Consider the following 57671-nt stretch of genomic DNA (forward strand, 5'->3'; position numbering starts at 1 on the left):
GGGGGGGGCCGCCCCCCCCCCCCCCCCCCCCCCCCCGCCCCCGCCCCGCGCGGCCCCCCCCCCCCCCCCCCCCCCCCCCCCCACGACCCGGTCGTCATGACCGCTCGCTGTCCAGGAACGCCATCTGCGCCTCGTCGTACCGGCTGCCGGCCACCGCGTCGGCGGGGACCGCGGCCTCGATGGCGGCCAGGTCCGTCTCGGTAAGCGTGACCGCGGCGGCGCCGAGGGCCTCGGTGAGCCGGTCCCGGCGGCGGGCGCCGATCAGGGGTACGACGGTCTCGCCCCGGGCGAGCACCCAGGCGATGGCGATCTGCGCCACGGTGACGCCCCGCGCCTCGGCGATGGCGCGCAGCGCGTCCACGAGGGCGAGGTTGCGGTCCAGGTTCGCGCCGGCGAAGCGCGGCAGGTGGCTGCGGAAGTCGGTGCCGGCGGTCTCCCGCCCCGCCGTCCAGTGGCCGCTGATCAGCCCTCGGGAAAGCACCCCGTACGCGGTGATCCCGACGCCCAGCTCACGCGCCGTCGGCAGGATCTCGGCCTCGGGGGCGCGGGAGATCAGCGAGTACTCGATCTGGAGGTCGCTGATGGGGTGCACGGCGTGCGCACGGCGCAGCGTCTCGGCGCTCACCTCGGACAGGCCGATGTGCCGGACGTGACCCGCCTTGACCAGCTCGGCCAGGGTGCCCACGACCTCCTCCACCGGCACGTCCGGGGCGAGCCGGGCGGGGCGGTAGATGTCGACGTGGTCGGTGCCGAGCCGGCGCAGCGTGTACGCCAGGAAGTTCTTGATCGCGACGGGCCGGACGTCGTTGCCGTTCCAACCGCCGTCGACGTCGCGCAGCGCGCCGAACTTCACGCTGATCACCGCGTTGTCCCGGTTGCGGCCGCGCAGCGCGTCCCGCAGCAGCATCTCGTTGTGGCCCATGCCGTAGAAGTCGCCCGTGTCGAGCAGGGTGATGCCGGCGTCCAGCGCGGCGTGGATGGTGGCGATGCTCTCGGCCTCGTCGGCGGGGCCGTAGAGGTCCGACATGCCCATCAGGCCGAGCCCGAGCGCCGAGACGGTGGGGCCGGAGGTGCCGAGGGTGCGGGTGTCCATGGGGTCTTCCTCTCCTGGGTGACATGCCGACCATACATACTTCGGCTGACAGATTCCGGATTCTGTCACTCGACGGTAGGAGAGGTCACTCACACGGCTCGGAGACGATGGGCTAGTCGCCGTCGACGCGGCGATCGCGCTTGCGCTGCGACTGGCGCTTCTTCTCGGCCAGTCGGCGTTCCTTGGCGCCCCGGGACGGTCTGGTCGCCCGGCGCGGCGGCGGGGGCGGCGCGGCCGCCTCGCGCAACAGCGCGAGCATCCGCTCGCGGGCCGCCTCCCGGTTGGCGAGCTGCGCCCGGTGCTCGCTGGCCGCGATCGTCAGTACGCCGTCCACCAGTCGGTTGGCGAGCCGGGCCAGCGCGCGCGCCCGCAGCGACTCGGGCACGGCCGGAGAGTTGGCCAGGTCGTAGCTCAGCTCGACCCGGGAGTCGGCGGTGTTCACGCCCTGCCCGCCGGGGCCGGACGAGCGGGAGAAACGCTCCCGCAGCTCCCCGGCGGGGACGACCCACCGATCGGTCACCCGCAGTCCGTCGTCCACGCCCCGAGGCTAGCCCGCTGCGGGCCGCCGCGGGTCACCGGCGCGGAGGCTCACTCTGCGTCGTGGACGGGCTCGGCGCCGGGCCGGCGGTCTCGTCGTCCGAGCCGACCGCGGCGTACGCCACGGCGCCGAACAGCAGCAACCCGATCACCGCGGCCTTCAGCACGACCCCGCGGATCAGCACCCACGCGCCGCGGCGAGCGCCGGGCACCGATTTCTTCGCGGTCTGGTAATCGGTCCACCCGCGTCGCGCCCGGGCGTACGCCGACCCCACCGCACATCCGATGACCAGGCCCACCAGCAGGAGGACCGTGAGAAGAGGACGCTCCACCTCCGCCAGTATCCATACCGAGCGTCATATTTCCATGGCCCGATGACGTGTGGCCGGATATCCGACACTGGAGGCAACCCGGCGGGCCGTCCGGGCAGCTCAGCCGCCCTTGCCGATGATCGTGTCGGCGGTCTGCTGCACCTGGTCGATCGGGATGGCGAAGCCGATGCCGATCGACCCGTTGCCGTCGATGGTGGCGATCGCGGTGTTCACCCCGACCACCTCGCCTCGGGCGTTGACCAGCGGCCCACCCGAGTTGCCGGGGTTGATCGACGCGTCGGTCTGCACCGCCCGGTGCCGGTTGTTGCCCAACCGCACCTGACGGTCCAGCGCGCTGACGATGCCCGCGGTGACCGTCCCGGACAGCCCCAGCGGTGAGCCCACCGCCAGCACCGGCTCACCGACCCGGGTGGCGCCCGGCTTGGCCAGCGGCAACGGGGCGAGGCCGGCCGACGGTGGCACCTTCAGCACCGCCAGGTCGCTGCGCGGCTCCCGGCCGATGACCTCGGCCTCGTACCGGCGGCCGTCGGGCAGCTCCACCGTGACCGGCCCGCCACCGGCCTTGGCCAGGATGTGGTCGTTGGTGACCAGGTGCTGCTGGTCGTCGATGGCGAACCCGGAGCCGGTCGCGGACGCGCCGTTCGCGCCGCCGGCGAGCACCGACACCACACCGGGCACGGTCCGCTCGGCGGCGGTGACCAACTCCGCCGGCACCGGTGCGGCGGACGCCGCGGACGGCCCCGCGCCGTCCCGGCTGGCCACCACGCCGCCGGCCAGGGCGCCCGAGACGGCCGACACCGCCACGATCGCCAACGTGGCGAGCAGCCGGCCGGGGCGCCGCCCGCCGGGGTCCCGCCCCGAGCCGGGCGCGTCCCACCACCCGCGCCCGTCCGGGTCGAGCTCCGGCGAGATGAACCAGGGACCGCGCGGTTCGCCCAGTCCGGTCTGCACTGCCATGCGTACTCCTCACGGTCGACATCGGCGCGGTGGATCAGGGCAGTCGGGAGAACCAGCGCATCGAGCCAGCGGCGGCACCCATCGCGAACACCAGTCCGAGGCCGATGAACCGGGCCGAGACGTCCTGGCGTTCGGTGCGGTACCCGACCGAGCTGCCGATGTCGTCGTAGACGGCGCGCAACTCGTCGACGGTGCTGGCCTCGTGGAACATTCCGCCGGTCTCGTCGGCGACGGCCTTGAGGGTCTGCCCGTCGACCGGCACCTGGATCGGCCGTCCGCCCCGGTCCACGAATCCCGACGGCGTGCCGAAGGAGATCGCGTGCACCGGCACCTTCGCCGCGACCGCCTCCGCCGCCGCCTCCATCGGGTCCATCCCCGACGTGTTGGCCCCGTCGGAGAGCAGGATGATCCGGGCCGGCGGTGGCTCCTTGGCGGCCTCGCTGTCCAGGCTCTTGACCGCGCCGAGCGAGGTGTTGATGGCCTCACCGATCGCGGTGCCCTGCACTCCGGTCACGCCCTCGGCGAGGCGACCGATGCCCTCGTCCAGGGCGTCCCGGTCGGTGCCGGGCGGCACCAGAACGGCGGCGCTGCCGGCGAACGCGACAAGCCCCACGTTGAACTCGTCGGGCAGGCCCTCGACGAAACGTCGGGCCGCCTGTTTGGCCGCCGCCAGCCGGTCCGGCTCCACGTCCGTGGCGAGCATGGAGGTGGACACGTCGACGGCCACCATCACGGTGGCGCGTTCCCGGGGGACCCGGACCTCGGCGGTGGGCCGGGCGAAGCCGACCACGAGCAGCGCCAGCATGGCCAGGAACAGCCCGGCCGGGACGTGCCGGCGCCAGGCCGGACGAACGGGTGCCACCCGGTCCAGCAGCCGCAGGTTGGTGAAGCGGACGGCGTACTGGCTGCGTCTGCGCTGCATCACCAGGTACGCGCCGACCAGCGCGAGCACGCCGATCAGCAGCCAGAGCCGCAACGGGGACTCCCAGGTCACGCGGCACCTCCCCGGACGGCTCCGGCCGGCGCGGCGGCCATCCGCCGCTGGGCGTGCACGTGTCGGACGATGTCGGCGCTGAAGTCCCGGTCGGTGCGCAGCGCCAGGTGTGTCGCCGCGCTCCGGCGCAACGCCTGGCGGACCTGGTCACGCTGGGCGGCGGCGGCCGCGGCGTAGCGCTCCCGCAGCCGGCGGTCCGATGTGCACACCTCGCGGCGACGGCCGGTCTCCGGGTCGACAAGCGTGATCAGGCCGACGTCGGGCAGTTCCAGTTCGCGCGGGTCGGTCACCTCGATCGCCAGCACCTGGTGGCGGGCGGACAGCCGACGCAGGGTCCGCTCCCAGGGCGGCGGCTCGTCGGGGTCGTCGGGCAGGCCGTCGAGGAAGTCGGAGACCACCACGACCAGCCCGCGCTGGTTGGCGACCCGGTGCACCGCGTCGAGGCCGTCCGCCAGCTCCGCCGCCGCGACCGGCTGCGGGGTCGCCGGCTGCGACCGGGGCCGGTCGTCGGGCTCGGTCGCGCGCGGCGCGGTCAGCAGCGCGCGGAGCAGACCGAGCAGATGGGTACGCCCGCTGCGGGCGGGAAAGCGTCGTACCCCGTCGGCGCGCAGCACCTGGGCGCCCAAGCGGTTGCCGATGCCGGCGGTCAGGAAACCCACCGCCGCCACGGCGGCCACCGCCAGCTCCCGCTTGTCCAGCTCGGCGGTGCCGAACTCCATGCTGGCGCTGGCGTCGACGAGCAGCCAGGTGGTGAGTTCCCGGTCGGCGTCGACCTGTCGGACGTGCGGCACGGCGGTCCGGGCGGTCACCGCCCAGTCCATCCGGCGCACCTCGTCCTCCCCCGGCCGGTACTCGCGGCTGCCGGCGGGTTCGCTGCCCGGCCCGGGGAGCAGGCCACGGTACTGGCCGTGCAGCAGACCGTTGAGTCGCCGGGTGACGGTCAGTTCCAGTCGGCGCAGCCGCTGGTCGGGGGTCAGCTCGGCCAGGCCCGGGTCGGGCGGCGTGGCCACCGACGTGCGGCCGGCGCGTCTCACGCCGCCGCCAGGTCGGGGGTCTGCTGGGGGTGCCCGGTGGCCACCCGGGGCGGCGGCACCGCCTCCACGAGCCGCCGGACCAGGCTCTCGGCCGAGACCCCGTCGGCCACGGCGTCGAAGGAGAGCACCAGCCGGTGGGAGAGGACGTCCACCGCCAATTCGCGGACGTCCTCGGGCAGCACGTACTCCCGTCCCCGCAGCAGCGCCTGCGCGCGGGCGGCGGCGACCAGGCCGAGCGTCGCCCGTGGGCTGGCGCCGTACGCCAGCAGCGGCGCGAGCTCGGCCAGCCCAAAGCGGCCCGGGTCGCGGGTGGCGAGGATCAGCCGGACCACGTACTCGGCCAGGGCATGGTGGACGAAGACCCGCTCGGCGTGCGTCTGCAGGAGTCGCAGGCGTTGCGGGTCGAGCACCTGACGCGCGCTGGGCCGGTCGGTGCTCATCCGGTAGAGGATGGCCAGTTCGTCGGCGTCGCTGGGATAGTCGACGACCACCTTCATGAGGAACCGGTCGCGCTGCGCCTCGGGGAGCTGGTAGACCCCCTCGGACTCGATCGGGTTCTGGGTGGCCAGCACCAGGAACGGCGTCGGCACCGGCCAGCTGCGCCCGCCGATGGAGACCTGCCGTTCGGCCATCGCCTCCAGCAGGGCCGACTGGACCTTGGCCGGCGCCCGGTTGATCTCGTCGGCGAGCACCAGGTTGGCCATGATCGGGCCCAGCTCGATGTCGAAGGTCTCCTTGGAGGCCCGGTAGATCCGGGTGCCGACGATGTCGGAGGGGACCAGATCCGGGGTGAACTGGATCCGGGAGAAGGTGCCGCCGACCACGGTGGCGAGAGTCTGCGCCGCGAGGGTCTTGGCCACGCCGGGCACGCCCTCCAGAAGGCAGTGCCCGTTGGCGATGAGTGCGGTGAGCAGACGTTCGACGAGCCGATCCTGCCCGACGATCACGCGTTTGACCTCGAAGAGGGTCTGTTCCAGCTCGGCGCCGGTCGGCTCGGGATCGACCGAGGTGGGCAGGCTGGCCAGGGTGTCCGAGATGTCCGTCACGGTGCTTGCTTCCCGGGCCGGGGCCTCGGCAAACGTCGGATTGTGAGCGCCGTACGGGTCCGTTGTGTCCCGAATGAGCAGGAGCCGCCCGGACGGGGAACAACCGGGAGGACCCGGTCGCACGGGCATGACCACCCCGATCCGGCAGGAGCCGGCCGCGGCGGCGGGGGGGTCCGGAGAGGGCCCGGCCGGACACGACGCGGCCCCCGCAGTCACCTGCGGGGGCCGGACGTCAGAATCGGTCAGGCAAGGTGGACGACCAGGTGGAAGCCCAGGTCGGCCGGGGCGCCCGCCGAGTTTCGGGTCTGCACGAAGACCGCGTTCGGCGTGCTGAGCCGGGGCGCGACCGAGATCTCGCCGGACGGCGGGATGCAGCAGGAGTCGGCCCGACCGATGGTGGCCACGTAGATACCTGCCGTGACGACCTGGGCGAACTGGACCTCGTACTGCCCGGTGCCGTACTTGATGACCGTGCCGGTGCCGCGCGCCTTGGTGCCGTTGGCGTTGACGACGACGATGGTGGTGGAAGCGACGAGCGTGGTCGCCTTCGCGTTCAGCGCGGCCTTGGCCTTGCGGGCCGACTCGGCCGTGACCGGCGGCTGGCTGTTCGTGCTGCGCGCCGCCGGCTGGACGGACTCCTGCGGCGTCTTCGCCGACGGCTGGGCGATGGCGATCCCTCCACCAGCCAGGGTGAGCGCCAGGACAGCGAACGTTACCGCTGCCGTCTTACGTCGGAAGGATGTACTCATGACAGGTCCCCCTTGTGTGACCGTGCGAATTCGGCCGACCCGCGGGACGGGACGGATGACTGCCAATAATGGGATCGACGACGACACGAGAACCGGTTGAAGCTCGCTCACCCGCAGTCGGGAAAGTTGATTTCTCGTTGATCTGCATCCGGCCTGAACTGCTCTTACTACTCAGCGTTGCGTCGTTTGAACCAGATGGAAGGTAGCACCGTAAAAAGCTGGAGGTCAATAGGTGATCTCGCTTTGTCGGCCTGTCATCCAACCGTCAGATAATTGTGAAAGATGAACGCGTCACCCATTCACAGAAATTGAGTGGGCCCGCCACGGCTAGGCTGAGCGCCATGATCGTCGACACTCCGCCCGCGCCGGCTCGCCGCCGGGCGCCGATCGGCACGGTGCTCTGCTGGGTGGCCGTCGGGCCTACGGCCGCCTGGGCCGCCGTGCGGCTGGCCGGGCTGGACCGAGGGCCGCTGGTGCAGGCGCTCGCCTTCACCCCGTACGTCGCCGGCTTCAGCGTGCTGGCCCTCGGCCTCACGGTCGCCCTGCGGCGCTGGTGGCCGGCGGCGGTCGCGGCCCTGGCCACGGTGGCGCTGCTCGGCGTGGTGGCGCCCCGGGCGCTGGCCGCGCCACAGCCGGCGGCGACCGGCCCGACGATCCGGCTGCTCACGGCCAACCTGCTCGCCGGGGCCGCCGACACGGGGGCGCTTGTCGAGCTGGTCCGGCAGCACCGGGTCGACGTGCTCACCGTGCAGGAGTTCACTCCGGACGCGCAGGGGAGCCTGGACCGGCTCGGTCTCGACCGGCTGCTGCCCTACCGGCAGCTCAACGCGCACGTCGGCACGCCCGGGTCCGCGCTCTACTCGCGGTGGCCGATCAGCGACGCCGGCATCCGCAACAACCGCGGTGGCTGGGGGTTCACCCAGGCGTACGGCACGCTCGCCGTCCCCGGCGGCCCGCCGGTCCGGGTCGAGTCGGCCCATCCCGCAGCGCCGTCCGCGCTGGACCAGGTCGGCGCCTGGCGTGCCGACCTGGTCGCCCAGCCACCGGCCACCCCCGGCGGTGGCCTGCGGATCCTCGCCGGGGACTTCAACTCCACCCTGGACCACGGGCCGCTGCGCGCACTGCTGCGCACCGGCTACGTCGACGCCGCTGACGCCACCGGCGAGGGCCTGACGGGCACGTGGGGGCCGTACGACGGTGACCTCATCCCCCCGGTCACGATCGACCACGTGCTGGTCGACCGCCGCATCGCCGCCGACAAGGTGACCGTGTTCGACCTGGCCGGCAGCGACCACCGCCCCGTCCTGGCCACCCTCCGCCTGCCCGCGGCCTGACCCCTACCGACCCGTCCCGACGTCCGGGGCACAAGCCGCAGACCGTCGACACACCGTGCAAGATCGCTAAGGTCAGGGAGTTGGCGTCGTGGCGGAGGCGGGGGCCAGGCCGTAGGTGAGGGCGTCGACCAGGGCGTGCCAACTGGCCTCGACGACGTTGGGGTGCACGCCCACCGTCGTCCAGTCGCGGCCGGTGTCGTCGGCGGTCTCCAGGAGCACCCGGGTGACGGCGCCGGTGCCGTGGCTGCCCTCCAGGATGCGCACCTTGTAGTCGGCCAGCTCGAACTCGCGCAGCCGCGGATAGTGCCGCGCCAGCCCCACCCGCAGCGCCTCGTCCAGGGCGTTGACCGGGCCGTTGCCCTCCGCGGTGGCGATCACGCGCTCGCCGCGTACCCGGATCTTCACGGTCGCCTCGGAGACGACCGCGCCGTCCTCCCGGTGCTCGACCAGCACCCGGTACGACTCCAGGGTGAACGGCCGGGCCGGACCGCCCTCGGGCAGCTCGGAGCGGACCAGCAGCTCGAAGGAGGCGTCCGCCGCCTCGAAGGACCAGCCGTCGGCCTCCAGCTCCTTGACTCGCTTGGTGACCCGGGTCAGCGCCTCCGGACGGTCGGTCAGGTCCAGGCCGAGCTCACGGCTCTTGAGCTCGACGCTGGCCCGACCGGCCATCTCGGTCACCAGGATCCGCATGTCGTTGCCCACCACCGACGGGTCCACGTGGTTGTAGAGCAACGGGTCGACCTTGATCGCGCTCGCGTGCAGCCCGGCCTTGTGGGCGAAGGCGGCGGCCCCGGCGTACGCCTGGTGGGTGTCGGGGGCGATGTTGGCGATCTCGGCGATGGCGTGCGAGACCCGCACCATCTGCGCCAGGCAGCCCTCCGGTAGGACGGGCATGCCGAGCTTGAGCTGGAGGTTGGCGACGACCGCGAAGATGTCGGCGTTGCCGGGGCGCTCGCCGTACCCGTTGGCGGTGCCCTGCACGTGGCGGACACCGGCCTCGACGGCGGCGATCGTGTTGGCCACGGCACACGCGGTGTCGTTCTGCGCGTGTATGCCGAACAGCGCGGGGTCGACGCCGAGTCGGCTGGTCAGGTCGACGATCGCGGCGGTCACCTGGGACGGCAGCATGCCGCCGTTGGTGTCACAGAGGACCATCCGCTCGGCGCCCGCGGCGAGCGCGGTCTGCACCACGGCCGCGCCGTACGCCGGGTCGTGGCGGTAGCCGTCGAAGAAGTGCTCGCCGTCGACGAACACCCGGCGCCCCTCGGAGACAAGGTGGCTGACGGTGTCGTGGATCATCGCCAGGTTCTCCGCGCCGGTGGTGCGCAGCGCACGCTCGACGTGGCGGATGTCGGCCTTGGCGACCAGCGCGACGGCCGGGGTCTGCGCGTCCAGCAGAGCACGCACCTGGGGGTCGTCGGCGACCGCGAGGCCGGCCTTGCGGGTGGCGCCGAACGCGACGAGCACCGCGTGTCGCAGGGTCAGTTCGGCGCGCGCCCGGCGGAAGAACTCGGTGTCCTTGGGCACCGCGCCCGGCCAGCCGCCCTCGATGAAGCCGACACCGAACTCGTCGAGCAGCCGCGCCACCGCCAGCTTGTCGACCACCGAGTAGGTGAGCCCCTCGCGCTGGGCGCCATCGCGCAATGTCGTGTCGAAGACCTGGAACGTCATCAGGATCCTTTCTCGGAGCAACAAAAAGACCTCCCGCGGATGCGGGAGGTCTGCGCGCTCGGCGGAGGGAGAGCCGGCGCGCTAGGTCGCAATAATCAGGGCGGTGCTGGTCACGCTCGCCACTCTGCCACTCGGCCCCGTTCTTGGGAGAAACTATCCACATCGCGGGACGGCACGGTCGGTGTGGCGACGCCTGACCCGCCGGACGATGACACCTCGCCCACCAGGAGGCCCCGTGCTCACCGTGTCGCTCGACGCCGACACCCCGCCCGCCGAGGCCGAGGGCTGAGCCGTGGGACTGGACACCATCCGGGCGGCCCTGCCCGCGTACGCCACGGACATCGCCCGCAACCTCGACGCCACCATCGGCGCCTCGACGCTGACCCCGGCGCAGACCTGGGGCACGGCCCTGGCCTGTGCGGTGGCCGCCCGCAATCCGCTGGTACTGCGCGAGATCGCTGCCGAGGCGCTCGACCACCTCGGGCCGGACGGCGTCGAGGCGGCCAAGGGCGCGGCGGCAGTCATGGCGATGACCAACATCTACTACCGGGCCACCCACCTCGTCGGCGACTCCGAGTACGCCTCGATGCCGGCCCGGCTCCGCATGCAGATCATCGCCCGTCCGGGCGTGGACAAGAGCGACTTCAAGCTGTGGTGCCTCGGCGTTTCGGCGATCCACGGCTGCGAGATCTGCCTCCAGACGCAGGAGAAGGCGCTGCGTCGCCGTGGCGTCACCCGCGAACAGGTGCACGAGGCGCTGCGGATCTCCGCCGTCGTGCACGCGGCGGCGGTCACGCTGGACGCCGAGGCAGCTCTGGCCTGACGCCCGCCCCCGGGCCCGCCACCACGGCGATGGCGCGATCGACGCACCCCGACGGGCCGCGCCACCGACGCTCGGTCCGCCCGTACGGGCCCGCCGAAACCCCGGCACGCCAGCCGGGCGCCGTTTCCGGACCCCGACCGCCGGGTAGCTCCTGCGAAGACGCACCCAGCGACGCCGAGACGATCGGCGACAGTCAGGAGTGAACGGCATGGACAGGATCGACCCGCACGCCGCCCACGCCGGGCCCGACCCGCTGCACGGCGGTGATCAGGGCGCCGTTGCCGGCGGCGCACCGACCGGCACCTTCGACCCCTGGCGCTACCGGGACGCGGCCGGAGTCGCCGACGCCGACCTGGTCGGCTACAAGGTCGAGGCCACCGACGGCGGAGTCGGCAAGATCGACAGCGCCAGTCACGAGGTCGGCGGCAGCTACCTGGTCGTGGACACCGGGCCGTGGATCTTCGGCAAGAAGGTGATGCTGCCCGCCGGCACCGTCAACCAGGTCGACCACGACCAGCGCACCGTCTCCGTCGACCGCACCCGGGACCAGATCAAGGCCGCCCCGGAGTACGACGAGACCAGCCACAGCGACCCGACGTACCGGGACCAGCTGGGCGGTTACTACGACGAGACGTACGGCGCGCTCCCGCCGGGCACCGCGCGCTGACCGATCGGACCCGACGGCCGGTGGGGCGAAAAGCCCACCGGCCGTTACCGTGTGACCGTGGACGCCACCGAGGACACACGACACATCCCGCTGCCCGCCACCTTCAACTTCCGCGACGTCGGTGGCTACCCCGGCCACGACGGCCGCACCGTGCGCCGGGGTCGTCTCTACCGCTCCGACTCCCTGCACCGCCTCGACGAGCAGGACCGGGACGCGTTCGCCGCGATCGGCATCCGCACGGTCATCGACCTGCGCCGCCCCACCGAGGTGGAGCGCGACGGTCGGGTGCCGGCGTACCAGGGGCTGACCTACCGGCACATCCACCCGGAGCACGAGGACTGGTCGGGTACGCCGCACGAGAAGGGCACCGACCTGGCCCGCTACCTCGCCGACCGGTACGCCGACCTGGCCCAGACCGGCACCGCAGGGCTGGCCGAGGCGATCGGACTGATCGCGGATTCCGCGAATGCCCCGGTCGTGGTGCACTGCGTGGCCGGCAAGGACCGCACCGGCATCGTCTGCGCCCTCACCCTCGCCGTCCTGGGCGTCGACGACGCCGACATCACCGCCGACTACGCGCTGAGCAGCGAGGCGTCGGCACGGTTCAGCGCCTGGCTGGCCGCCACGATGCCGAACGCGGCGGAGGTGCCCGCGCCGTTCCTGGCGTCACCCGCCGAGGCCATGCAGATGTTCCTCGACGAGCTGCGCGAGGGGCACGGCTCGATCGAGGCGTACCTGCGCCACGCCGGGGTGACCGACGAGCAGCTCGCGGCCCTGCGCGACCATCTGCTCGACGAGGTCTAGCGGGCCGCGCTGACCGGCCCGTGGGAACGGGCCGGTCAGCGCCGGACGTCAGAAGACCTGGTGCACCCAGCCGTGCGGATCGGCGGCCTTGCCCCGTTGGATGTCGACCAGTTGCTGGCGCAGCGACATGGTGACCCGGCCGGGCTCGCCGCCCCCGATCAGGAACTCGCCGTCGGGGAAGCGCACCTGACCGATCGGGGTGATCACCGCGGCGGTGCCGCAGGCGAAGACCTCGCGGAGCCGGCCGCTGGCCGCGTCGGCCTGCCAGTCGGCGAACGTGACCGGCCGCTCCTGCACCCGGTGCCCGGCCTTGCCGGCCAGCGTCATGATCGCGTCCCGGGTGATGCCCGGCAGGATCGTGCCGGTCAGCGGCGGGGTGACCACCGAGTCGTCGTCGTAGACGAAGAAGACGTTCATGCCGCCCAGCTCGTCGACGAAGCGGCGCTCCACCGCGTCGAGGAAGACCACCTGGTCGCAGCCGGCGTCGATGGCTTCGGCCTGGGCGGCGAGGGACGCGGCGTAGTTGCCGCCGCACTTGGCCGCGCCGGTGCCACCGGGCGCCGCCCGGGTGTAGTCCGGAGAGACCCAGACCGTGACCGGCTTGACCCCGCCGCTGAAGTACGCACCGACCGGCGAGGCGATCACCATGTAGAGGTATTCGTTGGCCGGGCGGACGCCGAGGAAGACCTCACTGGCGAACATGAACGGCCGCAGGTAGAGGCTGCCGTCCTCGCCGGTCGGGATCCACTCCCGGTCGATCTCGATGAGCTTGTGCAGCGAGTCGACGAACACCTCGGGCGGCAGCGCCGGCATCGCCATCCGCTGCGCCGACTCGACGAACCGGGCGGCGTTGGCGTCCGGCCGGAACATCGTCACGCCACCGTCCGCGGTCCGGTACGCCTTCAACCCCTCGAAGATCTCCTGCGCGTAGTGCAGCACCGCGCTGGCCGGGTCCATCGGGATCGGCCCACGCGCCTCCACGCGGGCGTCGTACCAGCCCTTGCCGTCGGCGTACCGCACGGTGACCATGTGGTCGGTGAAGACGCGGCCGAAACCCGGGTTGGCCAGCAGGGCGGCCCGGTCGGCGGCGGATACCGGCGCGGGATTCGGACGGATCTCGAAGTCGAGCTTGTCACCACCGCTCATCGCGCTGACCTCCCTGGGGGAACAACGGCATGCGGGATCGCACACCGACATGCTTGTGCCAGAAACCTACCCCGAACGGTCGTTCAGCGGGTAGGGCCGCTCGGGACCGGGTGGACTGCCCGGACAGGCGGATGCCGCCGGTGACCCTGGCGGGTCGGAGCGGTCAGGCTACGGCGTGGGTGGCGAGCCGGTCGCCGACCTCGGCGGTGCGCAGCGCCGCGCCCGGGGTACGGCCGGCGAGCTCGGTGGCGACCGCCGCGTTGACCCGGGCCGCCGCCTCGGCATGCCCGAGCTGTTCCAGCAGCAGCGCGACGGAGAGCACCGCGGCCACCGGGTCGGCGACGCCCTGCCCGGCGATGTCCGGCGCCGAGCCGTGCACCGGCTCGAACATCGAGGGGTACGCGCCCTCGGGGTTGATGCACCCGCTGGCGGCCAACCCGATCCCGCCGGTGACCGCGGCGGCGATGTCGGTGAGGATGTCGCCGAACAGGTTGTCGGTGACCACCACGTCGTAGCGCTGCGGCTGGGTCACCAGGAACATCGCGGCCGCGTCGACGTGCTGGTATTCCGTCGTGACGTCCGGGTGCTCGGCGGCGACCGCCTCGAAGGCGCGCGCCCACAGCGACCCGGCGTGGGTCAGCACGTTGGTCTTGTGCACCAGGGTGACCTTGCGCCGCTCCCGGCGGTCGGCGCGGGCGAACGCGTCACGGATGACCCGCTCGACGCCGTGTCGGGTGTTGAGGCTCTCCTCGGTGGCGACCTCGGCGGGCGTGTCGCGATGCAGGGAGCCGCCGGCGCCGGCGTAGAGCCCCTCGGTGCCCTCGCGCACCACCACCAGGTCGACCTCGCCGGGCTTCACGTTGCCGAGCGGACCGGCGACGCCGGGCCAGAGCCGCGACGGGCGCAGGTTGACGTACTGGTCGAAGGCGAACCGGAGCTTGAGCAGCAGGCCGCGTTCCAGGACACCCGGCGGAACCGTGGGGTCACCCACCGCGCCGAGCAGGATCGCGTCGTGCCCGGCCAACTCGGTCAGCACGGAGTCGGGCAGCACCTCGCCGGTACGATGCCAGCGGGCCGCGCCGAGGTCGTACTCGGTGGCCTGCACGCCGGGGAGCACCGCGTCGAGGACCTTCCGAGCCTGCGCGACCACCTCGGGCCCGATGCCGTCCCCGGCCACCACCGCGATCCGCGCCACGCCCGTACTCCCCACGCTCGACTGCCCCGTCTCGGCAACGGTACGTCGGTGTCCCGCAACCCGGTACGATGCTTCCAACATTTGGGACAGCCGAATGCACAGCACCCTCTCAGCTGGGATTCATGGGGCGATCATCTGCGCTGCCTAGGGTGGGGGCAGCGGGTCAGGGGGCCCGCGAACGGTGGTCGTGACGACGCGACGTCAACTGCGAGGGGGCAGGTGCCATGCGCATCGACGAGCAGCCGCGGACCCGCTGGCCGGACCCTTCGGCGTTCCGGAACCGCCGGCCGGACCTGCGGCTCGGCAGCCGCCGGCACCGGATCGACCCGACCGCCGCCACCGATGGCCGGATCGCCGTGCAGCACACCGTACGCACCGCGACCGCCGAATACACCCTGCTGCTGAACGCCCCCGAGTGGCTCGGCCGTCGGGGCGTCGGCGAGGCACTGCGGGACAGCGTCGCCGAGCTGCGCGCCGTCGACCTGACCTACGGCCCCAACCGCCCGGAGAGCCTGGTCTCCATGCTGCGGCGGGGAGAGATCAACCCGGAGTCGTACCCCCCGCTGGCCGACCTGGTGGACCGCTGCACGGCCATGCGGGCCGCCACCGACGGCTGGTTCGACGCCTGGGCCGTGCCCGGCGGCTTCGACCCGGGCGGCCTGCTGGGCGGCTGGGCCGTGGAACGTGCCGCCGCCCGGCTGCGCGCCGCGGGCATCCACGACTACGCCGTACTCGCCGGCGCCGACCTGGTGGTCCGCGGCCGGGCGCCGCACGGCGGGCCGTGGCGGGTGGCGGTGCACCACCCGACGGCACCCGAACGCGCGCCACTGGTGCTGGAGATGACCGCCGGGGCCGTCGGCACCTCGGGGGTGACCGGGCGTCAGGGGCATGTGGTCGACCCGCACACCGGCGAGCCGGCCAACCAGCTCGTCGCCGCGACGGTCGTCGGCCCGGACCTGACGGTCGCCGACGCGTACGCCACCGCGCTCTACGCCGCCGGGCCCACCGGCCTGGCCTGGTTCCGGGGCGGCTCCGACTATCGCGCGCTCTTCGCCCACCGGCGCTGAACCCGTCGCACGGAACTCCGGCCATGACCCGCGCTCGGGCGGGCCGGGGATCGCGGCCGCACCTCGACCGCCCGGACGGTCGGCTGGTCGGGCCGCTGCGATCGGCCCCCACGGCCTCGGCAACGGCCGTGGGGGCCGATCAGCGACGAGTGCGCGTGGCTCGCACAATCGAGGGGTGCGGACCGGTCGGGCCGGACGTCGGCCGCGCCACCCGAAGACGGGCCGGCGTCGCGACCTGCGGCCAGTAACCGCAGTCGTACGCTAGCGAATCGACGCAACTCGACGCAAGAGTCTCCACAGCGGACTCTCCCGACCGGAAAGCGGCGGGTCGGCGATTGGCCTGCGGCGAGGCAGTTTCGACATGGTGAACGACGGATGGCACGCTGTCCGCCGTGAGTTTCGATCTGAGTGTGTGGGCCCTGGAGGACGGGGCGACGCCCGAGGACGTGCGGGCAGCGGTCGACGGTTGCCGGCAGGGGCGGCACGTGGACCGTTACCCGGACCCGCGCGTTGTCGGCTTCTACCGGGCGATCACCGCGTCCTATCCGGACCGGCACCCCGGTCCGGACAGCCCGTGGGCCGTGGCGCCGCTGCACGCCGCCCACGACCACGTCGAGCTGAACCTGCACCCGACCTGCGCGGACCAGGTGCTGCTGGACATCGAGCGACTGGCCGGGGAGCACGGGCTGATGCTCTTCGACCCGCAGGACGGCTCGGTCTACCCGCCCCCGGCCCGGCTGCCCCACTAACCCGGGGTACGACAGAGGGGCCCGGCGCGTCGCCGGGCCCCCCGTGGTGCTGCCGTCTGTGCCGCCACGGCCGGTCGTGCGCGGCCGGTGGCGTGACCGCCGACTACTCGTCGCGCAGGTCCGCCGCGCTGGCGGCGGTCGCGCCGATCGAGTCGGCCGCCGAGGTGAGCAGGTCAGCGCCGAGCGCCTGGTCGACGGTGAGCGTCATCAGCGTCTCGCCGCCCGCCTCGCGGCGGGCCACCTGCATCGCGGCGATGTTGATGCCCGACTCGCCGAGCAGGGTGCCGACGGTGCCGACAACGCCCGGCCGGTCGGCGTAGCGCAGGAAGAGCAGGATGCCCTCCGCGGCGATCTCCACGTCGAAACCGTCCACCTCGGTCAGCCGGGGGACGTCGCGGGCGCCCGAGTGGGTGACCGTACCGGAGACGCTTACCGTCCGGCCGTCCGGCAGAGCGCCGCGCACCGTCACGAGGGTGGGCTGGTCGGCCGTCTCGGCCTGGCTGTCCAGCGTGACCTCGACGCCGCGCTCGGCGGCCAGGTGCGGGGCGTTGACGTAGGTGACCTGCTCCTCGACCACGGAGCTGAACAGGCCCTTCGTCGCGGCGAGCTTGAGCACCGACACGTCGTGGCTGACGATCTCGCCGCGCACCTCGACGGCGACGCTGGCGGCGACCCCACCGGCGACGGCGGTGAACGCGCGGCCCAGCTTCTCGGCCAGCGGAAGCAGCGGCCGGACGTCCTCGGCGACCACGCCGCCGGCCTGGACGTTGACCGCGTCCGGGACGAACTCGCCCTGCAGCGCCAGCTTCACGCTCTTGGCCACCGCGAGGCCCGCCTTGTCCTGCGCCTCGTGCGTCGAGGCGCCCAGGTGCGGGGTGGCCACCACGTTGTCGAAGGCGAACAGCGGCGAGGAGGTGCAGGGCTCCTTGGAGTACACGTCCACGCCGGCGCCGGCGACCCGGCCCTCGGCGATGGCGTTCGCGAGCGCCTGCTCGTCCACCAGGCCACCGCGGGCGGCATTCACGATGCGGACGCCGGGCTTGACGATCGCCAGCTCCTTCTCACCGATCAGGCCCACCGTCTCCGGCGTCTTGGGCAGGTGGATGGAGATGAAGTCGCTCTCGCGCAGCAGCTCGTCCAACCCGACCAGGCGGACGCCGAGCTGCGCCGCGCGGGCCGGCTGGATGTACGGGTCGTACGCGATCAGCCGGGTGCCGAAGGCGGCGATACGCTGCGCGAAGAGCACCCCGATACGACCGAGCCCGACCACGCCGACGGTCTTGCCCTGCACCTCGACACCGGTGTACTTCGACCGCTTCCACTCCCCCGCCTTGAGCGCGGAGCTGGCGCTCGCGGTGTTGCGGGCCACGGCGAGCAGCAGTGCGACGGCCTGCTCAGCGGCGGAGACGATGTTGGAGGTGGGCGCGTTGACGACCATGACGCCCCGGGCGGTGGCGGCCGGCACCTCGACGTTGTCCAGCCCGACGCCGGCCCGGGCGACCACCTTGAGTCGCGGCGCGGCAGCGATCGCCTCGGCGTCGATCTGGGTCGCGCTGCGCACGATGACGGCGTCGGCCTCGGAGAGCGCCGAGAGCAGGGCCGGACGGTCGGTGCCGTCGACGTGACGGACGTCGAAGTCGTGGGCGAGCACCTCGATGGCGGCGGGGGCGAGTTCTTCGGCGATCAGTACGACTGGATTCATCGGTCCTCGTAGAGGTCGTGTTTGCGATCGGCCCGGGCGGCGGGGCGCCGCACTGCGCCCCACGCTGATCCGTGCCGTGGCCGTCAGGTGCCGGCTCAGCGCACCTACCCGCGATCGTAGGGGCCGCGCTGGCCGGCGTGTTCGGGTCTTCAGGGTGAGTGCCCTCACACGCGCGGTCGAGCGATGGACATCACCCGTTCACCACAGCGAAACCGCCGTCGCGCGCCCGTGCGCGCGGGTCGGGCTCACCACTGCGGTGAGCGACATACCTCAGAGGTATGAATATGACTCCCAGGTATACGGCTCACCGGCGACACTCCCATCCGAGGAAGTGCCGAGGCCGCTACCGGCGTAGGCGCATTGCCGACGGCCCCGGGTCGCGCTGGGGAGAGCGCGGCCCGGGGCCGTCGGAGACTGTCGTCCGGCCGAGCGATCAGGCGGTCTCGGTGATCGGGCGGTCGACCCAGCTCATCATGCCGCGCAGCTTCTTGCCGGTCTCCTCGATCGGGTGCGCCGCACCCTCGGCCTGCCACTTGGTGAAGTTCGGCCGGCCGGCCTCGTCCTCGGCGACCCACTCGCGAGCGAACTCGCCGGACTGGATCTCGCCGAGGATCTTGCGCATCTCGTCCTTGACCCGGGAGTCGATGATGCGCGGGCCACGGGACAGGTCGCCGTACTCGGCGGTGTCGGAGATGCTGTACCGCATCTTCGCGATGCCGCCCTCGTACATGAGGTCGACGATCAGCTTCAGCTCGTGCAGGCACTCGAAGTAGGCCACCTCGGGGGCGTAACCCGCCTCGGTGAGCACCTCGAAGCCGGTCTGCACCAGGGCCGCCGCACCGCCGCAGAGCACCGCCTGCTCGCCGAAGAGGTCGGTCTCGGTCTCCTCGGTGAAGGTGGTCTTGATCGCGCCGGCCCGGGTGCCACCGATCCCCTTGGCGTACGCGAGGGCGAGCGCGAGCGCGTTGCCGCTGGCGTCCTGCTCGACGGCGACGAGGCAGGGCACGCCCTTGCCGTCGGCGTACTGGCGGCGGACCAGGTGACCCGGGCCCTTGGGCGCGACCATCGCCACGTCCACCTCGGCCGGGGGCTTGATCAGGCCGTACCGGATGTTGAAGCCGTGACCGAAGAAGAGCGCCTTGCCCGGGGCGAGGTGCGGCTCGATCGACTCGGCGTAGAGCTTGCGCTGGGCGGTGTCCGGCGCCAGCACCATGATCACGTCGGCCTCGGCGGCGGCCTGCGCCGGCGTGAGCACCCGCAGGCCCTGCTCCTCGGCCTTGGGACGGCTCTTCGAGCCCTCCGGCAGACCGATCACCACGTCGACGCCCGAGTCCCGCAGCGACAGCGCGTGGGCGTGACCCTGGCTGCCGTAGCCGATCACCGCGACCTTCCTGGCCTGGATCAGGCCGAGGTCGGCATCATCGTCGTAGTACACCTCAACGCTCATGAGAAACTTCCCTTTCGTACGACGGCCTGAGTGGCCCGTCGTGGTCTGTGCGGACGGGTCAGGCGGCGCGCAGCGCGGGGCCGGCGGTGATCGAACGCGAGCCGCGCCCGATGGCCACCAGCCCGGACTGGACCATTTCCTTGATGCCGAAGGACTCGAGGTCGCGCAGCAGCGCGTCGAGCTTGTCCGGTGTGCCGGTGGCCTCGATGGTCAGCGTGTCCGGTGCGACGTCGACCACCCGGGCACGGAACAGGTTGACCGTCTCCAGCACCTGCGACCGCGCGGCCCGGTCGGCGCGAACCTTCACCAGCAGCAGCTCGCGGGCAACCGAGACCTGCGGATCCAGCTCAACGATCTTGAGCACGTTGACCAGCTTGTTCAGCTGCTTGGTGACCTGCTCCAGCGGGGACGACTCCGCGTTGACCACGATGGTGATCCGGGAGACGTCCGGGTTCTCGGTCTCGCCGACGGCGAGGCTGTCGATGTTGAACCCGCGCCGGGAGAACAGGCCGGAGACCCGGGCGAGCACGCCGGGCTTGTTCTCCACCAGCACGGACAGCGTGTGCATCGTCATCAGATGTCATCCTCGTCGAAGACCGGGCGGACGCCACGGGCGAACATGATCTCGTCGTTGCTGGTGCCGGCGGCGACCATCGGCCAGACCATCGCGTCCTTGCCGACCACGAAGTCGATCACCACGGGCGCGTCGTTGATCTCCATGGCGGCGGCGATGGTCTTGTCCACGTCCGCCGCGCTCTCGCACCGCAGCCCGACGCAGCCCAGGGCCTCGGCGAGCTTGACGAAGTCCGGAATGCGGTGCTTGTGGGTGCCGAGCTCGGTGTTGGAGTAGCGCTCGTTGTAGAAGAGCGTCTGCCACTGTCGGACCATGCCGAGATTGCCGTTGTTGATGACGGCGATCTTGACCGGGATGCCCTCCAACGCGCAGGTGGCCAACTCCTGGTTGGTCATCTGGAAGCAGCCGTCCCCGTCCACCGCCCAGACCACCGTGTCCGGCTTGCCGACCTTGGCGCCCATCGCCGCCGGAACCGCGTAGCCCATCGTGCCGAGGCCGCCGGAATTCAACCAGGTGTACGGCTTCTCGTAGGAGATGAACTGCGACGCCCACATCTGGTGCTGGCCCACCCCGGCCACGAAGATCGCGTCCGAGCCGACGATCTCGCCCAGCCGCTTGATCACGTACTGCGGGGACAGGGTCCCGTCGACCGGCTCGTCGTAGCCCAGCGGGTAACGGTTGCGCAGGTCGTCCAGCTGCGTCCACCAGTCACCGAGGTCGGCGGTGTGCCCCGCCGACCGCTCGGCGGTGACCGCGGCGATCAGCTCGTCGATGACGTGCTTGGCGTCGCCGACGATCGGCACGTCCACGTGCCGGTTCTTGCCGATCTCGGCGGGGTCGATGTCCGCGTGCACCACTGCCGCGTCCGGGGCGAACGAGTCCAGTTTGCCGGTGACCCGGTCGTCGAAGCGTGCGCCCAGCGCGACGATCAGATCCGCCTTCTGGAGGCCGTAGACCGCAGCGACCGTGCCGTGCATGCCGGGCATCCCCAGGTGCTGCTGATGCGAGTCGGGGAACGCGCCGAGCGCCATCAGCGTGGTGACCACCGGGATGCCGGTCAGCTCGGCCAGCCGGCGCAGCCCGTCGGTGGCACCGGCCTTGAGCACCCCGCCGCCGACGTAGAGCACCGGGCGCCGGGCCGCGGCCATCAACCGCGCCGCCTCCCGGATCTGCTTACCGTGCGGGTGCAGGGTGGGCCGGTAGCCGGGCAGGTCCAGGGTGGGCGGCCAGGAGAAGGTGGTCGACGCCTGGAGCACGTCCTTGGGGATGTCGACAAGCACCGGGCCGGGCCGGCCGGTGCTGGCCAGGTGGAACGCCTCGGCCAGCACCTGCGGGATCTCCTCGGCGGTCTGCACGAGGAAGTTGTGCTTGGTGATCGGCAGCGTGATGCCCTGGATGTCCGCCTCCTGGAAGGCGTCGGTGCCGATCGACGGGCGGGCCACCTGGCCGGTGATCGCCACCATCGCCACCGAGTCCATGTACGCGTCGGCGATCGGCGTGACCAGGTTGGTCGCACCCGGGCCGGAGGTCGCGATGCAGACACCGACCTTGCCGGTGGCCTGCGCGTACCCGGTCGCCGCATGCCCGGCGCCCTGCTCGTGGCGGACCAGGATGTGCCGGACGGTGGAGTCGTAGAGCGGGTCGTACGCCGGCAGGATCGCGCCGCCCGGGATGCCGAAGACGACGTCGACGCCGAGCGCCTCCAGGGACCGCACCAGCGAGCCGGCGCCGGAGACCTGGGCCGGGGCGGCTGTCCGTACGGCCGGGACAGCCGGGGTGGCCGCGGCGCGCGCGGCGGCGGGGTCGACGGTGCCGGCCGGGTCGGCGGTCGCGCGGGCCCGCCGGGCGGTGTGGGCGAGGGTCTCGGGCGTGGGTCTCGTCATGGTGGTTCTGGCCTTCGGCTGGAGTGGCTGGGGCTTGTTCAGCGATGCGAGGCGGGCCTGGGCCCGTCGCGACAGGTTCCGACGGCAATAAAAACGGCCCTCGTGCAGATGCACGGGGCCAGCGCACTCTCGATGAGGGAGAGTGCGCTCAGGTAAGTACTCGCAGCGACCGGTACGACGACATGCGGCTAAGCCTGACGCATCTCACGCGATGAGTCAACTGATCCCACATGTTGGTTGACGGAGGGCGGCGAGTCGACCGCCGCCGCGCCATCGCCAGACGGCATGACCTGCCCGGACCCGCCGGCAACCCGGCGCGGAGCGGGCAGCGGGGCGGGCCGCGCACCCGGCGAAGTTGCCGCCTCCAGCATCGCCTCCAGGTGCTCGGCCGGCACTCCCCAGCCGAACAGCGCGCCCTGCCCGAACCGGCAGCCCGCGGCGACCACCGCGGCCAACTCGGTAGGCGTGGTGACCCCCTCGGCGATGACCTCCAGGCCCAACTGGTGGCCCAGCCGCATCACGATGTCGACCATGGGCGCGAACGCCGGGCCGTCCTGGCCCACCGGGCGGACCGGCTCGTGCTCGGCGACCAGGCTGTGGTCGATCTTCAGAATGTCGATCGGCAGGCGGCGCAGCTGCCCCAGGGACGAGTAGCCGGCGCCGAAGTCGTCCAGCGCGATCCGTACGCCGGTCAGCCGCAGCGCGGTCAGCCGCCGGATCAGCTCGTCCAGGTCGGTGGCGACCGCGTGCTCGGTGACCTCCAGCACCAGCCGCTGCGGCGGCACGTGGTGGGCGCGCAGGGCTTCGGCGACCTGGACGACGTACTCCGGGGCGTGCAGCTCGCGCGGCGAGACGTTCACCGAGACCCAGACGTCGTGCCCGTCGGTCAGCCAACGGGAGAGCTGGTAGCAGGCCTGGTGCAGCACCCACGCGCCGAGAGTGGCGATCATCCCGCACTCCTCGGCGAGCGGGATGAACTCGTCCGGGCGGATGTTGCCCAGCTCGGGGTGGTGCCAGCGCAGCAGCGCCTCGGCGCCGACCGGCCGCACCGACGGCAGCGACGCCACCGGCTGGAAGGCCAGCCGCAGCTCGTCGCGCTCGATCGCGCCCCGCAGCTCGTGCTCCAGCGTGGTGCGGCGGCGCAGCAACTGGTCGTACGCGGCGTCGTAGCGCTCGATCCGGTTCTTGCCGCGCTGCTTGGCGTAGCGCAGCGCCAGGTCGGCGTGGCGCAGCAGCAGCTCCACGTCGGGTTCGCCGGCCCACCCGGCAACGCCGATGCTCACGGACAGGAAGACCGGGCCTTCCGGCTGGTCGTACGGCCGGTTGAGCACGCCGAGCAGCCGCTCGGCCACCCGGTCCGCCTCGGTCGGTCGGGCCGGCATGAGCACGGCGAACTCGTCGCCGCCGAGCCGGGCCGCCACGTCACCCGGGCGCAGGTTGCCGCGCAGCCGGCGGCCCACCTCGGCCAACACGGCGTCGCCCACGTCGTGGCCCCGCATGTCGTTGACGTTCTTGAAGCCGTCCAGATCCAGACCGAGCAGCACGCACGGGGTGCCGGCCGCCGCGCCGTCGTGCAGCGCCCGCAGCAGCCCTCGCCGGTTGGCCAGCGACGTCAGCGGGTCGGTGTGCGCCAGCTCACGGAAGTGCGCCTCCCGCTCAGCCAGTCGGCCGGCGTAGTCCCGGACGTCCTTGAGGGTGAGGTACTGCCGGGCCACCAGGGCGAAGCCCTCGACGCTGCCGGCGACGATGCCGGGCGCCGTGAACCGCCCGTCCTGCAGGAGGTGGTACATCGCCGAGGCCGCCATGGCCAGCATCGGGGCGATGGCGTACTCGCCGTCGCGACCGATCAGGTCCAGCTCGACGTGCCCGGGCCGGTCGGCCTGGTGGACGGCGAGAGCGACGGTCAGCAGACCGGCGGCCAGCACCGCCGCGCCGGCGAGTGCCATGGTCGGCCCCGCCTGGCAGAGCCCGGCGCTCAGGCCCAGCCCGCCGCAGCTCACCGCGCTGATCCCGGCCGCGAGCACGGCCAGCCGCTGACGCGGGGCGGCGGCCCGGAAGACGACGATCACGGCGAGGCCGGCGCCGAGCGCCGCGCTCACCGTCGCCACCAGGATCGCCGGACAGGCCATCGGCGTGGCGGCGCCGAGCAGCCGGGTCGGCTCGGAGAAGAGCACCCAGCCGACGAACCACAGCGCCGCCGCCATGGTCAGACCGTCCAGGGCGAGCCGGGCGGTCCCCGCGGCGGTGGCGGCGACCCCCGGCAGCCGGAGCAGCCCGGCCGCGAAGGCCAGCCCGCTCACCGCCGTACCGATCGCCGCCACGGTGGCCCAGCCGGTGCGCTGGCTCTGCTCGTGGGCCCAGTGCTCGTTGGTGGAGAGCACGGCCACCAGACCGACCAACAGGCTGGCCAGGGACGTCCCGGCGGCTGCCGCGAGCAGCAGGTGCGCCGGCCGGCGCGGCCCGCTACGCCGCCGCGCGACCATGATCAGCAGCACCGTGGCCGCGGCTGCGACCACGCCGCTCAGCGCCGCGACGGCGACCATGCCCGGGGGGAGATGCACGCCATCAAGAGTGCCGGATGAGTGCACGCCGTGGGAGACCGGATGTGCATCTGTTGGGACACGGCGGATACTCCGGATGCCCGACGCGGCGGCGGTGTCATGCTGGTACACATGCCTGAGCTGCGATCGAGGACTTCCACACACGGTCGGACGATGGCCGGCGCCCGGGCCCTCTGGCGGGCCACCGGGATGACCGACGACGATTTCGGAAAGCCGATCGTCGCCATCGCCAACAGTTTCACCCAGTTCGTGCCCGGCCACGTCCACCTGAAGGACATGGGCGGTCTGGTCGCCGACGCGGTGGCCGAGGCCGGCGGCGTCGGGCGGGAGTTCAACACGATCGCGGTCGACGACGGCATCGCGATGGGCCACGGCGGCATGCTCTACTCCCTGCCCAGTCGCGAGTTGATCGCCGACGCGGTGGAGTACATGGTCAACGCGCACTGCGCGGACGCCCTGGTCTGCATCTCGAACTGCGACAAGATCACCCCGGGCATGCTGCTGGCCGCGCTGCGCCTCAACATCCCGACCGTCTTCGTCTCCGGCGGCCCGATGGAGGCCGGCAAGACGACGGCGATCGAGGGCGTCGTGCACAGCAAGATCGACCTGATCGACGCGATGATCGCCTCCTCGAACGAGGCGGTGACCGACGAGCAACTCGGCGAGATCGAGCGCTCCGCCTGCCCCACCTGCGGCTCCTGCTCCGGGATGTTCACCGCCAACTCGATGAACTGCCTCACCGAGGCGATCGGGCTCGCCCTGCCCGGCAACGGCTCGACGCTGGCCACCCACGCCGCGCGCCGGTCGCTCTTCGTCGAGGCCGGCCGCACCGTCGTGGACATCGCCAAGCGGTGGTACGACGGCGACGACGACTCGGTGCTCCCCCGTACGGTCGCCTCCAAGGCCGCCTTCGAGAACGCGGTCGCCCTGGACGTGGCGATGGGCGGCTCCACCAACACCGTGCTGCACCTGCTCGCCGCCGCCCGCGAGGCGGAGCTGGACTTCGGTGTCGCCGACATCGACGCCATCTCCCGGCGGGTTCCGTGCCTGGCCAAGGTCGCCCCGAACTCGCCGAAGTACCACATGGAGGACGTGCACCGGGCCGGTGGCATCCCGGCGATCCTCGGCGAGCTGGACCGGGCCGGGCAGCTCAACCGGAACGTGCACGCCGTGCACTCCCCTTCGCTGGCGCAGTGGCTCTCCGACTGGGACGTGCGCGGCGGCTCGCCGACGCCGACGGCGGTCGAGCTGTTCCACGCCGCACCCGGCGGGGTGCGGACCGTCGAGCCCTTCTCCACCACCAACCGCTGGTCGACGCTGGACACCGACGCGACCGAGGGCTGCATCCGCGACCGTGAGCACGCGTACTCCGCCGACGGCGGCCTCGCCATCCTGCACGGCAACCTGGCCCCGGACGGCTGCGTCGTGAAGACCGCCGGCGTTCCGGACGACTGTCTGACCTTCCGCGGCCCGGCGAAGGTGTACGAGTCGCAGGACGACGCCGTCACCGCGATCCTCGCCAAGGAGGTCGTCGCCGGCGACGTCGTGGTGATCCGGTACGAGGGGCCAAAGGGTGGCCCCGGCATGCAGGAGATGCTCTACCCCACCTCGTTCCTCAAGGGACGTGGGCTGGGCCGCTCCTGTGCGCTGCTCACCGACGGCCGATTCTCCGGCGGCACCTCCGGGCTCTCCATCGGGCACGCCTCCCCCGAGGCCGCCTCCGGAGGGCTGATCGCCCTGGTTCGCGAGGGCGACGAGATCGTCATCGACATCCCCGGCCGGTCGATCTCGCTCAACGTGGCCGAGGACGAGCTGGAGGCGCGACGGGTGGCCGAGGAGAAGCGCGACAAGCCGTACACCCCGACAAACCGGCAGCGGCCGGTGTCGGCGGCGCTGCGCGCGTACGCCTCGATGGCCACCTCGGCCAGCGACGGCGCCTACCGCCGCGTCCCCGAGTGAGCATCGCGGACATAGACGCTCGTCTATACTAGCGATGCTCCGGGCACCGTCGCCCGGTCCTTCCGTACCACCAACGGAGGTGACCTGTGTCCCGCCGCCCCGCCACCACACCCACCGTCCGTCATCGCCCGTCGGCGCTGCTACTGGCGCTCGGCCTGCTGCTGGGCCTGGCAGTCCCCCTGGCGCTGCCAGACCGCGCTTCGGCTCGCGTCCCGGGCGATCCGCTCTGCACCACGTCCGGCTGGAGCGTCCCGCCGGGCATCAACAACCCGCTGGCCGTCACCTGGTCGAACATCGGCAGCAGGTCCAACGCCGGCTACGACTATCGCTACTGGATGACGCAGGAGCTGAGCGGATCCACGGCCTACTACCTGACAAGCTTCGTGGCCAAGTGCTCCGGCGGCTTGCTGATCTCGACCACCACGCTCCCGCCGACCAACGGAGCCGGCACCGCTGCCTGCACCAGCACCGCCGACCGCTACCCGACGTCGTCCGACGCCGAGCGGTACGTCGGGCAGATCACCTCCTGGCAGCGGGGTTACCTGTCCCGGTTGACATTCCGCTTCTGGCACCGGGAGTGGTTCTCGGTGGCCACCCTGCGGTGGAACTACGGCTCCAGCTTCGTCGTGCGCTGCTGACCTGCGGCGACTTGATCGACACGAGGTCACCGATGCGGCGGTATCCGCTCGCGTGGATACCGCCGCATCGGCGAAGTCGTGTCGATCACGCCATGTCGTTGACGCAGCGTAGGACCGGCCGGGCGGTCAGCGCGGCCGGGTCCAGCGGCCCGTCCGCGCTCACCGTGAAGGTTGTCGACTCGTCTGGCAGCAGGGTGACCAGGGCGCTGTCCACTGTGGCGGAGGCGTCCAGTCGGTCCGGGAAGAGGGTCAGGTCGCGCAGCACCGTGCGGGCGGTGACGCGCACCCGCTGACCGCCGTCGACCGGTTCGACAGTCGCGTCCCAGGCCGCCGCCGGCCAGTCGACGTCCCGGTCCTCGGCGAAGAACCACAGCGCCCGTTCGGCGGTCTCCCCCGCCTCGGCGACCAGCAGCTCCCGCCGGGCGTCCTCCGGGCGGGCCAGGTCCGCCGGCAGGGCCAGGGTGACCGCCGAGTACGCGGGGACGTCCAGCTCCACCGTCGTCTTCGCCCAGGGCTCCCCGTCGAGGGTCAGCCGGGTCACCGAGGCCGATGACTGCCACCGTTGGCCGGTCTCGTTCACCGCGACCAGGGCCAGGCCGCCGGCGCAGGGCTGCACGGTCAACAGCCGGTCGGCGTACGCGTGGCGCAGGGCGTACCACAGGGGTTTGCGGTGGCCGTCGCCGTCGACGGCCGACCAGGAGGTGACCGGCCAGCAGTCGTTGAGCTGCCAGACGATGGTGCCCGCGCAGACGTCCCGGTGCGATCGGAAGTGCTCGACCCCCAGTTGGATCGCCCGCGCCTGGTTCAGTTGGGTCAGGTAATGCCAGTCGTCGAAGTCCGCCGGGGCGGGCAGGTGCGCGTCCAGGCCCCGCTGGAGCTTGGCGTCGCCGTTAGCGGCCTTCTGGTGGTGGGCCATGCCCGGCGAGTCGGAGGCGAGGGGTTCGTCGCTCAGCGCCCGGCGCAGGGTGGCGTACGCCGGTGGGGCCTGGTAGCCGAACTCGGCGACGAAGCGCGGGACGTACGCCCGGTATTTCGTGTAGTCGTCGGTGTTCCACACGTCCCAGATGTGGGTGGTGCCGTGCGCCGGGTCGTTGGGGTGGATCGCCTCGGTGCCCGACCAGGGGCTGCCTGGCCAGTACGGGCGGGTCGGGTCCAGCTCGCCGACGATGCGGGGCAGGACGTCGAGGTAGTAGCCCCGGCCCCAGGTGCGGCCCGCCAGGGGTTCCTGCCAGTCCCAGTCGTGCCAGCCCCAGATGTTCTCGTTGTTGCCGGTCCACAGGACCAGCGACGGGTGGGGCGTCAGCCGGGTCACCTGCTCGGCGGCCTCGGCGGCGACCTCGCTGGCGAACGGCTCCTCCTCGGGGTACGCGGCGCAGGCGAAGAGGAAGTCCTGTTGGACGAGCAGCCCGCGTTCGTCGGCGAGGTCGTAGAAGTCCTCCGACTCGTACCGGCCGCCGCCCCAGACGCGCAGCAGGTTGACGTTTGCCCCGATCGCCTGGTCGAACCGCCCGGCCAGCCGATCCCGCGTGATCCGGGTGGGGAACACGTCGTCGGGGATCCAGTTCACGCCCCGCACGACGACCGGAACGTCGTTGACCGACAGCACGAACGGGGTGCCGTGTTCGTCGGGGGTGGTGTCCAGTCGCACCGAGCGGAAGCCGACCTGCCGGGACCAGCCGTCCAGGGTCTCGCCGTCCGGCGCGTGCAGGGTCACCTCCAGCAGGTGGCGGGCCTGTTCGCCGTACCCCCGTGGCCACCACAGCGCGGGCTCGCGGACGGTGAGGGTCAGCACGGCCGTGCGCTGCCCGGCCGGGACGACCACGTCGGCGCTGACGCCTCCGACGGTGGCGCGGACGGTCAGCGGGACGTCCGCGACCCGCTCGACCTCGGCGTGCACCTCGACGCGGCCGTCGCGGCCGGCGAGGGTGACCAGCGGGCGGACGGTGGCCAGCCGGGCAGTGGACCAGGCGTGCAGGCCGATGTCCTGCCAGATGCCGGCGGTCACCAGGGTGGGCCCCCAGTCCCAGCCGAAGTTGCAGGCCATCTTGCGGACGAACTGGAAGGGCTCCGGATACGCGTTGGGGCGGTCGCCGAGGCGGTCACGCTGCGCCTCGGCATAGCGGTAGGCGGAGTCGAACGCGACGGCCAGGTCGTTGTCGCCGTCGCGCAGCAGCGAGGAGACGTCGAAGCGGTGGCCGCGGTGCATGTTCTCGGTACGGCCGACCTCGACCCCGTTGACGCTGATGGTGGCGACGGTGTCCAGGCCGGCGCAGACCAGGTCGACCCGGTCGTGGTTTCCGGCCGGAGTTGCGAAGGTCGTTCGGTAGTGCCAGTCGGTGCGCCCGATCCAGGCCAGGGACAGCTCGTTGTCGTCGAGGTACGGGTCGGGGATCAGCCCGGCGTCGAGCAGGTCGGTGTGCACGCAACCGGGCACGGTCGCCGGCACGGCCTGCCCGGCGATCGCGGCCGGCACCTGCGCTCCGGGTGCCGCCCGCAGGGTCCAGCCGTCGTGGAGTGCCTGTCGACTCAAGACTTCACCGCGCCTTCCATGATTCCGCGGACGATCTGTCGTCCACCGAGAAACAGCATGATCAGTAGGGGGATGGTCGCCACGAACGCCCCGGCGAGCACCCGACGGTAGATGACGTAGTTGCCGCTCGCCAGGTCGGAGATGGCCACCATCGAGGTCGGGAAGTCGGTGCCGCTCAGGGTGATCAGCGGCCACTGGAAGTCGTTCCAGGTTGCCACGAAGGTGAGCAGGCCAAGCACCGCGAGGGCCGGCCGGATCGCCGGCAGGACGATGGAGCGGTAGACCCGCATGGTGGTGGCCCCGTCCATCCGCGCCGACTCGATCAGCTCGTCGGGCACGGTGTTGAGGATGAACTGCCGCATGTAGAAGACGCCGAAGGCGGTGACCAGGCCCGGCACGATCACGGCCAGCAGGGTGCCGTTCCAACCCAGCTTGCCCATGACGATGTAGAGCGCGACGACGCCGAGCTGGTTGGGCACGGTGAGGGTGAGCACCACGAACAGCATCAGCCACCGGCTGCCGGCGAAGCGCAGCTTGGCGAACGCGAACCCGGCGAGCGAGCAGAAGAACAGCATCGAGGCGGTCACCACGGACGCGACGATGACGCTGTTGACCAGCGACGCGGCGAAGTACACGTCCTGCAGGGAGAAGACCTCGTCGAGGTTGACGAGGAAACGGTCACCGGGGACCACCGTCGGCGGGAGCTGCGCCAGCGCCTCGTCGTCGCTGGTGGCGATGACGAACATCCAGTACAGCGGGAACGCCGCGAACAGCATGGTGGTGGCGAGCAGCAGGTACGTGCCGAGACCGGCCGGGGTCTCCTGCGGGGCGCGGCCCATCAGGGCGGCCCGTCGGCGGCTCTTCGCGGCCGTCGGGCGGGGCGGTGCGGTGTCGACGGCGCTCACCTGGATCGCCCTCCGGAGAGTCGGTTGGTCAGCAGGGTGTTGATCCCGGCCACGACCAGGATGATCAGGAAGAGTGCCCAGCTCATCGCGGCGGCGTACCCGAGATTCAGGTCCTTCCAGCCGACCTTGTAGATCAGCTGGGCGATGGTCTGCCACTCGCCGTTCGGCCCGCCGGTGGCGGCCTGGGCCTGGAGGTCGAACAGCATGGGCTCGACGAAGAGCTGGAACCCGCCGATGGTGGACAGGATGACGGTGAACACGACGACCGGCTGGATCATCGGCACGGTGATCCGCCAGAGCTGCCGCCACGGGCCGGCGCCGTCGACCGCCGCGGCCTCGTAGACGTCCCGCGGGATGGACTGCATGGCGGCCAGGTAGAGCAGCGCGTTGTAGCCGATCCACTTCCAGTTGACCATCGTGGCGATGGCGATCCAGGAATGCACCTTGTCGGCGCGCCAGTCGATCGGGTCGTCACCGCCGACACCGAACAGGCCGAGCGCCCAGTTGGCCATCCCGAAGTCACGGGAGAAGCAGACGCTGAACACCATCGTCGAGGCGACGATCGGTGTGACGTACGGCAGCAGCACGCCCACCCGCCACCAGGTCCGCGCCCGCAGCTGCCGGTTGAGCAGGGACGCCACGATCAGCGCGAGCAGCAGCTGGGGCACCGAGGACAGCAGGAAGATGCCGAAGGTGTTGTAGAGGGCGTTCCAGAAGTCCTCGTCGCCGAGGAGCTGCTGGAAGTTGCCCAGCCCCGCCCAGCCGGTCGCGTCGGGGTCGTCCAGCCGGTAGTTCCGTAGGGCCACCACGCCGTTGAAGATCAGCGGGAACAGCCCGAACGCCAGGAAGAGCAGGAAGAAGGGCGCGATCAGCACGTACGGCATGTAGCGCGAGTCGAACCGGTGCAGCCGGTCGCGCCAGGCGAGTCGGGGGCGGGCCGGGCCGGTGTCGTGGCCGTGCCGCCCGGCGGCTGGTCGGGCCGACGGCTCGGGCGCGGCGCGGGTCGTGGACATCGGGGCACTCCAGGGCCGAAGAGACAAGGGGTACGACTGCGCGGAGGCGGGCCGTGTCCGGCCCGCCTCCGCAGCGGGCTCAGGAGCTGCTGGCCTTCTCGGCCTCCTTGACCGCCTCCGCCCAGGCGGCGTCGGACCGGAGGGACCTGTTCTCCACCCGGCGGATCACGTTCTCCACCGCGACCCGGGTCGGGCCGTTCTTCTTGCCCAGGTACTGCGGGGTCAGGCCCTGCGCCATCTTCGGGAAGATCTGCCCGACCGGCGCGTTGGTGAAGAACGGGTTCTTGAAGTCGGCGATGGCCGGGTCGCTGTAGAGGGCCGGCTGCGAGGGCAGGTTGCCGACCTTCTTGAAGATCTCGATCTGCTGCTCCGGCTGGACCAGCCACTCGACCAGCTTGTACGCCTCGTCGACGTGCTTGCCCTGCTTGGGAACGGTCAGGAACGAGCCGCCCCAGTTGCCGCCACCGCCGGGCACCGCGGCGATGTCCCACTTGCCCTGGGTGCCGGGGGCGGTGTCCTTGATGTGGCCGAGCATCCACGCGGGGCAGGCCAGGACGGCGAAGGCGCCGCTGGTGAAGCCCTTGTCCCAGTCGGCCTGGAAGCTGACCAGGTTGGCCGAGAGCCCGGCGTCGATGGCCTTGGTGGTGTAGTCGAACGCGACCTTCGGGCCCTGCTCCATCTGGAGCTGGTCCTGCTCGTTGTAGAAGCCGACCGGCTGCTGACCGAGGATCGGGTTGAACAGGTTGGTGCCGGCGTCGATGAACTTCTTCCTGGTCTTGCCGGTGTACTGCTGGCCGACCTCGATGAACCTGTCCCAGGTGGGCCAGAGGGCGGATACCTGGTCGCGGTCGGTGGGCAGGCCGGCGGCCTTGAACAGGTCGGTGCGGTAGCACATGGCCAGGCCGCCGGTATCGGTGCCGAGGCCGATCTGGGTCTTGCCGTCGGCCGACAGCGACTGCTTCCACTTCCAGGGCAGGTACTTGCTCTCGTACGAACCGGCACCCTTGTCGAGCAGGTTGACGAACTTGTCCGATTGGCCGCGGAACTGGACCATGAAGCCCTCGTCGATGGCCGCGATGTCCGGTGCGCCGGAGCCGGCGACGAGCTTCTTCTGCAGGTCCTCGTGCTGGGCGTTGTACTCGCCGGAGTTGAGCTGGATCTTGACGTTGGGGTTGGCGGCCTCGTACTTCGTCTTGAGGTCCTGAAGGCCGAAGTCACCCCAGAAGTTGATTTTCAGGGTGACCTGCCCGTCGGCCGCGTCGGATTCCTGCCCGCTCCTGCCGCTGCACGCGGCGACCAGGGCGAGGCCGACGGCACCTGCGGCGACCGTGCGGGCCCACCGGGTCCAGGACCGTTTCATGTCATCCCTCCGAAGGTATGGAAACGCTCCCGACATCGAGAGACGTTGACTGAACCGGATAAGTTCCGTCACCGTACGGTCCGGTTCCTGGAGTGTCAACGGGTGGTTGAACCGCGACGAGCGTGGATGCGCAATACGGCGCGTGGGAGCGCGATCATGCGTGGTGGAGCGCGTTCTCGCACCGTTTTCGGCGGGCTGGGGACAGCCCACCGCCCTCCCGCACAGGTACGCTGAACCGGGCAAGCTTCCGCCGGGCGCAGCCGTTTCGGGACGGGGCGCGGTCGCCGTCGGTCGCCGATGCCGGCTGCGCTAGGTTGAGGCCGCCAACGGAGGCCACGGGCCGGCCCCGGCCCTGGCAGTCAGCCGACCCCCGACCCGGGGCGAGAGTGGAGGAGCACGCCGGTGAAGCGGCCGACCATCGCCGACGTCGCCCGTCGCGCGGGCGTGTCCAAGGGTGCCGTGTCGTACGCGCTGAACGGGCAGCCCGGGGTGTCGGAGGCCACCCGGCAGCGCATCCTCGCCATCGCGACCGAGATCGGGTTCAGCCCGAGCAGCGCCGCGCGGGCGCTCTCCGCCGCCACCGCCGGCGCCGTCGGCCTGGCCCTGTGCCGGCCGGCCCGGACGCTGGGCGTCGAGCCGTTCTTCATGGCGCTGATCAGCGGCGTGGAGGCCGAACTCTCGGCCCACTCGTACGCGCTGACCCTCCAGGTGGTGGCCGACCACGACGCCGAGATCGCGGTGTACCGGCGCTGGTGGGGCGAGCGCCGGGTGGACGGGGTGCTCGTCTGCGACCTGCACACCGACGACCGCCGCATCGCCGCCCTGCAACAGCTCCAACTGCCGGCCGTGGTGATCGGCGGGCCGGGCGGCACCGGCGAGCTGGCCAGCCTCTGGTCCGATGACGCGGTCGCGCTGACCGAGGCGGTGGAGTATCTGGTGGCGCTCGGCCACCGCCGCATCGCCCGGGTCGGCGGTCTGCCCGACCTGCGACACACCGAGATCCGTACCGACGCCTTCGCGGCGGTGTGCCAGCGCCTCGGCCTGGCCGAGGCGGTCACCGTCTTCTCCGACTACAGCGGCGAGGAGGGTGGGCGGGTCACGCGCCGACTCCTCAGCTCCGCCGCGCGGCCCACGGCGGTCATCTACGACAACGACGTGATGGCCGTCGCCGGGCTCTCGGTCGCCCAGGAGATGGGCCTCACCGTGCCGGACGACCTGTCCATCGTGGCCTGGGACGACTCGCCACTGTGCCGGCTGGTGCACCCGCCCCTGACGGCGCTGGGCCGCGACATCCCGGCGTACGGCGCGCACGCCGCCCGCCACCTGCTCGCCGTCATCGGGGGGCAGCCGGCGACGCGCGTGCAGGACGAGAGCCCCCAGCTCACCCCGCGCGGCAGCACGGCGCCGCCGCGCGGGAAGTGAACCGGTTCAGTGGCTCAGCGGGACGCCGACGGGAACTCCTCGAAGTACGCCTCGACCCGCTCGGCGGTGGCCGGACGGGCCAGCGCGAAGCCCTGCCCGTAGCGGCAGCCGGCCCGACACGCCCCCTCGACCTGGGTCGGTGACTCCAACTCCTCGGCGACGATCTCCACACCCAACCGCTCGCCCACGCTGACCACCACGTCGATCAGCGGCGGCTGCCCCGCCGGCTGCGCCCCCACCAGCTCGGGGCCCACCTTCAGCAGGTCGATCGGCAGGCGGCGCAGCTGCGCCAGGGACGCATGCTCGGCCCGGAAGTCGTCCAGCGCGGTGCGCACGCCCAGCGACCGCAGCCCCGCCAGCCGGGCCACCACGGTCGACAGGTCAGCGCCGATCCTCGGCTCGGCCACCTCCACCACCAGCCGCTCCGGCGACACCCCGTACGCGGCCAGCACCGCGGCGGTGCGCTGCACGAAGTCGGGGACGGTCAGCTCCCGGATGGTCACGTTGACCGCCATCCACAACTCACGGGGGCCCGCCGACCAGTCGGCCAGCTGCCGGCAGGCCCGGTCCAGCACCCACCACTCGAACTCGCCGACCAGATCCAGATCCTCGGCGACCGGCAGCAACTCGGCCGGAAGCACCGTGCCCAGCACCGGGCTGCGCCAGCGCAGAAGCGCCTCGGCGCCCACCGGCTGCCGGTCGGTCAGGTCGAGCACCGGCTGGTAGACCAGGTCCAGCTCGCCCCGCGCCACCGCGCCGGGCAGCTCACGTTCCAGGTCGAGCCGGCGCACCAACTGCTCCTCCAGGAACGCGTCGTACCACTCGACCCGGTCCCGGCCGAGCTGCACCGCCCGCCGCCGGGCCAGCTCGGCCTGACGGAGCACGTCGGCCGGTCCGGATCCACCCACCTCGGCCAGCCCGATGCTCGCCTGCACGCGCAGCACCGACCCGGCCGGTTGGTACGGCGGCGTGAGCGCGGTCAGCAGCCGGGTGCCCAGCGCGTACGCCAGCACCGGCCCGGCGCCGGTGACCACCGCGAAGCCGGTGCCGGTGCAGCCGGTCACCAGGTCGCCGGGCCCGACGACCGCGCGGGCCCGCAGGACCGCCTCGGCCAGCACGTCCTCGCGCGCCACCGGGCCGAGCCCGTCCGCGCCGTGCAGCTCCACCAGCAGCAGCGCACCGGCCGGCGCGGGCACGTCGCCGATGGCGGCGAGGGCGTCCAGCAGCGCCGCCCGCTCCCCGGCCGAACCGGACCGGTGGTCGACCGTCGACCAGGCGACACCCGTGTCGGGCCACGCCGCGTCGAGGCCGGTCGTCGCGGCGGCACCACCGTCGGGGGGACAGGCTTCGTCGACGCCGGAGGTGGCGGCCGCGCCCCCGTCGGACGGCCACGGCGCGGCGTCGGGGCACCTGTCGTGCGCGGGCGCACCCTCGGTCGTACCGGGAAAGGGCGGTTGCGCCGACCGGCGGCGCCGGACCGCGTGGTCGGCGCGTCGGCGGTGCGCGGCGTGTCGCTCCCCGGCGCCCGCGTCGCCGCCGCGCAGCAGCTCCCGCAGGACCAGTGGTGGCACCGCCGCCAGGGCGAGCAGCACACTCGTCCGGTCCGGAGTGCGGCCGGATGCCACCTGCAGGCCCGCCGCGAGCAGCAGCACCGACGCCGGGAGCACGACCCGTGGCCAGGTCGCGGCGGGCGGGCCGGTCACCGGCTGCGCGCTGGCCGTCGCCACCACGGACTTCGCACCGAGCGCGGTCAACAACATCCCGAGCACCAGCGGCGGCACCGCCAGCAGCGCGGCCCGTCCCGTCGGGACGGGTGGCAGGGCCGTCAGCAGCGCCAGCCCGACCAGGGTGAGCAGGACGCCGCCCCGGCAGATCGCGCCGCCCGAGCGCCGCCCGGACCCGGTGAACGCGCCGAGCGCGGCCATGCCCAGCCCTCCGAGCACCAGCGCCGCGACCAGCCGGGCCGGTGCCGGCAGGGTGTCGGGAGGGAGCAGCAACCAGCCGGCGAGGGTCAGCACGAGCGTCGGGCCGGTCGCCTCGACCAGCCCTCGCAGCCGCGCCGCTCGCGGCGGCCGAGCCGGAAGCCGACGCAGCCCGGCCACGGACAGGACCGCCACGGTCAGCGATCCGAGCAGCGCGGCAGCGCGGTGCCCGGCGTCGACAAGCGGCAGCGCGGCGGCGACGCACCCGGCCGCCACCACCGCCGCGTCGAGCAGTGCGGCGGCCGCCCGCCACGAGGGGTCGGTGGACGGCGGATCGCTGGATCGGTGGCTGGCGAGCCGGGAGAGTCGTACGCCGGCGACTGTGGCGCCCGCGCCGCCGGACAACGCGATCACCACCGGGGTCGGGACCAGATCGGCGGCCCCGGCGAGGACGAGCAGCGCCACGGCCGTGGACACGGCGACCTCCGGGGCCGCCCGGCGGGGGACGAGAACATGGAACGGGTACGCGAGGAGCACGGCGGTCGCCTTCGTGAGGGGGCACGGGGCGGTGCGGCGGTGCGGGACGGCGGACGTTGCGGGTCCGCTGCCCAACAGTGGGGAACGACCGGCGACCAGATTGGTTACGCGTCGGCCACCGGCGTGAAGCAGTGACCCGTGTCACTGTACGGCGTCCAGGGCTCCGTGCGCCGCCCGCCGCGACCCGGGTCGACCAGGGGTGGGATCATCGCAGGGTGAGTACGCCCGACACGGTCCGCTTCCGGTACAACCAAGCCATCCTGGCCGCCGCCGTCATCGCCTTCATCGGCGCCCTGCCGCTGGCCAACGCCCGGGCGTACCTGCTGCCGGTGCTGCTCGTCCCGCTCGCCGTCGGGGTGTGGGCCTGGCGGGCCGGCACCGACGCCGACTCCCGGGAACTGCGCCTGCGGGCGCTGTTCGGGCAACGTCGGATCGACTGGGACCGGGTCGTCGAGCTGGCCACCGACGCGCGCGGGCGGGCCGTCGCCCGCCTCGACGACGGCCAGCAGGTCGGCCTACCGGCGGTCCGCGGCACCGACCTGCCCCGACTGGTCTCGGCCACCGGCCAGACACTGCCGGACGAGGCCGCCGAAACACCCGGCCCGTGAGCCCGGGCAGGACCGCGCGGCCCGATCAGTAGCCGTCGACCACCGTGTTGATCAGCGGCTGACCGGCGGCGAACCGCCGCACCTGGTCGCCGACCAGCCGGTACGCGCGCGGCAGCAGCCCTCGCACCGACCCGGCCACGTGCGGGGTGAGCAGCACGTTCGGCATCGTCCACAGCGGGGAGTCGGCGGGGAGCGGCTCCGGGTCGGTGACGTCCAGCGCGGCCGAGATCCGACCGGTGGCCAGTTCGGCGACGAGCGCCTCGGTACGGGCCACCGGACCGCGGGCCGCGTTGACGAGCAGCGCCCCGTCGGGCATCGCGGCCAGGAAGTCCTCGTCGATCAGGCCGCGGGTCTGGTCGGTGAGCGGCACCAGCACGACCACCACGTCGGCGTCGGGCAGCAGCCGGGGCAGCTCCGCGACGGCGTGCACCCCCTGCTCGGGCCGGGCCGTCCGGGCGACCAGGGTGAAGCTCACCTCGAACGGCGCGAGCCGGTCCCGCACCGCCGTGCCGATCGAGCCGGCCCCGACGATCAGCACCCGCTTGCCGGTCAGCTCGTCGGTCGGCGCGTTGCCGTCGTACGCCCACCGCCGCTGCGCCTGCGCGCGGGCGAAGGCTCCGAAGGCCCGCAACTGGGCCAGGATCGCGGTGACCACCCACTCGGCGGTGGACGGGTCGTGCACCCCCCGGGCGTCGCAGAGCGTGACCCCGTCCGGCATCCGGCCGACCCAGGCGTCCGCCCCGGCGGAGAGCAGTTGCACCGCCTCCAGGTCGGGGAGCTTGTGCAGCAGCGCGGTCGCGTCCGACCCGCTCAGGAACGGCGGTACCCAGAAACGGACGTCGGACGGGGCCGACGGCAACCGGTCGGCGGTTTCGGCGACCTCCACCGTCACGTCCGGGGGCAGCTCGCCGACGAGGTTCAGGCCGGCCGGATGCGGAATCCATACCTTCACGTCCGCCGACGATAGCCTCCGGCGCGACGGCCGGTGCGGGCACGGCGGCGATCCGGCGTCACGGGGGATGGCGCGCGGCGGCGGGGCGGGCGAGACTCGGCACACCGATGTTCGGTCCAAGCCACAACGAGGTATAACCAAGGGTCGGAGGGCCGGTCGGCCTCCGCCCCGGCAGACAGGTGCTCGATGACCGACGGCTCCCCCGCCAGCCCGCGACGTTCGAGCGCCCCACCCCCGGCGCTCGGCGACGCGGCGCGGCTGCGTGCGCTTGCCGACACGGGCCTGGACGCCGCACCGGACGAGGCGTTCGACCGGTTCGCCCGACTGGTCAGTGACCTGCTGGAGGTTCCGGTCGCGCTGGTCTCCCTGGTCTCCGCCGACCGGCAGTTCTTCCCGGGCGCGGTGGGTCTGCCGGAGCCGTGGTCGCAGCGGCGGCAGACCCCGTTGAGCCACTCGTTCTGCCAGCACGTGGTGGACATCGAGGTGCCGATGGTGTTGCCGGACGCCCGGCTCTACCCCCGAGTACGCGACAACCTGGCCATCGACGACCTCGGCGTCGTCGCGTACGCCGGGATGCCGTTGACCGACCTCTCCGGCCGGGTGCTCGGCTCGCTGTGCGCCATCGACAACAAGCCCCGGGCGTGGACCGCCGGGCAGCTGCAGACGCTTGCCGACCTCGCCGCCGCCTGCTCGTCGGAGCTGCGACTGCGGATCGCGCTGGACGGCGCGCAGGAGTCGCGCCGTCGGGTCGTCCGGGCGCACGAGCGGCTGGAGCTGCTGGCCGGCGTGAGCGAGACGCTCGCCGGCACGCTGGACGTGGGCACCTCGCTGCGCCGGCTCGCCGCCACCATGGTGCCGCTGCTCGCCGACTGGTGCCTGCTCACGCTGGTCGGGCCATCCGGGCAGCCCCGGGAGGTGGTCGCGGTGCACCGCGACCCGGCCCGGACGCCGGACGTGGACCGCTTCGCCGAGCTGCTGCGGACGGGGCTGAGCCAGGAGTCCATCATCCGGGCGGTGCTGCGCACCGGCCAACCGCGCCTCGGCGGCGTGGCGTCGCTCGCCGACGTGGCACGGGGCACCACCGATCCGGAGATGTCGGCGATCGCCGAGCGGCTGGGCATCGCCTCCTACCTCAGCGTGCCGGTGCGGGCCGTCGGCGGCACCGTGCTGGGCGCAATCACCCTGGTCAACGCCGCCGACCGTCAGCAGTTCGACGACCGCGACCTGCTCACCGCCGTGGACATCGGCCGCCGGGCCGGACAGTCCGTCGGCAACAGCTCGATGTACGGGGAGCAGCGGCACGTCGCCGAGGTGCTGCAACACAGCATGCTGCCGCGGCTGCCGCTCGTGACGGAGCTGGAGCTGGCGGCCCGCTACCAGCCGGCGGCCGACCGGGTGGAGGTGGGCGGCGACTGGTACGACGCCTTCGTGCAACCCGACGGTGACCTGATCGCGGCGATCGGGGACGTGGCCGGGCACGACATCGAGGCGGCGGCGACCATGGGCCAGCTGCGCAACCTGGTGCGTGGCAACGCGTTCGGTCGGCCGGACGCGGTCGGAGCGCTGATGAGCCACCTGGACAGCGCCATCCGTGGCCTGCGGCTGCCCATCGCGGCCACCGCGACGCTGGTGCGCATCTGTGGCCGGCGCTCCGGTGTCCGCGAGGTGACCTGGTGCAACGCCGGGCACCCGCCGGCCCTGGTGGTGCGCGCCGGCGGTGCGGTGGAGGTCCTCGAAGCGACGCCGGAGCCGTTGCTGGGCCTGGCCCGGCCCACGCCGCGGACCAGCCACTCGACCAGCCTGGCCACCGGCGACACGCTGCTGCTCTACACCGACGGGCTGATCGAGCGTCGGGACCGGTCCATCGACGACGGACTCGCCGAGCTGGTGCACCGGTTGACCGGCACCGACACCGTCCCCCTCGACGACCTGTGTGACCTGCTGCTCGCCTCGATCCAGCACCGCGAGGACGACACGGCGCTGCTGGCCGTCCGGGCCCGCTGAGCGGTTGCGGCACGAGCCGAGGCCCACGTGTCGCGGGCCTGGCCGGGCCGTCCGGCGGGCTACCCTGGGCCGGGTGAGATCCCGTCTCCCGTACCCTCGCGTCCGCCGCCTCCGGGTGGTCCTCGCGGCGTCCTGCGCGACGCTGCTGCTCGCCACGGGTTGCAGCTTCGGCGAGCCGGAGCCCGACCCGGCCGGTGAGCCGCCCAACCTGCCGACCCCGTCGGCGCCGGCGAGCCCTGGCGGCGCGGGCCAGCAGGCGGTGGCAACCGTCCTGGCCAAGGGGCTGCGGGTGCCGTGGGCCATCGCGTTCCTGCCCGACGGCGGCGCGCTGGTCACCGAACGGGACAGCGGCCGGATTCTCCAGGTCGGCCCGGAGTCCGGCCCGGACGGGCTGCGGGTCCGGGTCGTGCAGACGATCAGCGACGTGGCGGCGGCGGGCGAGGGTGGCCTGCTCGGCATCGCGGTCTCCCCCGGCTACGCCCGGGACCGGACGGTCTTCGTCTACTACACGGCCGAGCAGGACAACCGGGTCGCCCGCCTGCAACTCGGCGGGCAACCCACCCCGATCCTCACCGGCATTCCGAAGGCGAACGTGCACAACGGTGGCGGGTTGGGCTTCGGCCCGGACGGCCAGCTCTACGTCAGCACGGGCGACGCGGGCGAGCGCCCCAACGCGCAGAACACGAAGAGCCTCGGCGGCAAGATCCTGCGGATCACCGCCGATGGCAAGCCCGCGCCGGGCAATCCGTACCCCGGCTCCCCGGTCTGGTCGCTGGGTCACCGCAACGTGCAGGGTTTCGCCTGGGACGACGCCAAGCGGATGTACGCCGTGGAGTTCGGCCAGAACACCTGGGACGAGATCAACCAGATCACCAAGGGCGGCAACTACGGCTGGCCGGAGGTCGAGGGGCGGGCCGGCGACAAGCGGTTCACCGACCCGATCACGCAGTGGGCGACCTCCGACGCGTCCTGCTCCGGGCTGGCCGCGACGGACCGGCTGCTGGTCACCGGCTGCCTGCGCGGCAAGCGACTCTGGGTGATGGAGCTGACCGACACCGGCACGCTGCTCGGGCAGCCGAGCGAGCTGCTCACCAACCGGTACGGCAGGCTGCGCGCGGTGGCCGCCGCGCCGGACGGTTCGCTCTGGGTGAGCACCTCCAACCACGACGGGCGGGGTGATCCGGCGGCCGACGACGACCGCCTCCTGAGGGTGGTCTTCGCCGGCGGCGACGGCGGTCGCGGCTGACCTGCGTCACCTTCCGCGCGGGTTTGCCAAGATCTTTGGGCGGGCAGGTCAGAATCTCAGCATGGACGGGCAACGCGACGAGCAGCACGACGACGCCGAGGACCGGGGCGACCCGGTGACCGGCGGCGAGCCGTCGCGGCCGTCGCGCCGGCGGATCGGCCGGCCCGGTGGACCGGTACGGCGTACGGGCGTGATCCTCGCCGTGCTCGTGGTGGCCCTGGCCGGGGCGGTGCTCGGGGTGCTGGCCGGTGGTCGGGTGGACACCGACATCGGGCCGTTCCGGGCCAACCTCACCCTCTCCCCGGCCCGCGACGGCGGGACGACCATCGACGTGCCACCGCTCGGCGCCCTGCTGCTCGACAGCCACAGCGGGCCGACCCACCTCACCGTGCGGCTGGGCGCGCTGGACCAGGGGCGCACCGAGGCGCTGCTCGACGACCCGGCGAGCATCAGCCGAGCCAGCCAGAGCGCCGTGGAGGACGTCCGCTCCGGAGTGATGCGGCTGGGCCTGCGGACCCTCGCGTCGGCGGTGCTCGTCACCCTCATCCTGGCCGGGTTGATCTTCCGCGATGTACGGCGTACCGCCTGGGCGGGCGGGTTGTCGCTGCTGGTCACCGCCGGCAGCCTCGGCACCGCCGCGGCGACCATGCGCCCCCAGGCGATCGAGGAGCCGCGCTACGAGGGCCTGCTGGTCAACGCCCCCGCCATCGTCGGCGACGCCCGCCGCATCGCGAACGACTACACCAAGTACGCCGAGCAGCTGCAACGCATCGTCGGCAACGTCAGCCAGCTCTACACGACGGTGTCGGCGCTGCCGGTGTTGGAACCGGCGCCCGGCACCACCCGGGTCCTGCACGTCTCCGACATGCACCTCAACCCGACCGGCTGGCAACTGATCCGCACGGTGGTGGAGCAGTTCGGCATCGACGTGGTCATCGACACCGGAGACATCACCGACTGGGGCAGCGAGCCGGAGGCGTCCTTCGTCGGCTCGATCAGCCTGCTCAAGAAGCCGTACGTGTTCATCCGCGGCAACCACGACTCGGGCAAGACCGCCGCGGCGGTGGCCCGCCAGCCGAACGCGATCGTGCTGAACAACTCGACCACCACGGTCGCCGGGCTGACCATCGCCGGCATCGGCGACCCGCGCTTCACCCCGGACAAGAACACCTCACCGGCCGGCAGCGGGCTGACCCAGGAGGTGGCCAACCAGGTGATCGGCGTCGGTACGCAGCTCGCCGCGACGGTGCGCAGCTCGCCCCGGCCGGTCAACATCGCGCTGGTGCACGACCCGGCGTCGGCCGGGCCGCTGGCCGGCACCTGCCCGCTGGTGCTGGCCGGGCACACCCACGCCCGGCAGGTCTCCAAGCTGCCCCAGGCACCCGGCCAGCAGCCCACCGCCCTGTTCGTGGAGGGCTCGACCGGCGGGGCCGGGCTGCGCGGCCTGGAGGGTGAGAAGCCGACCCCGCTGTCGATGACAGTGCTCTACTTCGACCAGCAGAAGATGCTCCAGGCGTACGACGACATCACCGTCGGCGGCACCGGCCAGGCCCAGGTCAACCTGGAACGCCACATCGTGCAGAACCCCAGCGCCGGCGCGCCCGCCTCGGTCACCCCCACCCCGACCCGCTGAGCGCGAGCTGCCGCCTGCCCACCCGCCGACTCGGCGGTGCCCACCCGCCTGCGGAGCCCGAGCCGGAGCCCGGCCCGAGCCGAGCCGAGCCCGAGCCCGAGCCCGACGGTGCCTGCGCAGCCTTTGCTCTGCTTCAACGGACGCAACAGTTACGTCGGGTCACTCCGCTCAGCTGCGCGCACCCGAATTTCTGCAGCTCAGCAAGGTGTTGCGCATATTGAAGCAGAGCAAAGGGCGAAGAGAACCCCATCGACAGGCGGACGCTCCTCACTCTCAGTGGCGGCGGCAGTGAGACACGAAGGCTGGCGCACGCGATCCGGCGCACGCAGGCAAGCGAGCGGAGCGCACCCCTTGAGGGCAAGGTCAGCGGAGGGCAAGGTCAGCGGAGGGCGAGCGCGGCCAGGGCGGCGTTGACGATGCTGCCGGGCATCAGGTCGTGCAGCTCGTACAGGTCGGCCACACTGCCGGACTGGCCGAACTCGTCCACCCCGAGCGGCACCGCCGGGGCACCGAGCGCCGACCCGAGCCAGGCCATCGCGTGCGACGCCGCGTCGTGCACGGTCACCACCGGCACCCGATCGGCGAACGCGGACCGCAGGGCGCCCGGCACGCTGGGCACGGTCGCGGTCCGTACGCCCTGACGCAGGGTGCGCTGCCACGCCCGGTAGAGCCGGTCGAGACTCGTCACGTCCACCACGTGCGCGGCGACGCCCTCCTCGGCCAGCTCCGCCGCGGCGGCGAGCACCTCCGGCAGCACCGCGCCGGACGCGGCGAGCTGCACCACCGGGGCGTCGACCAGATGCGGGTACGCCTGGTGCGCGTCGACGAGCCGGTACGCCCCGGCGACCACCTGCCGGCGCAGCACCGCGTCGCCGAGCCGGGCCCGGGCCGCCTCGAACGGCGCCTGGTCCAGCGGTCGGGTGCTCAACCGGAAGTAGTACGCCCCGTCCTCGGTCGGCGCGGCCGTCGCGGCCGGGGTCGCCCCGCCCGCGATCTGCCCGAGGGCGTCGCAGAGCAGCCAGTCGAGGCTGCCCGCGTACGCCGGTTCGAGGAACGTCACCCCGGGCAGCTCCAGACCGACCGACGCGGTGATCGTGGACTGGTGAGCGCCGCCCTCAGGAGCCAGGGTGATGCCCGACGGGGTGCCGGCCACCACGAACCGCGAACCGGAGTACGTGCCGTACAGGAACGCGTCCAGGCCGCGCAGCACGAACGGGTCGTAGACGGTGCCCACCGGCAGCAGCGGCTGCCCGGACAGGTCCCAGGACAGGCCGAGCTGGCCCAGCAGCAGGAACAGGTTCATCTCCGAGATGCCCAGCTCGATGTGCTGCCCGGCGGGGCTCTCGGTCCAGCGCAGCATCCGGTCCTCGGTCCAGGACCGCTGCTCGGTGGGGGCGAACACCCCGGTCTTGTTGATGAACCCGGCCAGGTTGGTGGAGGTGGCCACGTCCGGGGCGGTGGTCACCAGATAACGGCCGACCTCCCGGTCGCGCGCCAGATCCACCAGCACCCGACCGAAGACCTCCTGCGTGGAGATCGGCTTGTTGGCGCGTACTCCCGTGCTCTCCGGAACGGTGACCCCCAGCGCGCGCTCGCGCGGCGCGCGGGACAGCGCCTCCCGGCGCTCGCCGGCCCGGATGCCGGCCGGTGACGCCGGGTCGAGGCGGTCCCACTCGGTCTCGGAGGTCAACCCCTGCGCGGCCCGCAGCGTGGCGACCTGCTCGGTGCTGAGCAGCGCCGAGTGGTTGCGCGGATTGCCGGCGATGGGCAACCCCCAACCCTTCACGGTGTACGCGAAGACGACGCTGGGCCGGTCGGTGACCGCGTCGCACTGGGCGTACGCGTCGAGCATCGCGGACAGGTCGTGCCCACCCAGGTCGGTGACGAGCGGACGCAGCTCGTCGTCGTCGATGCCCTCGGTGAACGCGCCCACCTCGGCCGGCGCACCGTCCAGGAACTGCTTGCGCAGGGCCGGGCCGGTCAACCCGAACAGCGACTGGTACTGCTCGTTGGGCATCGCGTCGATCCAGTCGCGCAGCGCCTCGCCACCCGGCCGGGCGTACGCCTCGGCGAGCCGGCGGCCGTACTTGACCTCCACGACGTGCCAGCCGGCCGCCTCGAACTGACCGCGCCACTGCTTGATCCGGATGCCGGGCACCACCCGGTCCAGCGACTGCCGGTTGAAGTCGACAAGCCACATGACGTTGCCCAGCCCGGTGGTGGCCGGGTCGGCGACGGCCTCCCAGATGTTGCCCTCGTCCAGCTCGGCGTCACCGATCAGCGCCACGAACCGGGAGTGCGGCCGGGCGCCGAAGTGCGCGTCGACGTAGCGGCGGGTGGCGGCGGCGAACAGCGGTGCCGCCGCGCCGAGACCCACCGAGCCGGTGGAGAAGTCCACCTCGTCGGGGTCCTTGGTGCGCGACGGGTACGACTGGAGGCCGCCCCGGGCCCGCAGCCGGGGCAGGTACGAGCGGTCCAGGTTGCCCAGCAGGTACTGGATGGCGTGGAACACCGGCGAGGCGTGCGGCTTGACGGCGACGCGGTCCTCGGCGTCCAGGTGCGCGAACCACAGCGCGGTCATCGCCGTGACGAGGGACGCGCTGGACGCCTGGTGGCCGCCGACCTTTACCCCGTCGCCGGTGGCCCGGTCGTGGTTGGCGGCGTCCACGATCCTTGTGGCGAGCCAGAGCACGCGCCGCTGGATCTCGTCGAGGACATCGAGGTCGTGCTGGTTCACGGTGGCTCCATCCGGGCGTCGCCGTTGACGCCCTCGCGAGGGGATGCGGTGTGCACGGCGAACACCGCTGGCGCAGTACGCGCCAGCGGTGTTCGATCGGGCGGATCAGCCCTGGACGCCGAGGCGCTCCAGGATCAGCTCACGGACGGTCTTCGCGTCGGCCTGACCACGGGTGGTCTTCATGACCGCGCCGACGAGGGCGCCGGCCGCCGCGACCTTTCCGCTACGGATCTTGTCGGCGATGCCGGGGTTGGCGGCGATCGCCTCGTCCACGGCGGCGGTGAGCGCGCCGGTGTCCGAGACGACCTCCAGGCCACGGCTGGTCATGATCTCGGTGGGCGAGCCCTCACCGTCGACCACGCCCTCCAGCACCGTACGGGCCATCTTGTCGTTGAGCTTGCCCGCGTCGACCAGGCCCTGCAACTCGGCGACCTGCGCGGGGGTGGCGCCGATGTCGGCCAGCTCCACGCCGCTCTCGTTGGCCCGCCGGGACAGCTCGCCGAGCCACCACTTGCGGGCCGCCGCCGGGGTGGTGCCGGCGGCCACGGTGGCCTCGATCAGCTCGACCGCGCCGGCGTTGAGCACCGACTGCATGTCCAGGTCGGACAGGCCCCACTGCTGCTGAAGCCGACGCCGGTGCACCCGGGGCAGCTCCGGCAGGGCGGCCTTCAGCTCGGCGACCCAGGCCGGGTCCGGTGCGATCGGCACCAGGTCCGGCTCCGGGAAGTACCGGTAGTCGGTGGCCGTCTCCTTCGAGCGCCCCGGGGTGGTGTCGCCGGTGTCCTCGTGGAAGTGCCGGGTCTCCTGGGTGATCCGGCCGCCCGCGTCCAGCACCGACGCCTGCCGCAGCATCTCCGAACGGACCGCCCGCTCCACCGAGCGCAGCGAGTTGACGTTCTTGGTCTCGGTGCGGGTGCCCCACTCCTGACCCGGCAGGTTGAGCGAGGTGTTCACGTCACAGCGCAGCGAACCCTCCTCCATCCGCACGTCCGAGACCCCGAGCGTGCGGATCACGTCCCGCAGCTCGGTGACGTACGCCTTGGCCACCTCGGGGGCGAGCGCGCCGGTGCCCGGGATCGGCTTGGTGACGATCTCGACGAGCGGAATGCCGGCCCGGTTGTAGTCGACAAGCGACTCGGTCGCACCGTGGATGCGGCCGGTCGCGCCACCGACGTGCAGCGTCTTGCCGGTGTCCTCCTCCAGGTGCACCCGCTCGATCTCGATGCGCACCGTCTCGCCGCCCACCTCGACGTCCAGGTAGCCGTCGACGCAGATCGGCTCGTCGTACTGGCTGATCTGGAAGTTCTTCGGCATGTCCGGGTAGAAGTAGTTCTTCCGGGCGAACCGGCACCACTGCGCGATGGAGCAGTTCAACGCCAGGCCGATCCGGATGATCGCCTCGATGGCCGCCTTGTTGGCCACCGGCAGCGAGCCGGGCAGCCCCAGGCACACCGGGCAGACCCGGGTGTTCGGCTCGCCGCCGAAGTCCGTCGGGCAGCCGCAGAACATCTTGGTGTTCGTGCCCAGCTCGACGTGGGTCTCCAGGCCGATCACCGGTTCGTAGCGTGCGACGACCTCGTCGTACGCGGGAAGCGTCGTCGTCATCTGGGCTCCTGCCTCACAGTGCCGGTGGGGTGAACGTGCCGACCGCGGACTCCAGCGCGGCGGCGACCCGGTACATCCGGTCGTCGGCCATCGTCGGGGCCATCACCTGCAGGCCGACGGGCAGCCCCTCGGAGAGGCCACAGGGCACCGAGATGCCCGGCCCGCCGTACAGGTTGGTCGGGATGGTGAACAGGTCGGCCAGGTACATCTGGTACGGGTCGGCGGTGCGGGCGCCGATCGGGAAGGCCGTGAACGGGGTGGTCGGCGAGATCAGCGCGTCGACCCGGTCGAACGCGGCCGTGAAGTCGCGCGTGATCAGCGTACGGACCTTCTGCGCCTGCCCGTAGTACGCGTCGTAGTAACCCGACGACAACGCGTACGTGCCGACCATGATGCGGCGCTTGACCTCGGGGCCGAAGCCGGCCTCCCGGGTCAGCGACATGACCTCCTCCAGCGACCGGTTTCCGTCGTCGCCGACCCGCAGGCCGAACCGGACGCCGTCGAACCGGGCCAGGTTGGAGGAACACTCGCTCGGGGCGATCAGGTAGTACGCCGGCAGCGCGTACGCGAACGTCGGGCAGGAGATCTCCACGACCTCCGCGCCCATCTTGGTCAGCGCGTCCACCGACTCGCGGAACGCGGCCATCACGCCCGGCTCGGCGCCCTCGCCGACGAATTCGCTGACGATGCCGAGCCGCACGCCGGTCAGGTCGCCGGTCGCGCCGAGCTTCGCCGCCGCCACCACGTCCGGCACCGGCTGCGGGATCGAGGTGGAGTCACGCGGGTCGTGCCCGGCGATCACCTGGTGCAGCAGGGCCGCGTCGAGCACCGTACGGGCGCACGGGCCGGGCGTGTCCAGCGACGACGAGAAGGCGACCAGCCCGTAGCGGGAGGTGCCGCCGTAGGTGGGCTTCGCGCCCACGGTGCCGGTGACCGCGCCCGGCTGGCGGATCGAGCCGCCGGTGTCCGAGCCGATCGCCAGCGGCGCCTCGTACGCGGCCAGCGCGGCGGCGCTGCCACCACCCGATCCGCCCGGGATCCGGCTCAGGTCCCACGGGTTGTGCGTCGGGCCGTACGCCGAATATTCCGTGGAGGAGCCCATGGCGAACTCGTCCATGTTCGTCTTGCCGAGCATCACCGTGCCGGCCTCGCGCAACCGCTGCACGATCGTCGCGTCGTACGGCGGGCGCCAGCCCTCCAGGATCTTCGAGCCGACGGTGGTCGGCACGCCACGGGTGGCGAGCACGTCCTTCACCGCGACCGGCACCCCCGCCAGGGGGCCCAACTCCTCGCCGGCGGCCCGGCGCTCGTCCACCGCGCGGGCCGCGGCGAGCGCGCCGTCGGTGTCGACGTGCAGGAAGGCGTGCACCTGCTCGTCGACCGCGGCGATCCGGTCCAGGTGCGCCTGGGTCACCTCGACGGCGGAGGTCTCGCCGCCGGCGACCAGCGCGGCGATCTCCGTCGCGGTCATTCTGGTCAGATCGCTCATGCCGTCACTCCGCTTCGCTCCGTGACGCCACGAGGCACCACCGCGCTGCAACCATGATTCACTCGCTGGCGCTCGCTCATGAGGCCACGTCCTCGGTCAGGATGCGCGGGACGCGGAACCGCTGGTCCTCGGCGTCCGGCGCGCCCGACAGCGCCTCCTGCGGGGTCAGGCACGGCGTGACGACGTCCTCGCGGAAGATGTTGGTCAGCGGCACCGAGTGGGAGGTCGGCGGGATGTCCGCGGCGGTGACCTCGCCGACCTGGGCGACCGCCTGGAGGATCACGTCGAGCTGGCCGGCGAAGGTGTCCAGCTCCTCCTCGGTGACGGCGAGCCGCGACAGGCGCGCCAGGTGCGCGACCTCCTCGCGGGAGATGGCGGCCATCCGTGCCCCCTTCTGATGTCCTGCTGGTCGGGCGGTATGCCGGCCGCGCGACGCGTGCGGCGTGACGCGCGGTGACCGGAGCGAGTCTATTGTTCCGCCCCCTCCGCCGGCTGCTCGGGTGGGTCAGCGGGTCGACCGGCGGCCGGCCTCCGGCTCCGGGCCACCCGTCGGGCGGACCGGTCGGTAGCGGGCCAGCCAGGTGACCAGCTCCTCGGCGGGCATCGGACGGGCGTAGAACCAGCCCTGGGCGGCGTCGCAGCCGGCGGCGTACAACATCCGCCAGGTCCGCTCGTCCTCCACGCCCTCGGCGACCACCCGCAGCCCCAGCGCGCCCGCCAACTCGATCATCGACCGGACGATCGCCGCGTCGTCGGCGTCCTCGGCCATGCCGAGCACGAACGACCGGTCCACCTTCACCTCGGACAGCGGGAGCCGGCGCAGATGTTGCAGGGACGAGTAGCCGGTGCCGAAGTCGTCCAGCGCGATCGCCACCCCGATGCGGTGCAGCCGGGAGATGGTGGCCAGCACCCGGCGCGGATCGGCCATCAGGGCGCCCTCGGTGATCTCCAGTTGCAGCCGCTCGGCCGGCACCCCGTAGCGGGCCAGCCGGTCGGCGATCTGGTCGGCGATCTCGCCGGTGTGCAGATCGCGCACGCTGACGTTCAACGCCGCCCGCAGCCCGATGCCGGCCGCCGACCACTTGGCGAGTTGCTCCACCACGTCGTCCACCACCCGCCGGGTGAGCAGCCGCATCACCGCGCTCTGCTCGGCGACCCGGATCAACTCCTCCGGGTCGACCATGCCCCGGCGCGGGTGCCGCCAACGCAGCAGGGCCTCGACGCCGACGACCTCGCCGGTCGCGATGGCGATCTGCGGCTGGTAGTACATGGTGATCTCACCGGCGTCGTCGGCCGGCTCGCCGCCGTCGCGTACCCACCCGGTCGACTCGATCGCCTGGGCCTCGGGAACCGACCCGCCGTCGCGCCCCGGCCGGTCCCTGCCCGGCGGCACCGCACTGCCGTTCGGCGACCGCCGCCCGTGGCCGCCGGCATGCCGGTCCCGCAACGGGCCGGAACGGGTGCCGGGTATCGTCGCGCGGCTGTTGCGGCCCCGGATCGGGTCGGCGCCGGTGGCGATCCGGTTGATCAGCTCATCGGCGTCCACCAGCTCGGCGCCGGCCCGCCGCCGGCGGCCCCACCACCGCCCGCCCGCCGACGACGCTGGCGCGATCACCGGCGCACCGCCCGGATGCGGCGTGGCCTTGGCCGCCGCCGGAGTGGGCAGCGCCGCACCGTCACCGCCGCGCACCTCGGCCTCCACAGCGAGGGGTACGCCGGCCGTCCGCTCGGGCTCACGCGGCTCGGCGGCCGACGGGCCGGATTCCAGCACTCGGCGGAGGTCGGCGAGGAGGCCGAGACGCTCGGCGGAGTTGTGGTCGGACTCCGGGGCGTACACGGCGACCGTGTCGTTGCGGTGCTTGGCGTCGTACATCGCCACGTCGGCGTGCCGCATCAGGGTGGCGAAGTCCTCGCCGTGCTCCGGAAAGAGGGCGATCCCGATGGAGCCGCCGACGTCCAACGGCAGCCCGTCCAACGGCACCGGCTCGGCCAACACCCCGACCACCCGGTCGGCCAGCTCACGCGCCTGGCTGACGTCGGTCAGCCCGGTCATCACGATGGCGAACTCGTCCCCACCCAGCCGGGCGATCATCTGCGGCCGAGGCTCCACGTCGGTGAGCCGGGCGCTGACCTCGACCAGCAGCCGGTCGCCCACCGCGTGCCCGAGCGCGTCGTTGACGTTCTTGAAACGGTCCAGGTCGATGAGCAGCAGCGCCAGGTGCCCGCCGGGCTCGCCGCGGGCGGTCCGCTCGGCGTGCAGGTGCACCTGCTCGGCCACCTCGGCCAGCAGCGCCTTGCGGTTGGGCAACCCGGTCAGCGGGTCGGCGGCGGCGAGGTGCTGCTGCTCGACGGTCAGCCGGGCCATCCGGTACACGGCGAAGAGCGGCACCAGCACCAGCGGGATCAGCGCCGCGCTGAGACGGGCGGCGGCGACCAGCACCGGGGCGAGCAGCAGCAGCGAGCCGGTGGAGAGCAGTTCGAAACCGACGCCCTGGCGGACGGTGGGCCACCAGCGGTCGCCGAAGCGCAGCCGCACCGCCCAGCTCACCAGGCCGTAGTTCACGACGAACCAGGCCAGCGTCGCCCCGCCGACAGCGGCCACGTCGGTGGCGTGCAGGCGACCGCCGTCGAAGACGGTGCCCGGCCCGAGTTGGATGACGCCGTACGCGGCGGCGAGGGCGCAGGCGTACTGGCCGACGTTGAACGCGGTCCGCCAGGCGGCGTGGCGCATCCGCCAACCAGAGACGATCACCCCCACGGCCTGCACCGCCACCGCCGGGCCGAGGCCCCAACCGAGCAGGATCGCGAAGGTGAAGCAGGTGGACGGGAAGACCGCCGAGGTCTGCCGTCGCCCCGGCGGGACGAACGGGCGCGCGTCGCAGACCACCGCGAGGGCGGCCATCGTCCAGAACGCCACCGGTAGGCGGGGCAGCTCGTCGGGGAGCGTCGTGAGTGGACCCGTGGCGGTCAGCGCCGCGACCACCAGGATGCCGACGACGAAGGCGGTGAACGGCGTCACCCGCCCAGGTGGGACGGAGTTGCGCGGGTCGGCGACCTCCATCACACCTCCCGAGGAACTGTCGACGTGCCGATGAGCACGCCGTGACCCAATGAAACGCCCTCAGCCCCAGGTTTCCCGGTATGACAGTCACGAATCGGTCGTAGTCGTAATTAAGTTGGTATACGCGACGGGCCGCCACGTCGGCACGCCGGTGCGGTCAGTCCTCCACCCGGGCGACGTCCCGTGCGGCGTCCGGACCCGCCTCCAACAGCACCCGGAACCCGTCCTCGTCGAGCACCGGCACCTTGAGGCTGGCCGCCTTGTCGGCCTTGGAGCCCGGGTTGTCCCCCACGACGACGAAGCTCGTCTTCTTGGAGACCGACCCGCTGACCTTGCCGCCCCTGGTCTGCACGGCCTCGGCGGCCTGGTCCCGCGAGAAGCCGGCGAGGGTGCCGGTCACCACGACGGTCAACCCCTCCAGCGGGCGCGGGCCTTCGTCGACGGCCTCCTCGGCCATCCGTACGCCCGCCTCGGCCCACTTGCGGACCACCTCGCGGTGCCAGTCCACGGCGAACCACTCCCGGATGCTGGCCGCGATTGTCGGCCCGACCCCGTCGACCGAGGACAGCTCCTCCTCGCTGGCGGCGTCGATGGCCTCCATCGAGCGGAAGTGCCGGGCCAGCGCCTGGGCGGCGGTGGGGCCGACGTGCCGGATGGAGAGCGCCACCAGCACCCGCCACAGGTCACGTTCCCGGGCGACGGCCAGATTGTCGAGCAGCTTGACCGCGTTGCTGCCGAGGCTGCCGTCCTTGTTGACGAAGAACGGTGACCGGGACAGCTGCTCGGCGTCGAGCTGGAAGAGGTCACCCTCGTCGGCGATGATCTCCGCGTCCAACAGTGCCGCCGCGCCCTTGTAGCCCAGCACCTCGATGTCGAACGCGCCACGCCCGGCGAGGTGGAACACCCGCTCGCGCAGCTGGGCCGGGCAACTGCGGGTGTTGGGGCACCGGATGTCGACGTCGCCCTCCTTGGACGGCGCGAGCGGGGTGCCGCAGGCCGGGCAGGTGGTCGGCATGACGAACGGGCGGGCGTCGGGGGGCCGCAGGTCGACCACCGGGCCGAGCACCTCGGGGATCACGTCGCCGGCCTTGCGCAGCACCACCGTGTCGCCGATCAGCACACCCTTCCGCTCGACCTCACGGGCGTTGTGCAGGGTGGCGAGCGCGACGGTGGAGCCGGCCACCCGCACCGGTTCGAGGACGGCGAACGGGGTGACCCGACCCGTACGCCCCACGTTGACGTCGATGTCGAGCAGCTTGGTGGTGACCTCCTCCGGCGGGTACTTGAAGGCGATCGCCCAGCGTGGGGCACGACTGGTCGAGCCCAGGCGACCCTGGATGGAGACCGGGTCGACCTTGACCACCACACCGTCGATCTCATGCTCGACGTCGTGCCGGTGCTCGGCGTAGTAGGCGATGTACTCCGCCACGCCGGACAGATCCGGGACGACCCGCCACCTGTCGCTCGTCGGCAGCCCCCACGCCTTCAGCGCGGAGTACGACTCCGACTGCGCGGTGGGCTGGAACCCTCGGCGGGCGCCGATGCCGTGCACGACGAGACGCAGCGGTCGGGAGGCGGTGACCCGAGGGTCCTTCTGCCGCAGGCTGCCGGCGGCGGCGTTACGCGGGTTGGCGAACGGCGCCCGCCCCTGCTCGACCAGGCTCGCGTTGAGGTCGGCGAACGCGGCCACCGGGAAGTAGATCTCGCCCCGAACCTCCAGCAGCTCGGGCACCGTCGGGAACTCGGCGGACGGCGCGAGCTGGCTGGGCACGTCCCGAATGCTGCGCACGTTGGCGGTGACGTCCTCGCCGGTGCGGCCGTCACCACGGGTGGCCGCCCGGACCAGCCGGCCGGCCTCGTAGGTCAGGTTGATCGCCAGACCGTCGACCTTCAACTCGCAGAGGTAGGGCACCGGCCCGCCCGCGTCCCGCTCGACCCGCTCGGCCCAGGCCGCCAACTCCTCGTCCGCGAAGGCGTTGTCGAGCGAGAGCATCCGCTCGGCGTGCGTGACCGGGGTGAAGTCGGTGGAGAACGTGCCACCCACCCGCTGGGTCGGCGAATCCGGCGTCCGCAGCGCCGGGAACTCCTCCTCCAACGCCTCCAGCTCGCGCAACTGCTTGTCGAACTCGGCGTCGGTGATGATCGGCGAGTCGAGCACGTAGTAGCGGTATTGATGCTCGGTCAGCTCACGGCTGAGGGTGGCGTGCCGCTCCCGCGCCTGCGGCGTCGGCTCCGCGCCGGCCGCCGCCTCCTGAGCCGGGCTGACCTGTTGACCGATCTGCTCCTCGGACACCCCGCCACCTTCGGACACGCCTGCGACCTCCCTGATCACGCTACTAAGGCACGGTATCGGTCCGGGGTGACAATCCGATGCCCACCTGCGCCACCGGTGACGCCCCACGCAGCCCGTCGCCGCGCTGCGCGTCGCCCCGGACGGCGATCGACGCCGGACTCGCCGGCCGTTGATCGACTCCAGGTCGCCGACACGGGGGTATCCGAGCGCCCTGATGTCCCCACCTCGGCGATGCGGAGTGGATCACGGGCGGCGCGGGCCGTCGGCCTCCGGCCGGGAGGGTCCGGGCGGCGTGGGCTGCGGTGTCGTCGTCGGGCGGCGGGGGCGGCGACGTGCGAGGATCGCCGAACGAAGCGGCCGGCGTGCCGCCCTGACGCGGAGGTGGCGATGACCGAGGCGCTGCTCTGGGCGGCGGCGATCCTGCTGGCGGTGGCCGCCGGCTGGGCGTGGAACAGTTGGCGGCACCGGGCGAACAGCCGACGCTCGGCCGACGGACCCGGTCGCGGCGCACCGACCCGCACGGGTGGTCGTCGTTCCGCCCCGCCGCGGCCACGCGGCACCGATCGGCCGGCCACCCCGCCGCGCTCCCGCGACACCGATCGGGCGGCCGGCACTCCGGCGGCCGGCGAGATCTGGTGGGCCGACGTGCCGTACGTCGACGGCAGCGGCTCGAAGGTGCGGCCCTGCCTGGTGCTGCGCGCCGACTCCCGGGGCGCCGACGTCCTGAAGATCACCAGTCAGGACAAGAGCGACCGGGACGACCACGTCCGGATTCCCACCCGGGACTGGGATCCCGGCGCCGAGCACGACAGCTACCTGAACCTGACCGAGCCGATCCGGATCAGCTCGGCCGACTTCGCCGACCGCGCCGGCCGCTGTGACGCCGACCTGTGGCGGAAGGTCCGCAGCCTGCGCCACCTGCCCACCAGCTGACACCGGCCCACAGGCCGCAGGCCACCCCGGCCCCGCGGCCCCGCGGCCCCCGGCCCCACGCCCCACGCCCCACGCCATGATCCACTCGGGTTCCAGGAATCCGGGGCGTCCGAGCCGCCGCAACACCCCGCCTTCCAGGAACCCGAGTCGATCACCGCAGACAGGCCAGGCCGCGCTGGCAGGCGCAGGCCACGCCAGGCCAGGCCAGGCCACGCCAGGCCGGGCCACGCCGGGCTGGGCCACGCCGGGCCGGTCAGTCCCAGGCTGCGCCGAGGGTGGCGAGCTGGTCGGCGTACTCGATGCGGTCGGCCCACCCGGGCGGCCAGGCCGCCATCCCGGTGGCCGCGCCCACGAAGGCGCCGGCCAACGCGGCGATCGAGTCGGAGTCGCCGGCGGTGGTCGCGCCCCGGGCCAGCGCCGCGACCGGGTCGTCGGCGTGGCGTACGGCGCAGAACAGCGCGGTGGCCAGCGCCTCCTCGGCCACCCAGCCCTCCCCCGTGGCCCGGCACGGGTCGCCGTCGTCGTCCGGCTGGCCGAGCGCGACGGTCAGCCGGCGCAGCGCCACCAGGCATTCGTCCCAGCCCCGGGCGATGAACTCCTCCGGCGTGTCGACCCCCGGGCGCTGCCAGAGATCGCCCAGCCACTCGCGGTGGTAGACGCGGCGCTGGGACCGCGCCCGCTCGGTGAGGATCGCGGGAAGCTCCGCCAGCGGGACGCCCTCACGCACGGCGAAGACCGCGTACGCGGTGAGCTCGCTGGCGGCCAACCCGGTCGGGTGGCCGTGGGTCAGTCCGGCCTGCAACTGGGCCAACCCGGCCAGGGTGTCGAGGTCGGCGTCCAGCAACCCCACCGGCGTCACGCGCATGTTGGCGCCACAGCCCTTCGAGTCGGCGATCGTCGCCTCCTGCCAGGGCAGCCCTCGGGCCAGGTCGGCGCAGGCGCGTAGGCAGGTCATCCCGGGGGCGCGGTTGTTGTCCGGGCTGACCGACCAGGCCACGAAACGCCGTCGCAGCAGCGGCTCCACCACCTCCGGGGTCAGCGACGGCGCCTCGTGCAGCGCCCAACCCACCGCCAGCGCCATCTGGGTGTCGTCCGTGACCAGCGCCGGATCGCCGGTCAGCTCACGGGGGCCGGTCGGGCCGTAGCGGCGCTGGATCTCGGCGACGGTCAGGAACTCGGTGGGTTTGCCCAGGGCGTCACCGTAGGCGAGGCCGAAGAGCGAACCGGAGGCGCGCAGCGGAGAGGAGTGGATCACGGCGGCCATGATGCCGGGCCGCCGCAACCCACGCCATGTTCAGTCCCAGCAGAGGCAGAACGGATGGCCGGCCGGGTCGGCGTAGACCCGGAAACCCTCGCCCTCGCCGGGCAGCCGCCGGGCACCGAGCGCGAGCGCCGCCTTCTCCGCGCTGTCGATGTCGTCCACCGTCACGTCCAGGTGGAACTGCTGCGGGCGCTCCGGGTCCGGCCAGGCCGGCGGACGCAGGTTGAGCGCCCGCTGGAACGCCAGGCGGGGCTGGTGCCCGGGCGGACCGCCCAGCACCACCCACTCGTCATCGGGCTCGCCCTCGCCCTCGACCAGGGGGATGCCGAGCAGCTCGGAGTAGAACGCGGCAAGCGCCCGCGGATCGGGGCAGTCGATCACCACTGAACGTAGCTGTCCAATCATGACCGTCATCCTGCCCACCGGGTACGACAGAAAAACGTCACTCCTCGGTGAACCGGCGACCGGCGTCCCGGCAGGCCGCGAGCACCGCCCGGGCGTACTCGGGAGTGGCTCCGGCCAGGCCGCACGCCGGGGTGACGACCACCTGCTCGGCGAGCTGCCGACGGGGAAAGCCGAGGCGGTCCCAGATCTGGCGTACCCGATCGGCGATCTGCGCGGAGGTCGGTGCGCCACCGGCCGACGGCGGCCGGGTCGGCGCGGCGCCGGCCAGCAGCCCGAGGCCCGCGTCGATGGCCTCGCCCAGCGGGTCCAGGTCGGTGACCAGATCGAGGTCGAGGGCGACCGCGACGGCGCCGGTGGAGCGGATCAGCTCCAGCGGCACCTGCGGGGCGCAGCAGTGCACCATCGTGGGTACGCCCACCGCGTCGACGACCGCGCGCAGCAGAGCGGCCGCGTCCGCCGACTCCACCGCCCGGTACGCGCCCAGCCCGCTCTCGGTGGGCACCCGCCCGGCCAGCACGGTCGGCAGCGACGGCTCGTCGAGTTGCAGCAGCACCGAGGCCCCGGGCAGCCGTCGGGCGACCGCCGCGACGTGCCCGCGCAGCCCTTCGGCGAGGGAGCCGGTGAGGTCGCGGACCGCGCCGGGGTCACGCAGCAGCCGGCCGCCGATCGGCAGTTCCAGCGAAGCGGCCAGGGTGAGTGGGCCGGCGGCCTGCACCTTGATCGGGCCGGTGTACCCCTCGGCCTGCTCGGCGAGCTGGTCCAGGTCGCGTTCCATCAGGTCCCGGGCCCGGCG

General features: G+C 72.7%; 45 protein-coding genes (1 of these 45 running past the window's edge). 14 read left to right on the forward strand and 31 right to left on the reverse strand.

Annotation, left to right across the window (positions count from 1 at the left end; translation table 11 throughout):
- Positions 1–94: 94 nt before the first annotated feature.
- From ACGGAQ_RS00005 to ACGGAQ_RS00040, 8 genes are all read right to left on the reverse strand, one after another.
- Positions 95–1093, reverse strand: coding sequence for an aldo/keto reductase (locus tag ACGGAQ_RS00005; RefSeq protein ID WP_393043128.1), 999 nt, complete (start codon positions 1091–1093; stop codon positions 95–97).
- 112 nt (positions 1094–1205) lie between these two features.
- Entirely contained in the window at positions 1206–1631 is a 426-nt protein-coding gene (gene arfB, locus ACGGAQ_RS00010) for an alternative ribosome rescue aminoacyl-tRNA hydrolase ArfB (protein WP_355232974.1), read from the reverse strand.
- Between the two features lie 34 nt (positions 1632–1665).
- Positions 1666–1962 (reverse strand): hypothetical protein, encoded by a 297-nt coding sequence (locus tag ACGGAQ_RS00015; protein WP_393043129.1) that lies wholly within the window; start codon positions 1960–1962, stop codon positions 1666–1668.
- Between the two features lie 99 nt (positions 1963–2061).
- Positions 2062–2919: a S1C family serine protease gene (locus tag ACGGAQ_RS00020; protein WP_393043131.1), complete on the reverse strand. Its 858-nt coding sequence runs from the start codon at positions 2917–2919 to the stop codon at positions 2062–2064.
- 34 nt (positions 2920–2953) lie between these two features.
- A complete protein-coding gene (locus ACGGAQ_RS00025; protein WP_354858724.1) occupies positions 2954–3913 on the reverse strand; it encodes a VWA domain-containing protein in 960 nt (319 codons plus the stop codon).
- A complete protein-coding gene (locus tag ACGGAQ_RS00030) occupies positions 3910–4947 on the reverse strand; it encodes a DUF58 domain-containing protein (RefSeq protein ID WP_393043133.1) in 1038 nt (345 codons plus the stop codon). The genes ACGGAQ_RS00025 and ACGGAQ_RS00030 overlap by 4 nt, the downstream gene beginning before the upstream one ends.
- Positions 4944–5993: an AAA family ATPase gene (locus ACGGAQ_RS00035; RefSeq protein ID WP_393043135.1), complete on the reverse strand. Its 1050-nt coding sequence runs from the start codon at positions 5991–5993 to the stop codon at positions 4944–4946. The genes ACGGAQ_RS00030 and ACGGAQ_RS00035 overlap by 4 nt, the downstream gene beginning before the upstream one ends.
- Positions 5994–6235: 242 nt before the next feature.
- The gene (locus tag ACGGAQ_RS00040) at positions 6236–6742 is read right to left on the reverse strand and encodes a hypothetical protein (RefSeq protein ID WP_393043137.1); all 507 of its coding nucleotides are present in this window, start codon (positions 6740–6742) and stop codon (positions 6236–6238) included.
- Between the two features lie 341 nt (positions 6743–7083).
- On the opposite strand from ACGGAQ_RS00040, the gene ACGGAQ_RS00045 reads away from it, so the two are divergent.
- Entirely contained in the window at positions 7084–8076 is a 993-nt protein-coding gene (locus ACGGAQ_RS00045; protein WP_393043138.1) for an endonuclease/exonuclease/phosphatase family protein, read from the forward strand.
- 72 nt (positions 8077–8148) lie between these two features.
- Here the strand turns inward: ACGGAQ_RS00045 and cimA are convergent, their stop codons facing one another.
- Complete coding sequence (cimA, locus tag ACGGAQ_RS00050) at positions 8149–9747, reverse strand: citramalate synthase (protein WP_393043140.1); 1599 nt, start codon at positions 9745–9747, stop codon at positions 8149–8151.
- A gap of 292 nt (positions 9748–10039) precedes the next feature.
- Here cimA and ACGGAQ_RS00055 point away from each other — a divergent pair, with 292 nt between their 5' ends.
- The 3 genes from ACGGAQ_RS00055 (at position 10040) to ACGGAQ_RS00065 (ending at position 12041) form a co-directional block, all read left to right on the forward strand.
- Entirely contained in the window at positions 10040–10570 is a 531-nt protein-coding gene (locus ACGGAQ_RS00055) for a carboxymuconolactone decarboxylase family protein (RefSeq protein ID WP_393043142.1), read from the forward strand.
- Positions 10571–10778: 208 nt separating this feature from the next.
- Positions 10779–11237 (forward strand): PRC-barrel domain containing protein, encoded by a 459-nt coding sequence (locus ACGGAQ_RS00060; RefSeq protein WP_234581286.1) that lies wholly within the window; start codon positions 10779–10781, stop codon positions 11235–11237.
- Between the two features lie 57 nt (positions 11238–11294).
- The gene (locus ACGGAQ_RS00065; RefSeq protein ID WP_393043144.1) at positions 11295–12041 is read left to right on the forward strand and encodes a tyrosine-protein phosphatase; all 747 of its coding nucleotides are present in this window, start codon (positions 11295–11297) and stop codon (positions 12039–12041) included.
- Positions 12042–12089: 48 nt separating this feature from the next.
- Here ACGGAQ_RS00065 and ACGGAQ_RS00070 read toward each other — a convergent pair whose 3' ends face one another.
- Both ACGGAQ_RS00070 and ACGGAQ_RS00075 read right to left on the reverse strand, forming a co-directional pair.
- Positions 12090–13187: a branched-chain amino acid aminotransferase gene (locus ACGGAQ_RS00070; RefSeq protein WP_393043146.1), complete on the reverse strand. Its 1098-nt coding sequence runs from the start codon at positions 13185–13187 to the stop codon at positions 12090–12092.
- 163 nt (positions 13188–13350) lie between these two features.
- Positions 13351–14382 carry a 3-isopropylmalate dehydrogenase gene (locus ACGGAQ_RS00075; RefSeq protein WP_393043148.1) on the reverse strand — a complete coding sequence of 344 codons (1032 nt, stop codon included), beginning with the start codon at positions 14380–14382 and terminating at the stop codon, positions 13351–13353.
- A 224-nt stretch (positions 14383–14606) separates the two neighbouring features.
- Here ACGGAQ_RS00075 and ACGGAQ_RS00080 point away from each other — a divergent pair, with 224 nt between their 5' ends.
- On the forward strand, positions 14607–15449 hold the full coding sequence (locus ACGGAQ_RS00080) for an FAD:protein FMN transferase (RefSeq protein ID WP_355067006.1): 843 nt from the start codon (positions 14607–14609) through the stop codon (positions 15447–15449).
- 392 nt (positions 15450–15841) lie between these two features.
- The gene (locus ACGGAQ_RS00085) at positions 15842–16198 is read left to right on the forward strand and encodes a hypothetical protein (RefSeq protein WP_234581292.1); all 357 of its coding nucleotides are present in this window, start codon (positions 15842–15844) and stop codon (positions 16196–16198) included.
- A gap of 103 nt (positions 16199–16301) precedes the next feature.
- On the opposite strand, the gene serA is transcribed toward ACGGAQ_RS00085, so the two are convergent.
- The 5 genes from serA to ACGGAQ_RS00110 form a co-directional block, all read right to left on the reverse strand.
- Positions 16302–17900: a phosphoglycerate dehydrogenase gene (serA, locus tag ACGGAQ_RS00090; protein WP_393043150.1), complete on the reverse strand. Its 1599-nt coding sequence runs from the start codon at positions 17898–17900 to the stop codon at positions 16302–16304.
- Positions 17901–18333: 433 nt separating this feature from the next.
- The gene (gene ilvC / locus ACGGAQ_RS00095; protein WP_393043152.1) at positions 18334–19347 is read right to left on the reverse strand and encodes a ketol-acid reductoisomerase; all 1014 of its coding nucleotides are present in this window, start codon (positions 19345–19347) and stop codon (positions 18334–18336) included.
- A gap of 58 nt (positions 19348–19405) precedes the next feature.
- On the reverse strand, positions 19406–19921 hold the full coding sequence (ilvN, locus tag ACGGAQ_RS00100; protein WP_030337232.1) for an acetolactate synthase small subunit: 516 nt from the start codon (positions 19919–19921) through the stop codon (positions 19406–19408).
- Positions 19921–21804 carry an acetolactate synthase large subunit gene (locus ACGGAQ_RS00105; RefSeq protein WP_393043154.1) on the reverse strand — a complete coding sequence of 628 codons (1884 nt, stop codon included), beginning with the start codon at positions 21802–21804 and terminating at the stop codon, positions 19921–19923. Before ACGGAQ_RS00105 ends, ilvN begins: the two co-directional genes overlap by 1 nt.
- Positions 21805–21992: 188 nt before the next feature.
- Positions 21993–24347, reverse strand: a complete 2355-nt coding sequence (locus ACGGAQ_RS00110; RefSeq protein ID WP_393045583.1) for a putative bifunctional diguanylate cyclase/phosphodiesterase — start codon at positions 24345–24347, stop codon at positions 21993–21995.
- A 129-nt stretch (positions 24348–24476) separates the two neighbouring features.
- On the opposite strand from ACGGAQ_RS00110, the gene ilvD reads away from it, so the two are divergent.
- Complete coding sequence (ilvD, locus tag ACGGAQ_RS00115) at positions 24477–26324, forward strand: dihydroxy-acid dehydratase (RefSeq protein WP_355133294.1); 1848 nt, start codon at positions 24477–24479, stop codon at positions 26322–26324.
- An 86-nt stretch (positions 26325–26410) separates the two neighbouring features.
- Positions 26411–26962: a hypothetical protein gene (locus ACGGAQ_RS00120; RefSeq protein ID WP_393043156.1), complete on the forward strand. Its 552-nt coding sequence runs from the start codon at positions 26411–26413 to the stop codon at positions 26960–26962.
- A gap of 85 nt (positions 26963–27047) precedes the next feature.
- Here ACGGAQ_RS00120 and ACGGAQ_RS00125 read toward each other — a convergent pair whose 3' ends face one another.
- The 4 genes from ACGGAQ_RS00125 to ACGGAQ_RS00140 all read right to left on the reverse strand — a co-directional run bounded on the left by ACGGAQ_RS00125 (position 27048) and on the right by ACGGAQ_RS00140 (position 32770).
- Entirely contained in the window at positions 27048–29492 is a 2445-nt protein-coding gene (locus ACGGAQ_RS00125; protein ID WP_393043158.1) for a glycoside hydrolase family 2 protein, read from the reverse strand.
- Positions 29489–30331, reverse strand: a complete 843-nt coding sequence (locus ACGGAQ_RS00130; RefSeq protein ID WP_393045585.1) for a carbohydrate ABC transporter permease — start codon at positions 30329–30331, stop codon at positions 29489–29491. Before ACGGAQ_RS00130 ends, ACGGAQ_RS00125 begins: the two co-directional genes overlap by 4 nt.
- Positions 30332–30393: 62 nt before the next feature.
- A complete protein-coding gene (locus ACGGAQ_RS00135; RefSeq protein ID WP_393043160.1) occupies positions 30394–31410 on the reverse strand; it encodes a carbohydrate ABC transporter permease in 1017 nt (338 codons plus the stop codon).
- A 79-nt stretch (positions 31411–31489) separates the two neighbouring features.
- Complete coding sequence (locus ACGGAQ_RS00140) at positions 31490–32770, reverse strand: extracellular solute-binding protein (protein WP_393043162.1); 1281 nt, start codon at positions 32768–32770, stop codon at positions 31490–31492.
- A 402-nt stretch (positions 32771–33172) separates the two neighbouring features.
- Here ACGGAQ_RS00140 and ACGGAQ_RS00145 point away from each other — a divergent pair, with 402 nt between their 5' ends.
- Positions 33173–34192 (forward strand): LacI family DNA-binding transcriptional regulator, encoded by a 1020-nt coding sequence (locus ACGGAQ_RS00145; protein WP_393043164.1) that lies wholly within the window; start codon positions 33173–33175, stop codon positions 34190–34192.
- A gap of 14 nt (positions 34193–34206) precedes the next feature.
- Here the strand turns inward: ACGGAQ_RS00145 and ACGGAQ_RS00150 are convergent, their stop codons facing one another.
- Complete coding sequence (locus ACGGAQ_RS00150) at positions 34207–36651, reverse strand: EAL domain-containing protein (protein WP_393043166.1); 2445 nt, start codon at positions 36649–36651, stop codon at positions 34207–34209.
- A gap of 215 nt (positions 36652–36866) precedes the next feature.
- Here ACGGAQ_RS00150 and ACGGAQ_RS00155 point away from each other — a divergent pair, with 215 nt between their 5' ends.
- Positions 36867–37259: a PH domain-containing protein gene (locus tag ACGGAQ_RS00155; protein WP_363940334.1), complete on the forward strand. Its 393-nt coding sequence runs from the start codon at positions 36867–36869 to the stop codon at positions 37257–37259.
- Between the two features lie 25 nt (positions 37260–37284).
- Here the strand turns inward: ACGGAQ_RS00155 and ACGGAQ_RS00160 are convergent, their stop codons facing one another.
- The gene (locus ACGGAQ_RS00160; RefSeq protein ID WP_393043167.1) at positions 37285–38211 is read right to left on the reverse strand and encodes a 2-hydroxyacid dehydrogenase; all 927 of its coding nucleotides are present in this window, start codon (positions 38209–38211) and stop codon (positions 37285–37287) included.
- 186 nt (positions 38212–38397) lie between these two features.
- Between ACGGAQ_RS00160 and ACGGAQ_RS00165 the strand changes: the two genes are divergently transcribed.
- The 3 genes from ACGGAQ_RS00165 (at position 38398) to ACGGAQ_RS00175 (ending at position 43094) form a co-directional block, all read left to right on the forward strand.
- Positions 38398–40215 (forward strand): SpoIIE family protein phosphatase, encoded by a 1818-nt coding sequence (locus ACGGAQ_RS00165; protein ID WP_393043168.1) that lies wholly within the window; start codon positions 38398–38400, stop codon positions 40213–40215.
- A gap of 73 nt (positions 40216–40288) precedes the next feature.
- Positions 40289–41461 (forward strand): PQQ-dependent sugar dehydrogenase, encoded by a 1173-nt coding sequence (locus tag ACGGAQ_RS00170; RefSeq protein WP_393043170.1) that lies wholly within the window; start codon positions 40289–40291, stop codon positions 41459–41461.
- 61 nt (positions 41462–41522) lie between these two features.
- The gene (locus ACGGAQ_RS00175; RefSeq protein WP_393043172.1) at positions 41523–43094 is read left to right on the forward strand and encodes a metallophosphoesterase; all 1572 of its coding nucleotides are present in this window, start codon (positions 41523–41525) and stop codon (positions 43092–43094) included.
- A 379-nt stretch (positions 43095–43473) separates the two neighbouring features.
- Here the strand turns inward: ACGGAQ_RS00175 and ACGGAQ_RS00180 are convergent, their stop codons facing one another.
- The 6 genes from ACGGAQ_RS00180 to ligA all read right to left on the reverse strand — a co-directional run bounded on the left by ACGGAQ_RS00180 (position 43474) and on the right by ligA (position 54279).
- Positions 43474–45831 (reverse strand): pyruvate dehydrogenase, encoded by a 2358-nt coding sequence (locus tag ACGGAQ_RS00180; RefSeq protein ID WP_393043174.1) that lies wholly within the window; start codon positions 45829–45831, stop codon positions 43474–43476.
- 105 nt (positions 45832–45936) lie between these two features.
- Entirely contained in the window at positions 45937–47436 is a 1500-nt protein-coding gene (gene gatB, locus ACGGAQ_RS00185; protein ID WP_354861243.1) for an Asp-tRNA(Asn)/Glu-tRNA(Gln) amidotransferase subunit GatB, read from the reverse strand.
- A 13-nt stretch (positions 47437–47449) separates the two neighbouring features.
- On the reverse strand, positions 47450–48925 hold the full coding sequence (gene gatA, locus ACGGAQ_RS00190; RefSeq protein WP_393043177.1) for an Asp-tRNA(Asn)/Glu-tRNA(Gln) amidotransferase subunit GatA: 1476 nt from the start codon (positions 48923–48925) through the stop codon (positions 47450–47452).
- A gap of 76 nt (positions 48926–49001) precedes the next feature.
- Complete coding sequence (gene gatC, locus ACGGAQ_RS00195; RefSeq protein WP_354861239.1) at positions 49002–49307, reverse strand: Asp-tRNA(Asn)/Glu-tRNA(Gln) amidotransferase subunit GatC; 306 nt, start codon at positions 49305–49307, stop codon at positions 49002–49004.
- A gap of 123 nt (positions 49308–49430) precedes the next feature.
- Complete coding sequence (locus ACGGAQ_RS00200) at positions 49431–51986, reverse strand: putative bifunctional diguanylate cyclase/phosphodiesterase (RefSeq protein WP_393043178.1); 2556 nt, start codon at positions 51984–51986, stop codon at positions 49431–49433.
- A 157-nt stretch (positions 51987–52143) separates the two neighbouring features.
- Entirely contained in the window at positions 52144–54279 is a 2136-nt protein-coding gene (ligA, locus tag ACGGAQ_RS00205; RefSeq protein WP_393043180.1) for an NAD-dependent DNA ligase LigA, read from the reverse strand.
- A 387-nt stretch (positions 54280–54666) separates the two neighbouring features.
- Between ligA and ACGGAQ_RS00210 the strand changes: the two genes are divergently transcribed.
- Positions 54667–55212 carry a type II toxin-antitoxin system PemK/MazF family toxin gene (locus ACGGAQ_RS00210; RefSeq protein ID WP_393043182.1) on the forward strand — a complete coding sequence of 182 codons (546 nt, stop codon included), beginning with the start codon at positions 54667–54669 and terminating at the stop codon, positions 55210–55212.
- Positions 55213–55465: 253 nt separating this feature from the next.
- Here ACGGAQ_RS00210 and ACGGAQ_RS00215 read toward each other — a convergent pair whose 3' ends face one another.
- The 3 genes in view from ACGGAQ_RS00215 to ACGGAQ_RS00225 are tightly spaced (at most 37 nt apart) and all read right to left on the reverse strand, a layout consistent with a single transcriptional unit that may run on beyond the window.
- On the reverse strand, positions 55466–56476 hold the full coding sequence (locus ACGGAQ_RS00215) for an ADP-ribosylglycohydrolase family protein (protein ID WP_393043184.1): 1011 nt from the start codon (positions 56474–56476) through the stop codon (positions 55466–55468).
- A 30-nt stretch (positions 56477–56506) separates the two neighbouring features.
- Positions 56507–56878, reverse strand: coding sequence for a VOC family protein (locus ACGGAQ_RS00220; RefSeq protein ID WP_354861225.1), 372 nt, complete (start codon positions 56876–56878; stop codon positions 56507–56509).
- A 37-nt stretch (positions 56879–56915) separates the two neighbouring features.
- Positions 56916–57671, reverse strand: the 3' portion of a protein-coding gene (locus ACGGAQ_RS00225; RefSeq protein WP_393043186.1) for a methionine synthase. The gene runs 249 nt beyond the window's last position; only the last 756 of its 1005 coding nucleotides appear in the window; its start codon lies beyond the right edge, outside the window — the gene reads right to left on this strand; its stop codon occupies positions 56916–56918.

Origin of the sequence: Micromonospora sp. NPDC047557 (genome assembly GCF_043205095.1) — a bacterium.
Classification (GTDB): Bacteria; Actinomycetota; Actinomycetes; order Mycobacteriales; family Micromonosporaceae; genus Micromonospora.

Coding starts and splice junctions, on each gene's coding strand:
- ACGGAQ_RS00040 (WP_393043137.1), bottom strand. CDS start 6,742: ATGAGTACATCCTTCCGACGTAAGACGGCAGCGGTAACGTTCGCTGTC.
- cimA (WP_393043140.1), bottom strand. CDS start 9,747: ATGACGTTCCAGGTCTTCGACACGACATTGCGCGATGGCGCCCAGCGC.
- ACGGAQ_RS00210 (WP_393043182.1), top strand. CDS start 54,667: ATGACCGAGGCGCTGCTCTGGGCGGCGGCGATCCTGCTGGCGGTGGCC.
- ACGGAQ_RS00020 (WP_393043131.1), bottom strand. CDS start 2,919: ATGGCAGTGCAGACCGGACTGGGCGAACCGCGCGGTCCCTGGTTCATC.
- ACGGAQ_RS00080 (WP_355067006.1), top strand. CDS start 14,607: ATGCGCATCGACGAGCAGCCGCGGACCCGCTGGCCGGACCCTTCGGCG.
- ACGGAQ_RS00175 (WP_393043172.1), top strand. CDS start 41,523: ATGGACGGGCAACGCGACGAGCAGCACGACGACGCCGAGGACCGGGGC.
- ACGGAQ_RS00070 (WP_393043146.1), bottom strand. CDS start 13,187: ATGAGCGGTGGTGACAAGCTCGACTTCGAGATCCGTCCGAATCCCGCG.
- ACGGAQ_RS00140 (WP_393043162.1), bottom strand. CDS start 32,770: ATGAAACGGTCCTGGACCCGGTGGGCCCGCACGGTCGCCGCAGGTGCC.
- serA (WP_393043150.1), bottom strand. CDS start 17,900: ATGAATCCAGTCGTACTGATCGCCGAAGAACTCGCCCCCGCCGCCATC.
- ACGGAQ_RS00105 (WP_393043154.1), bottom strand. CDS start 21,804: ATGACGAGACCCACGCCCGAGACCCTCGCCCACACCGCCCGGCGGGCC.
- ACGGAQ_RS00165 (WP_393043168.1), top strand. CDS start 38,398: ATGACCGACGGCTCCCCCGCCAGCCCGCGACGTTCGAGCGCCCCACCC.
- ACGGAQ_RS00005 (WP_393043128.1), bottom strand. CDS start 1,093: ATGGACACCCGCACCCTCGGCACCTCCGGCCCCACCGTCTCGGCGCTC.
- gatA (WP_393043177.1), bottom strand. CDS start 48,925: ATGAGCGATCTGACCAGAATGACCGCGACGGAGATCGCCGCGCTGGTC.
- gatC (WP_354861239.1), bottom strand. CDS start 49,307: ATGGCCGCCATCTCCCGCGAGGAGGTCGCGCACCTGGCGCGCCTGTCG.
- ACGGAQ_RS00200 (WP_393043178.1), bottom strand. CDS start 51,986: ATGGAGGTCGCCGACCCGCGCAACTCCGTCCCACCTGGGCGGGTGACG.
- gatB (WP_354861243.1), bottom strand. CDS start 47,436: ATGACGACGACGCTTCCCGCGTACGACGAGGTCGTCGCACGCTACGAA.
- ACGGAQ_RS00215 (WP_393043184.1), bottom strand. CDS start 56,476: ATGGCCGCCGTGATCCACTCCTCTCCGCTGCGCGCCTCCGGTTCGCTC.
- ACGGAQ_RS00220 (WP_354861225.1), bottom strand. CDS start 56,878: ATGATTGGACAGCTACGTTCAGTGGTGATCGACTGCCCCGATCCGCGG.
- ACGGAQ_RS00060 (WP_234581286.1), top strand. CDS start 10,779: ATGGACAGGATCGACCCGCACGCCGCCCACGCCGGGCCCGACCCGCTG.
- ACGGAQ_RS00135 (WP_393043160.1), bottom strand. CDS start 31,410: ATGTCCACGACCCGCGCCGCGCCCGAGCCGTCGGCCCGACCAGCCGCC.
- ACGGAQ_RS00130 (WP_393045585.1), bottom strand. CDS start 30,331: ATGGGCCGCGCCCCGCAGGAGACCCCGGCCGGTCTCGGCACGTACCTG.
- ACGGAQ_RS00110 (WP_393045583.1), bottom strand. CDS start 24,347: ATGGTCGCCGTCGCGGCGCTGAGCGGCGTGGTCGCAGCCGCGGCCACG.
- ACGGAQ_RS00045 (WP_393043138.1), top strand. CDS start 7,084: ATGATCGTCGACACTCCGCCCGCGCCGGCTCGCCGCCGGGCGCCGATC.
- ilvN (WP_030337232.1), bottom strand. CDS start 19,921: ATGACGATGCACACGCTGTCCGTGCTGGTGGAGAACAAGCCCGGCGTG.
- ilvC (WP_393043152.1), bottom strand. CDS start 19,347: ATGAGCGTTGAGGTGTACTACGACGATGATGCCGACCTCGGCCTGATC.
- ilvD (WP_355133294.1), top strand. CDS start 24,477: ATGCCTGAGCTGCGATCGAGGACTTCCACACACGGTCGGACGATGGCC.